At 53.8% G+C, this 56879-nt stretch carries 59 protein-coding genes (2 of these 59 running past the window's edge); 34 read left to right on the forward strand and 25 right to left on the reverse strand.

The annotated features are described in order from the left end of the window. The 6 genes from AINA4_RS02305 to AINA4_RS02330 form a co-directional block, all read left to right on the forward strand. Positions 1–252, forward strand: the 3' portion of a protein-coding gene (locus AINA4_RS02305; protein ID WP_281787340.1) for a hypothetical protein. 159 nt of this gene lie to the left of the window's left edge; the window shows 252 of its 411 coding nt (coding positions 160–411); its start codon lies beyond the left edge, outside the window; the stop codon is at positions 250–252. 58 nt (positions 253–310) lie between these two features. After that, on the forward strand, positions 311–628 hold the full coding sequence (fdxA, locus tag AINA4_RS02310; protein ID WP_110233995.1) for a ferredoxin: 318 nt from the start codon (positions 311–313) through the stop codon (positions 626–628). A gap of 5 nt (positions 629–633) precedes the next feature. After that, positions 634–1737, forward strand: coding sequence for a succinyldiaminopimelate transaminase (dapC, locus tag AINA4_RS02315; protein WP_281787341.1), 1104 nt, complete (start codon positions 634–636; stop codon positions 1735–1737). Between the two features lie 103 nt (positions 1738–1840). Beyond that, a complete protein-coding gene (locus AINA4_RS02320; RefSeq protein ID WP_281787342.1) occupies positions 1841–3136 on the forward strand; it encodes a citrate synthase in 1296 nt (431 codons plus the stop codon). Positions 3137–3206: 70 nt separating this feature from the next. Beyond that, positions 3207–5021 carry an InlB B-repeat-containing protein gene (locus tag AINA4_RS02325; protein ID WP_281787343.1) on the forward strand — a complete coding sequence of 605 codons (1815 nt, stop codon included), beginning with the start codon at positions 3207–3209 and terminating at the stop codon, positions 5019–5021. 34 nt (positions 5022–5055) lie between these two features. Then, positions 5056–6099 carry a zinc-dependent alcohol dehydrogenase family protein gene (locus tag AINA4_RS02330; RefSeq protein WP_281787344.1) on the forward strand — a complete coding sequence of 348 codons (1044 nt, stop codon included), beginning with the start codon at positions 5056–5058 and terminating at the stop codon, positions 6097–6099. Between the two features lie 3 nt (positions 6100–6102). On the opposite strand, the gene dapD is transcribed toward AINA4_RS02330, so the two are convergent. Further along, positions 6103–7050, reverse strand: coding sequence for a 2,3,4,5-tetrahydropyridine-2,6-dicarboxylate N-succinyltransferase (dapD, locus tag AINA4_RS02335; protein WP_281787345.1), 948 nt, complete (start codon positions 7048–7050; stop codon positions 6103–6105). Between the two features lie 31 nt (positions 7051–7081). Here dapD and dapE point away from each other — a divergent pair, with 31 nt between their 5' ends. The 3 genes from dapE (at position 7082) to AINA4_RS02350 (ending at position 9647) form a co-directional block, all read left to right on the forward strand. Then, positions 7082–8167 (forward strand): succinyl-diaminopimelate desuccinylase, encoded by a 1086-nt coding sequence (dapE, locus tag AINA4_RS02340; protein WP_281787346.1) that lies wholly within the window; start codon positions 7082–7084, stop codon positions 8165–8167. A gap of 14 nt (positions 8168–8181) precedes the next feature. Further along, positions 8182–9360 carry a hypothetical protein gene (locus AINA4_RS02345; protein WP_281787347.1) on the forward strand — a complete coding sequence of 393 codons (1179 nt, stop codon included), beginning with the start codon at positions 8182–8184 and terminating at the stop codon, positions 9358–9360. Positions 9361–9473: 113 nt separating this feature from the next. Beyond that, positions 9474–9647, forward strand: a complete 174-nt coding sequence (locus AINA4_RS02350; protein ID WP_096381811.1) for a DUF3117 domain-containing protein — start codon at positions 9474–9476, stop codon at positions 9645–9647. Positions 9648–9711: 64 nt separating this feature from the next. Here AINA4_RS02350 and AINA4_RS02355 read toward each other — a convergent pair whose 3' ends face one another. Further along, complete coding sequence (locus tag AINA4_RS02355; protein ID WP_281787348.1) at positions 9712–10341, reverse strand: class I SAM-dependent methyltransferase; 630 nt, start codon at positions 10339–10341, stop codon at positions 9712–9714. 62 nt (positions 10342–10403) lie between these two features. Between AINA4_RS02355 and AINA4_RS02360 the strand changes: the two genes are divergently transcribed. Next, a complete protein-coding gene (locus tag AINA4_RS02360; protein ID WP_281787349.1) occupies positions 10404–10757 on the forward strand; it encodes a twin-arginine translocase TatA/TatE family subunit in 354 nt (117 codons plus the stop codon). Here AINA4_RS02360 and AINA4_RS02365 read toward each other — a convergent pair. From AINA4_RS02365 to AINA4_RS02385, 5 genes are all read right to left on the reverse strand, one after another. Then, a complete protein-coding gene (locus tag AINA4_RS02365) occupies positions 10754–11371 on the reverse strand; it encodes a DNA-3-methyladenine glycosylase I (protein ID WP_281787350.1) in 618 nt (205 codons plus the stop codon). The genes AINA4_RS02360 and AINA4_RS02365 overlap by 4 nt on opposite strands. Next, a complete protein-coding gene (locus AINA4_RS02370; RefSeq protein ID WP_281787351.1) occupies positions 11372–11869 on the reverse strand; it encodes a methylated-DNA--[protein]-cysteine S-methyltransferase in 498 nt (165 codons plus the stop codon). Further along, a complete protein-coding gene (locus AINA4_RS02375; RefSeq protein WP_281787352.1) occupies positions 11866–12246 on the reverse strand; it encodes an Ada metal-binding domain-containing protein in 381 nt (126 codons plus the stop codon). The genes AINA4_RS02370 and AINA4_RS02375 overlap by 4 nt, the downstream gene beginning before the upstream one ends. A gap of 163 nt (positions 12247–12409) precedes the next feature. Further along, entirely contained in the window at positions 12410–13870 is a 1461-nt protein-coding gene (locus AINA4_RS02380; RefSeq protein WP_281787353.1) for an aspartate aminotransferase family protein, read from the reverse strand. 3 nt (positions 13871–13873) lie between these two features. Continuing rightward, complete coding sequence (locus AINA4_RS02385) at positions 13874–14341, reverse strand: Lrp/AsnC family transcriptional regulator (RefSeq protein WP_281787354.1); 468 nt, start codon at positions 14339–14341, stop codon at positions 13874–13876. 123 nt (positions 14342–14464) lie between these two features. Here AINA4_RS02385 and AINA4_RS02390 point away from each other — a divergent pair, with 123 nt between their 5' ends. Next, on the forward strand, positions 14465–15901 hold the full coding sequence (locus AINA4_RS02390; RefSeq protein WP_281787355.1) for a gamma-aminobutyraldehyde dehydrogenase: 1437 nt from the start codon (positions 14465–14467) through the stop codon (positions 15899–15901). On the opposite strand, the gene AINA4_RS02395 is transcribed toward AINA4_RS02390, so the two are convergent. The 4 genes from AINA4_RS02395 to AINA4_RS02410 form a co-directional block, all read right to left on the reverse strand. Next, on the reverse strand, positions 15898–17031 hold the full coding sequence (locus AINA4_RS02395; protein ID WP_281787356.1) for a P-loop NTPase: 1134 nt from the start codon (positions 17029–17031) through the stop codon (positions 15898–15900). The genes AINA4_RS02390 and AINA4_RS02395 overlap by 4 nt on opposite strands. A gap of 3 nt (positions 17032–17034) precedes the next feature. Further along, positions 17035–17628 carry a DUF1003 domain-containing protein gene (locus AINA4_RS02400; RefSeq protein ID WP_281787357.1) on the reverse strand — a complete coding sequence of 198 codons (594 nt, stop codon included), beginning with the start codon at positions 17626–17628 and terminating at the stop codon, positions 17035–17037. Between the two features lies 1 nt (position 17629). Next, positions 17630–18967 carry a CBS domain-containing protein gene (locus tag AINA4_RS02405; protein WP_281787358.1) on the reverse strand — a complete coding sequence of 446 codons (1338 nt, stop codon included), beginning with the start codon at positions 18965–18967 and terminating at the stop codon, positions 17630–17632. Between the two features lie 70 nt (positions 18968–19037). Further along, positions 19038–22472, reverse strand: coding sequence for a bifunctional proline dehydrogenase/L-glutamate gamma-semialdehyde dehydrogenase (locus AINA4_RS02410; RefSeq protein WP_281787359.1), 3435 nt, complete (start codon positions 22470–22472; stop codon positions 19038–19040). Between the two features lie 89 nt (positions 22473–22561). On the opposite strand from AINA4_RS02410, the gene AINA4_RS02415 reads away from it, so the two are divergent. Further along, positions 22562–23473 (forward strand): LysR family transcriptional regulator, encoded by a 912-nt coding sequence (locus tag AINA4_RS02415; RefSeq protein WP_281787360.1) that lies wholly within the window; start codon positions 22562–22564, stop codon positions 23471–23473. On the opposite strand, the gene AINA4_RS02420 is transcribed toward AINA4_RS02415, so the two are convergent. Together AINA4_RS02420 and AINA4_RS02425 are read right to left on the reverse strand one after the other, a co-directional pair. Continuing rightward, a complete protein-coding gene (locus tag AINA4_RS02420) occupies positions 23454–23831 on the reverse strand; it encodes a hypothetical protein (RefSeq protein ID WP_281787361.1) in 378 nt (125 codons plus the stop codon). The genes AINA4_RS02415 and AINA4_RS02420 overlap by 20 nt on opposite strands. A gap of 2 nt (positions 23832–23833) precedes the next feature. Next, entirely contained in the window at positions 23834–25291 is a 1458-nt protein-coding gene (locus AINA4_RS02425; protein ID WP_281787362.1) for an aminopeptidase P family protein, read from the reverse strand. Positions 25292–25359: 68 nt separating this feature from the next. On the opposite strand from AINA4_RS02425, the gene AINA4_RS02430 reads away from it, so the two are divergent. After that, positions 25360–26229, forward strand: a complete 870-nt coding sequence (locus AINA4_RS02430) for a PHP domain-containing protein (protein WP_281787363.1) — start codon at positions 25360–25362, stop codon at positions 26227–26229. Here the strand turns inward: AINA4_RS02430 and AINA4_RS02435 are convergent. Then, positions 26217–26564, reverse strand: coding sequence for a hypothetical protein (locus AINA4_RS02435; protein ID WP_281787364.1), 348 nt, complete (start codon positions 26562–26564; stop codon positions 26217–26219). The genes AINA4_RS02430 and AINA4_RS02435 overlap by 13 nt on opposite strands. A gap of 28 nt (positions 26565–26592) precedes the next feature. On the opposite strand from AINA4_RS02435, the gene AINA4_RS02440 reads away from it, so the two are divergent. Next, positions 26593–27540 (forward strand): DMT family transporter, encoded by a 948-nt coding sequence (locus AINA4_RS02440; RefSeq protein WP_281787365.1) that lies wholly within the window; start codon positions 26593–26595, stop codon positions 27538–27540. Here AINA4_RS02440 and AINA4_RS02445 read toward each other — a convergent pair whose 3' ends face one another. Together AINA4_RS02445 and AINA4_RS02450 are read right to left on the reverse strand one after the other, a co-directional pair. After that, the gene (locus tag AINA4_RS02445; protein WP_281787366.1) at positions 27541–28242 is read right to left on the reverse strand and encodes a GAP family protein; all 702 of its coding nucleotides are present in this window, start codon (positions 28240–28242) and stop codon (positions 27541–27543) included. 5 nt (positions 28243–28247) lie between these two features. Continuing rightward, positions 28248–29687 (reverse strand): DEAD/DEAH box helicase, encoded by a 1440-nt coding sequence (locus AINA4_RS02450; protein WP_281787367.1) that lies wholly within the window; start codon positions 29685–29687, stop codon positions 28248–28250. Between the two features lie 140 nt (positions 29688–29827). On the opposite strand from AINA4_RS02450, the gene AINA4_RS02455 reads away from it, so the two are divergent. Then, positions 29828–30550, forward strand: coding sequence for a ferritin-like fold-containing protein (locus AINA4_RS02455; RefSeq protein ID WP_281787368.1), 723 nt, complete (start codon positions 29828–29830; stop codon positions 30548–30550). A gap of 12 nt (positions 30551–30562) precedes the next feature. Here AINA4_RS02455 and AINA4_RS02460 read toward each other — a convergent pair whose 3' ends face one another. Next, positions 30563–30787, reverse strand: coding sequence for a DUF3107 domain-containing protein (locus AINA4_RS02460; protein ID WP_096381759.1), 225 nt, complete (start codon positions 30785–30787; stop codon positions 30563–30565). Positions 30788–30915: 128 nt separating this feature from the next. Here AINA4_RS02460 and AINA4_RS02465 point away from each other — a divergent pair, with 128 nt between their 5' ends. Together AINA4_RS02465 and AINA4_RS02470 are read left to right on the forward strand one after the other, a co-directional pair. After that, entirely contained in the window at positions 30916–32103 is a 1188-nt protein-coding gene (locus AINA4_RS02465; RefSeq protein ID WP_281787369.1) for a CoA transferase, read from the forward strand. 9 nt (positions 32104–32112) lie between these two features. Next, positions 32113–33297, forward strand: coding sequence for an acyl-CoA dehydrogenase family protein (locus AINA4_RS02470; RefSeq protein ID WP_281787370.1), 1185 nt, complete (start codon positions 32113–32115; stop codon positions 33295–33297). 32 nt (positions 33298–33329) lie between these two features. On the opposite strand, the gene AINA4_RS02475 is transcribed toward AINA4_RS02470, so the two are convergent. Genes AINA4_RS02475 through AINA4_RS02485 form a run of 3 tightly spaced genes read right to left on the reverse strand, consistent with a single transcriptional unit; the run spans position 33330 to position 35594 of the window. Beyond that, entirely contained in the window at positions 33330–34073 is a 744-nt protein-coding gene (locus tag AINA4_RS02475; RefSeq protein ID WP_281787371.1) for an ABC transporter ATP-binding protein, read from the reverse strand. Next, positions 34073–34873 carry an ABC transporter permease gene (locus AINA4_RS02480; RefSeq protein ID WP_281787372.1) on the reverse strand — a complete coding sequence of 267 codons (801 nt, stop codon included), beginning with the start codon at positions 34871–34873 and terminating at the stop codon, positions 34073–34075. Before AINA4_RS02480 ends, AINA4_RS02475 begins: the two co-directional genes overlap by 1 nt. A 28-nt stretch (positions 34874–34901) precedes the next feature. Continuing rightward, positions 34902–35594 carry a phosphocholine cytidylyltransferase family protein gene (locus AINA4_RS02485; RefSeq protein ID WP_281787373.1) on the reverse strand — a complete coding sequence of 231 codons (693 nt, stop codon included), beginning with the start codon at positions 35592–35594 and terminating at the stop codon, positions 34902–34904. A gap of 208 nt (positions 35595–35802) precedes the next feature. Between AINA4_RS02485 and AINA4_RS02490 the strand changes: the two genes are divergently transcribed. The 5 genes from AINA4_RS02490 to AINA4_RS02510 are packed head-to-tail and all read left to right on the forward strand — an operon-like array spanning position 35803 to position 38936. Beyond that, entirely contained in the window at positions 35803–36084 is a 282-nt protein-coding gene (locus tag AINA4_RS02490; RefSeq protein ID WP_281641226.1) for a DUF3039 domain-containing protein, read from the forward strand. Further along, complete coding sequence (gene murI, locus AINA4_RS02495) at positions 36077–36916, forward strand: glutamate racemase (RefSeq protein WP_280799107.1); 840 nt, start codon at positions 36077–36079, stop codon at positions 36914–36916. Before AINA4_RS02490 ends, murI begins: the two co-directional genes overlap by 8 nt. An 8-nt stretch (positions 36917–36924) precedes the next feature. After that, complete coding sequence (gene rph / locus AINA4_RS02500; RefSeq protein WP_281787374.1) at positions 36925–37659, forward strand: ribonuclease PH; 735 nt, start codon at positions 36925–36927, stop codon at positions 37657–37659. Between the two features lie 3 nt (positions 37660–37662). Then, the gene (gene rdgB / locus AINA4_RS02505; RefSeq protein WP_281787375.1) at positions 37663–38247 is read left to right on the forward strand and encodes an RdgB/HAM1 family non-canonical purine NTP pyrophosphatase; all 585 of its coding nucleotides are present in this window, start codon (positions 37663–37665) and stop codon (positions 38245–38247) included. Further along, entirely contained in the window at positions 38244–38936 is a 693-nt protein-coding gene (locus AINA4_RS02510) for an SDR family NAD(P)-dependent oxidoreductase (RefSeq protein WP_281787376.1), read from the forward strand. Before rdgB ends, AINA4_RS02510 begins: the two co-directional genes overlap by 4 nt. On the opposite strand, the gene AINA4_RS02515 is transcribed toward AINA4_RS02510, so the two are convergent. Both AINA4_RS02515 and gabT read right to left on the reverse strand, forming a co-directional pair. Beyond that, entirely contained in the window at positions 38933–39922 is a 990-nt protein-coding gene (locus AINA4_RS02515; RefSeq protein WP_281787377.1) for an asparaginase, read from the reverse strand. The genes AINA4_RS02510 and AINA4_RS02515 overlap by 4 nt on opposite strands. A gap of 73 nt (positions 39923–39995) precedes the next feature. Then, positions 39996–41339, reverse strand: a complete 1344-nt coding sequence (gene gabT / locus AINA4_RS02520; protein WP_281787378.1) for a 4-aminobutyrate--2-oxoglutarate transaminase — start codon at positions 41337–41339, stop codon at positions 39996–39998. A gap of 137 nt (positions 41340–41476) precedes the next feature. Between gabT and dxr the strand changes: the two genes are divergently transcribed. The 9 genes from dxr (at position 41477) to rbfA (ending at position 53030) form a co-directional block, all read left to right on the forward strand. After that, complete coding sequence (gene dxr / locus AINA4_RS02525; protein WP_281787379.1) at positions 41477–42559, forward strand: 1-deoxy-D-xylulose-5-phosphate reductoisomerase; 1083 nt, start codon at positions 41477–41479, stop codon at positions 42557–42559. 46 nt (positions 42560–42605) lie between these two features. Beyond that, a complete protein-coding gene (locus AINA4_RS02530; protein WP_281787380.1) occupies positions 42606–43934 on the forward strand; it encodes a M50 family metallopeptidase in 1329 nt (442 codons plus the stop codon). A 32-nt stretch (positions 43935–43966) separates the two neighbouring features. After that, a complete protein-coding gene (gene ispG, locus AINA4_RS02535; protein WP_281787381.1) occupies positions 43967–45115 on the forward strand; it encodes a flavodoxin-dependent (E)-4-hydroxy-3-methylbut-2-enyl-diphosphate synthase in 1149 nt (382 codons plus the stop codon). A 119-nt stretch (positions 45116–45234) separates the two neighbouring features. Then, positions 45235–46488 (forward strand): MFS transporter, encoded by a 1254-nt coding sequence (locus tag AINA4_RS02540; RefSeq protein WP_281787382.1) that lies wholly within the window; start codon positions 45235–45237, stop codon positions 46486–46488. A 10-nt stretch (positions 46489–46498) separates the two neighbouring features. After that, a complete protein-coding gene (locus AINA4_RS02545; protein ID WP_281787383.1) occupies positions 46499–48259 on the forward strand; it encodes a proline--tRNA ligase in 1761 nt (586 codons plus the stop codon). Positions 48260–48366: 107 nt separating this feature from the next. Then, positions 48367–49422, forward strand: coding sequence for a transcription termination factor NusA (gene nusA / locus AINA4_RS02550; protein WP_281787384.1), 1056 nt, complete (start codon positions 48367–48369; stop codon positions 49420–49422). 47 nt (positions 49423–49469) lie between these two features. After that, on the forward strand, positions 49470–49712 hold the full coding sequence (locus AINA4_RS02555) for a YlxR family protein (protein WP_281787385.1): 243 nt from the start codon (positions 49470–49472) through the stop codon (positions 49710–49712). A 92-nt stretch (positions 49713–49804) separates the two neighbouring features. Then, positions 49805–52522, forward strand: a complete 2718-nt coding sequence (gene infB, locus AINA4_RS02560; protein WP_281787386.1) for a translation initiation factor IF-2 — start codon at positions 49805–49807, stop codon at positions 52520–52522. A 70-nt stretch (positions 52523–52592) separates the two neighbouring features. Next, complete coding sequence (gene rbfA, locus AINA4_RS02565) at positions 52593–53030, forward strand: 30S ribosome-binding factor RbfA (protein WP_114128756.1); 438 nt, start codon at positions 52593–52595, stop codon at positions 53028–53030. A gap of 49 nt (positions 53031–53079) precedes the next feature. Here the strand turns inward: rbfA and AINA4_RS02570 are convergent, their stop codons facing one another. From AINA4_RS02570 to AINA4_RS02580, 3 genes are read right to left on the reverse strand one after another with little or no spacing between them, the layout of a single operon-like run. Beyond that, positions 53080–53352, reverse strand: coding sequence for a 2TM domain-containing protein (locus AINA4_RS02570; RefSeq protein WP_281787387.1), 273 nt, complete (start codon positions 53350–53352; stop codon positions 53080–53082). Positions 53353–53361: 9 nt separating this feature from the next. Further along, the gene (locus AINA4_RS02575) at positions 53362–54222 is read right to left on the reverse strand and encodes an A/G-specific adenine glycosylase (RefSeq protein ID WP_281787388.1); all 861 of its coding nucleotides are present in this window, start codon (positions 54220–54222) and stop codon (positions 53362–53364) included. A 21-nt stretch (positions 54223–54243) separates the two neighbouring features. After that, complete coding sequence (locus AINA4_RS02580) at positions 54244–55092, reverse strand: carotenoid biosynthesis protein (protein ID WP_281787389.1); 849 nt, start codon at positions 55090–55092, stop codon at positions 54244–54246. 99 nt (positions 55093–55191) lie between these two features. Between AINA4_RS02580 and truB the strand changes: the two genes are divergently transcribed. The 3 genes in view from truB to AINA4_RS02595 are tightly spaced (at most 24 nt apart) and all read left to right on the forward strand, a layout consistent with a single transcriptional unit that may run on beyond the window. Continuing rightward, positions 55192–56127 (forward strand): tRNA pseudouridine(55) synthase TruB, encoded by a 936-nt coding sequence (truB, locus tag AINA4_RS02585; protein WP_281787390.1) that lies wholly within the window; start codon positions 55192–55194, stop codon positions 56125–56127. 3 nt (positions 56128–56130) lie between these two features. Further along, positions 56131–56499: a hypothetical protein gene (locus AINA4_RS02590; protein ID WP_281787391.1), complete on the forward strand. Its 369-nt coding sequence runs from the start codon at positions 56131–56133 to the stop codon at positions 56497–56499. Between the two features lie 24 nt (positions 56500–56523). Next, a protein-coding gene (locus AINA4_RS02595; protein ID WP_281787392.1) for a hypothetical protein crosses the window boundary here: on the forward strand, positions 56524–56879 show its 5' portion. It continues 67 nt past the right edge of the window; only the first 356 of its 423 coding nucleotides appear in the window; it begins with the start codon at positions 56524–56526; the stop codon falls past the right edge of the window.

Here is a 56879-nt window from a genome sequence, read left to right on the forward strand (position 1 = left end):
CTCATCGTGCTCATCGGTTTTCTTGTTGGCCTGAGAATCGTTGTGCAGGACAGGCTTATTCTCCTTTGTGCGGCGCTGGGAATCATCGGCATGGTTTTTCTCTTGAGTTTGCGCAGCCTCGGGGGTTCCGTCCTCGTGCCCAATAATCTGCTGGGCACAATCTGGGCAATAGCACCCACGCTGATTGCCATCGTGGTGGTTGCCTGGCCCAAACTGCCTGAACACCGCCGTGGCGAGAGCATCAGAAGCTAAGAAAAGAACAGTAAAGTTAAGTCAGTCCCACCTGAACTTTCGATAGAGGAGTACCACCTTGACCTACGTCATCGCCTTGCCATGTGTAGATGTCAAAGACCGTGCCTGCATCGATGAGTGCCCCGTAGATTGCATCTACGAAGGTGACCGTATGCTTTACATCCACCCAGATGAGTGCGTGGACTGTGGCGCATGTGAACCAGTGTGCCCCGTCGAAGCCATCTACTACGAAGACGATCTGCCAGAGCAGTGGGCTGACTACTACAAAGCAAACGTAGAATTCTTTCAAGAAATTGGTTCCCCCGGTGGAGCTGCCAAGGTTGGCGTTATCAAGGGTGACCACGCCGTCATTACTGCACTGCCCCCACAGGCCTAAGTTTTATGCTCACTGAGCTTCCTGACTATCCGTGGGACGCCATGGCGCCCTTCGTGGCGAAGGCAAAAGCTCATCCTGGCGGCGCCATTGATCTCTCTATTGGTTCACCGGTAGACCCCACACCAGAAGTCATTCGTGCTGCCCTAGCTCAGGCAACAGATTCACACGCATACCCCACCACGATCGGAACTCCCGCATTACGCGAAGCAATCGTTGAATGGTTTGCTCGCCGCCGTGGTGTGACCGGCCTGGGTGTTGAGAATGTCCTGCCCACCATTGGGTCCAAAGAATTCGTTGCCTGGCTTCCTTTCATGTTGCGTTTAGGTCCTGGTGATGTTGTCGTCCACCCCACAGCCGCCTATCCGACCTACGAGATCGGGGCGCGCATGGCCGAGGCAACCCCGTTCCCCTCTGACGATCCTGCGCAGTGGCCAGAAAACACCAAGCTGGTGTGGCTCAACAGCCCTGGTAATCCCGATGGTCAGGTTCTCGATAAAGAACAGCTCAAGGCTCGCGTTCAGCGAGCTCGTGAACTCGGTGCCTATATCGTCGGTGACGAGTGTTATGCCGAATTGGGCTGGGCTGGACGCTGGGAACATGAACCAATTCCCAGCCTGCTCGATCCAGAAGTAACCGGCGGCAATCTCACCGGAATCCTCACCGCGTATTCCTTGAGCAAGCAATCCAACCTGGCTGGATACCGTGCAGCATTTGTTGCCGGTGATGCCGCGTTGATTGCTCAGCTGACCAACATTCGTAAGCACGCCGGCATGATGCAACCAGGGCCAGTCCAGGTCGCGATGGTTGCTGCACTCAATGATGATGCACACGTTGCTGCTCAGAAAGAACGCTATCGCGCTCGCCGGGAGCTGCTCATTCCTGCTCTGAACTCTGCCGGATACCGCATCGACCATAGCGAAGCGGGACTCTATTTATGGGTGACCGAGGGTGTGGATGCATGGGCATCGATAGAGAAGCTTGCCGGCTTAGGAATTATTGCTGGCCCGGGCGTTTTTTATGGAGATTTCTATCCCAACCATGTTCGTTTGTCTCTGACGGAAACCGACGAGCGTATTGCTGAGGCTGCACGCAGACTTCTGAGTGTTTAGCAACAGTACTTTTTGCCAATAGGCTTGGATAACTTGGGGATTTCATCACCGTGAATGAACTTGAGTACCCACTCACCTAAGACAGTTTCCACAAGGAGTCTTCGTGACTGAAGCCACTAACTCAGTGCCTGCGGGGGAGAACATTTCCCTCACCTATAACGGCAAGACCATTGAGCTACCCGTTTTGCACGGTACCGAAGGCAATCCAGCTATTGACCTCTCGTCACTGACCAAGCAGACCGGCCTCACCGCACTGGACTATGGCTTCGTCAACACAGCTTCCACCAAGTCGAAAATCACCTACATCGATGGTGAGGCTGGAATCCTCCGATACCGCGGGTATCCCATTGACCAGGTGGCCACAAACCTCACATTCTTAGAAACTGCTTACCTGCTCATTCATGGCGAAGTTCCTACCGCAGTCGAGAAAGAAAACTTCGAAGAAAACATTCGTCGTCACACACTCCTGCACGAAGACCTCAAGGATTTCTTCTCCGGATTCCCACGTCGCGCACACCCTATGCCGGTACTCTCCGCAGGTGTTTCAGCACTGTCGACCTACTACGAAGACTCACTCGATCCCAAGAACCCTGAGCAGGTTGAAACGTCGACCTACCGCCTTCTGGCAAAGCTTCCCGTTATGGCTGCCTATGCGCACAAAAAGAGCATCGGTCAGGCTCGTCTCTACCCAGACAACTCGCTGTCTTATGTAGAGAACTTCCTTCGCCTAACCTTCGGCAACAAGGCCGAGCCTTACGTTCAGAACCCTGTTGTCGTCAACGCTCTCGAGCGTTTGCTCATTCTGCATGCAGACCACGAACAGAACGCCTCGACCTCTACTGTCCGCTTGGTCGGTTCTACTGATGCAAACCTCTTTGCATCCGTCTCTGCAGGTATCAACGCTCTCTTTGGTCCACTTCACGGTGGAGCAAATGAGGCTGTGCTGACCATGCTCGGAGAAATCCAAGAATCAGGTGAGTCCGTTTCCAAGTATGTTGAGCGCGTCAAGAACAAAGAAGACGGCGTGCGTCTGATGGGCTTTGGTCACCGCGTGTACAAGAACTACGACCCACGCGCACGCCTGGTCAAGGACACCGCAGACGAAGTTCTTGCAGCCCTTGGTGTCGATGACCCACTTCTAGATATCGCCAAAGAGCTTGAAGGAATCGCGCTCGAGGACGACTACTTCAAGGAGCGCAAGCTCTACCCCAACGTGGACTTCTACACCGGTGTGATCTACAAGGCGATGGGTTTCCCCACACGCATGTTTACAGTTTTGTTTGCTCTGGGCCGTCTGCCCGGTTGGATTGCGCACTGGCGTGAAATGAACCTGGACCCACAGACCAAGATTGGTCGCCCACAGCAGCTCTACATCGGCGACCAGCTTCGTAACCTCTAAACAAGGGGTTACCCCTAACTGAGGGTTTCCGGAGTTAAACCATCAGCCCATATACCGATATCTTTATCCGGTGAAGAATTCTTTGATTGCCCGCGGATTCGTCGCGCTGTTGTTGGTCATGGCATCTGTTTTTGCCGGGGTTACTCCTGCAAGTGCGACAGCTACTACGGTTACTTTCGATGGTTCCACGCCATCGTTTACGGCTGGTTCTTCCACACCTGTGATGAGCTTTCGGGTCACTCCGGGGGATAGCAACCCGTTCAACCGCATCAAAATTGCTGTTTACGACGCTGCTGGAACCAACCTGATTACCGCAGGTCAGAGCAACATGGGCTATTCCCCCAGCCAAGCAAGTTGTTTCACGGCACTCAATGCACCGCTTGTAGGGTGCACAAGAGACGGTGATGATGCTGGTTTCTTTGAATTCAGCAACGGCACAACGGGGTCTCAACTCATTCAGCTCAACTCAGGCTTGTTCACGTTGTCACCAACTGCTGGAAACTACACCTTCCGGCTGAGTATCTACAACGGAGGAACTGAGAATTCCTCGGCGACTGTGAACTTTTCAGCTTCGCAACCGACCACATACAACGTGACATTTTCTGCTGGCGGTGGTTCCGGCTCACAATCCTCATTCACAACAACTGGAACATTCACACTGCCTGCCAGCACGACGTTTACTCCCCCCAGTGGCAAAGTATTCGGTGGTTGGGTGGACGCTGCTGTCTCCAACACTGTGCTCACAGCGGGTTCGAGTTATACGGTGTCACAGGACACCAACCTGATGCCTGTGTGGGTAAACAGCGGAAACAACAATAACCAATCCACACCTTTCACTGTGAGCAATGTCAGTTTTGACAGAGGTTCTGCCGCGTCATTCTCCAGTCTTGCTGTGGGGGCAAATGTTCCCGCTTTCACAATGAATTTCAGTGGGTTTTCTGGAGGAGCCTCTGTTGATCAAATCAACTATGTGCTTGGGGATCCTTACAACAATGTTTTCTTCACAGTTCCTGGTGCTGTGACAAATAGCGGAAATAACTATCAAGCCTGGAACCCTGGCGCTTCAACCTGTGGCATAACAGGAATCCGAATTGGCGGGGTGGCTCAAAACTCCAACAGCGGAATTTCGTGTCTGAAATCGACTTACACAGCGAATGGAGTGACTCAATATTGGAACTCCATTAAGTTTTCGACACCCACCACAGCATCAATTTCTGTAGATACAGCAAGCGGTGTTTTTGTCGTTTCTCAAGCTGGCAACCTCAACTTTTTCGCAACCTTGTTCAACAACAGTGTCAGCCCACGTCTCATCTCCAATAATGTTCAAGCCTTTGATGCGTCTAGCCAAGGCTCCTCTTCACCCTCTGCTCAAGCTGACGCCGTTAGTTTCACTATTCCGGTTAGTCCCGGTCAACGCATTGTCGGCGAAGATGTGACGATTTCAGCAACAGATTTGGCTTTAAGCACTGATTATTCTGTCGTCCTACGCAGTACCCCACAGATTCTTGCACAGGGAAGAACGGTATCCAGTTCCTTCAATACGTCAGTGACTATTCCCGACAATCTGAAACCTGGATGGCACTCCATCACTTTCAATGCAACACGCTCTGACGGAGCAGCCATCACCGAAGTTGTCTATTTCAAGATCAACGCTGATGGAACCCTGCTAGCAACCTCGGAAACTATGCCTGCTGAACTGGCCCTCACCGGAATCGTAACCACCGGAGGAATTCCGTTAGCAATCATCGTCTTGCTCATGGGGTTTGCGGCCTTCTTCATTGCACGTGAAATCAACCCTGATTTTGTTCGAGTGATGTCGTTGGTTCGCGGACCGGACGGTCAACTAGATTTCGTCAAGCGACGGATTCGCTCAGAAGAACTCTAGGTTCTGCAGCTCACCTCGCTGTTAAGCTGACCTCATGAAGGCAGTCCAATTTGAGCAGTTTGCAGGGCCACTCGCCGTAGTTGACGTGGTGATGCCAACAGCTCCAGCCGACGGTGTTGTTATCGAAGTCAAAGCGGCTGGATTGTGCCGCTCTGATTGGCATGCATGGCAGGGTCATGATCCCGACATCACCGTATTTCCACACATCCCAGGCCATGAGTTTGCTGGTGTGGTTCACGAGGTAGGAGCAGAGGTTTCTGGTCTTGCTGTGGGAGACAGGGTTGTTTTTCCTTTTGTGTGTGGGTGCGGCCAGTGTTCGTGGTGTGAGAGCGGCAATGCCCAGGTGTGTCCAGATCAATGGCAACCAGGCTTTAGTGGCCCAGGCACCTATGCTCAGTTCGTCGCTATTCCACGAGCAGACTTCAACGCGGTGAAACTTCCCGATGAAGTGCCCTTCGATGTGGCAGCAAGCTTAGGTTGCCGCTTTGCCACGAGTTATCGGGCCATCAAGCATGTTGCTTCTGTGACGCAGGGGGAGATCGTTGCTGTCTTTGGCTGTGGCGGGATCGGTTTAGCTGCCGTCATGGTGGCGGCTTCCTCTGGTGCACAGGTCATTGCTGTGGACGTGAACGATGATGCTTTAGAGCTTGCCCGTATGGCCGGTGCTGCGCATGTAATCAATGCAGGGGATGGGCCTTTTGTTGAGGCAATCCATGCAGTTGTTCCAGGCGGTGTTGATGTCTCAGTCGATGCGTTGGGAAGTATAGAAACCTCGCGCACAGCAGTGGAAAGCCTGCGAGTGCAGGGACGCCACGTTCAAATAGGTTTATTGCTACCTGCCAAGATCGGAGACCGGGCTACTGTCCCCATGCATTTAGTGATTGGCAGTGAATTACAGGTGTTGGGCTCACACGGTATGGCAGCAGCTGCTTATCCGCAGATGCTCTCGGACATTGCTAACGGTGTTATCGCTCCAGGGCAGTTTATTACCCGCACTATCAGCTTGGATGAGGTTCCGGAAGCGTTAACCGCGATGAGCGAAGGTACTGAACCTGGCGTGACGATTATCGCGCCCTAGAAATTAGTGCAGGGCAGAGTTGAGGACAATGCCCACGCCAGTGCGCGAAGTTACCTCCACGGCACCGGTTCCCGAATTGCGGCGAAACAGCAAGTTGTTCACGCCAGAAAGCTCTTTAGCTTTCATCACGGTTGTGTTCTCACCATCAATGACGTTCACCTTGGTGCCAGCAGTGACATACAGGCCTGCCTCAACAACGCAGTCATCACCAATGGAAATACCGATGCCGGAGTTCGCTCCCAGAAGCGAACGCTGTCCAATCTTGATCTTCTCGGTTCCACCGCCGGAGAGTGTTCCCATGATGGAGGCACCACCACCGATGTCTGACCCGTCACCGACGACAACGCCTTGAGAAATGCGGCCTTCCACCATCGAGGTTCCTAGGGTTCCAGCATTAAAGTTCACAAAACCTTCGTGCATGACAACAGTTCCTGGAGCAAGGTGTGCACCTAAGCGCACGCGAGAGGCATCTGCGATGCGGACACGGTCTGGGGTGACGTAATCGGTTAGGCGAGGGAATCTATCGATTCCCTGAGCTTGAATACCCTCACGAAGAAGTCGGGGGCGAAGCGCACTGAAATCTGACGGATGTACAGGGCCAGCGTTAGTCCACACCACGTTAGGGAGTTGACCGAAGATGCCATCGAGGTTGATGGTGTTCGGAGCAACGAGAAGGTGAGAAAGCAGGTGCAGGCGAAGGTATGCATCTGAAGTGCCCTGTGCTGGTTCCTCTAGGTTGATCTCGACGGTGACGGCTTCCAAAGTGACCCGACGACGAGCATCCTCACCGACGAGGTCTTCAAGTTCGGCAGGAACAATCCACTTGTCACGTCCAGCAGGCAGAGTGCCTAGCTGTGGTGAGGGATACCAGGTATCCAATACGGTGCCATCTGAGGCAACAGTTGCGAGCCCGTAACCCCAGGCGTGCGTGTTTGTCTGCGAAGAAACCATGCCTCTAGGTTACCGGCGATAAACTTGGGGCATGTCCTCCACGCCAACGCTTGACCTGTTCCGCTCTAGCGTTGAGCTCACAGCAGACATTTGCAACATTGAGTCTGTTTCAGGCAATGAGCACGCCCTCGCAAATGCGATAGAAGCAGCACTGTCTGAATATGCGCATTTGGATATCTTCCGCAATGAAGATGCTGTCGTGGCACGAACCAACCTTGGTCGCTCGCAACGCGTCATTATTGCTGGGCATATCGATACCGTTCCGGTCAACAACAACCTTCCGGTTCGCTACAGCGAAGAAGAAGGCGCCCAGTGGTTGTGGGGCAGGGGAACAGTAGACATGAAGGCCGGTGTTGCTGTTGCGGTCAAACTTGCTGCTGAACTGACCGAACCGGCCTATGACATCACCTGGATTTGGTACGACCACGAAGAAGTCGAGTCCTCCCTCAACGGGCTTGGACGCTTGGCTGTGGTGGCACCTGAGTTACTCACCGGCGATTTTGCCATTTTGGGGGAACCATCCAACTCCACCGTTGAGGGCGGTTGCAATGGAACTTTACGTGTAGAGGTGCGCACGCACGGTGTTCGTGCACACTCAGCCAGGGCGTGGATGGGCGAGAATGCGATTCACAAACTTGCTCCAGCCTTGGCTGCCTTAGAGGGATACAAACCCGCAACAGTCACAGTCGATGGTCTGGACTATCGTGAAGGACTGAGTGCAGTGGGGATTTCTGGCGGTGTCGCAGGCAATGTGATTCCCGATGCTGCTGTCCTTACTGTGAATTACAGGTTTGCTCCAGACAAGTCTGTGGATCAAGCTCTTGTTCACGTGCAAGATGTGTTTGCCGGGTTTGAGATTGTTGTTATTGACAGCGCAGAGGGCGCGAGGCCTGGTTTGACTGCTGCCATTGCACAAGACTTTGTCGCTGCAGTGGGAGAAGAACCCAAGCCCAAATATGGCTGGACAGACGTCTCACGTTTTTCAGCGCTGGGAATCCCTGCAGTGAACTTTGGACCGGGCGACCCTTCCCTTGCCCACACTGATGATGAGCGCGTCTTGACATCACAGATTGAGTCCTGCGAGCAGGCACTGCGCACCTGGCTCACTCAGGCCTAAAGGACTCTCAGGGGATGGCACGTACACGACTGGCCTGGTGGATCAAGGTCAGCTTAATCTTCCTGCTTGGCCGAGCTATCTCTACTGCCATGCTTCTTGTGTTGGCAGGCCAGCAAGCTGAAAACGCGTGGACAGGGGCACAGCCCAGTCTCTGGGATTTCTCTTCGATGTGGGATGGTCGCTGGTACAACATCATTGCTGAGGTTGGTTATCCAACGCAGCTTCCAGTCACTGAAGATGGCCATATCGCCGAGAACGCGTGGGCGTTCATGCCGGTTTATCCCGCTCTGGTGCGGGGAGTGATGGTGCTTACCGGACTGCCGTGGAATATTGCTGCCATCATCATCACGGTGGTGTGCGCTTATGTGGCTACTTTGGTGTTCTATCAACTTTTGACCCGTTTCGTTCCCGCACAACAGGCCCTGTTCGCCGTGCTGTTGTTCTCGGTGGCCCCGGTTTCACCGCTATTCCAACTGGCTTATGCAGAGTCGATGCAGCTGATGCTCATAGTTATTGCGCTGTATCTGTTGGTGCGGCGTAAGTATGCCTGGATGATTCCGGTCGTTCTCGTCTTGTCTGTAACCCGTCCCGGATCTCTCGCCATTGCATTGACGTTGGTGCTGCATTGGATCTATCGCGCGGTGCAGAAAGCACGTTTCCCTCTCAAAGAGAAAGTCCTTGTGGCCGCAGTTGCAGTGATTGCCGCACTTTCTGGGGTTGTCTGGTTGTTTATTGCCGGTGTGGTCACAGGTATGCCTACGGCATACCTCGAAACTGAGTTAGCGTGGCGCTCTGCCTACATTGGCTACCAAGAGCTCGTTCCGTTTACACCCTGGATTTTCGCCGCCCAGTGGTGGACAACCAACTTCGGATATCCCGAAGTTGCTGGTTATGTGTTGCTGGCAGCACTCGTGATCGGCTTTGTCATCTTCTTGTTCACCCCCGCTATGAAGCGTTTGGGTGTCGACATTCGATTCTGGCTTATCAGCTACGCCCTCTACCTCCTGGCTGTCTTTTTCCCTCAGTCGAGCACCTTCCGTTTGCTTGCACCACTCTTCCCAGCTTTAGGAGCTGTTGCAGCCCCGAAATCGAGGGTGTATCGCGTCACCATGACGGTCTTGTTCATCGCGTTGCAGTGGGGCTGGCTGTTGATTTGCTGGCGTATTGATGGATACGACTGGAGTCCACCTTAAAACTTGTCCAAAACGACGGATTCCGAAGTTGTTTGGGGCATAGCTGTGGTTTTTGAGTAGTAAACAATGCGAGATAATAGAAGTACACAAAGTAAGTGAAAGGGGTGGCCTAAATGGCTGCAATGAAGCCACGGACCGGCGACGGTCCCATGGAGGCTGTCAAGGAAGGTCGCCTGATTATTGTGCGCGTTCCTCTCGAGGGTGGTGGCCGTTTGGTCGTCTCCGTCAACGACGCTGAAGCAAAGGAGCTTCACGACGTACTGGCCAAGGTTGTAAACCCCGCCTAGTGTTAACGTCTCAACGAAAGAACCCCCGCTGATCACAGCGGGGGTTCTTTCTTGTGAAGTGTAGTTAGGAAATCTTGGTGAACTGCAGCAGACCGTCACCTGCAGGGGAGAGGGCAACGACGATGTTCTCCGATTCTTGAGCGACGGTAAGCACGGCACGCAAACCGTTGACCTCTGCCGTGCGCTTCGCTGGGTTTGCTACGTCGCCGTCGTGCAGAATGTGAGGAACGAGCACAGTTCCACCCACACGAACTAGGCGCAATGCGTGTTCTACATTCTGTTCAACCTGGTTGGGGTCCCCATCCACGAGGACAACGTCGTAGCTGTTCTCGTTCATGCGAGGAAGAACATCAAGCGCCTTACCTGTAATGAGGCGAACGCGGCTGGCGGGGAAACCTGCTTCAGTAAAGAATTCACGAGCCTGCTCGTGATATTCGAACTCAAGGTCAATCGAGGTCAGGGTTGCCTCAGGAGCACCGGAAAGAAGCCACAAACCTGACAGACCACAACCGGTGCCGATCTCAATCATGTTGGTGGCATTTGTTGCGGCAGCAACTAATGCAAGCTGTGCTCCAACAGCCGGACTGATGGGGTTTAAACCGTGTTCGAGGGAAATAGCGCGGGCCTGTGCCTGGGTGTTCGACTCAACATCAAATTCGTTGAGGAACTTCCACGTTAGTTCGTTGTGTGTCACGTCAATCTCCTTGGGCTTAAGCGTAGAGCTTACGCATGCTTTCGGAGCGGTATTCTCGTAGTGTGTTCGGTTTGACCTTCGAGAAATTACTCATCATTGGGGTAATTGCTGTCTTTGTGATTGGTCCTGAACGTCTGCCTGCGTACTCCGCAAAATTTGGTCAGTTAGTGCGCAAGCTCAAAGAAATGACCACGGGCGCAAAAGAACGCATCAAAGAAGAACTCGGTGACGATTTTGATGAGGAAGAGTGGAAGAAACTCGACCCTCGCCAGTATGACCCACGTCGAATTATTCGTGAGGCACTGTTAGACGATGCTCCACAGTCTGCTTCAGTAATTGCTCCTGCTGCGGTTTCGAAGAAAGTGGTACCTCGCGACGTCAACGCGGCTACCCCCTTCGATATCGAAGCTACCTAAACAGCTCTGTGGCAGCCGGCCAAGTGATCGTCAACCAGACCGGCAGATTGCATCAGCGCATACATCGTGGTGGGGCCAACGAATCTAAAGCCCAATCTCTTGAGTGCCTTACTGAGCTGTTCTGATTCTGTTGTGACAGCAGGAATTTCTGCCAATGTTTGGTAGCGCAACTGTTCATCTCCAGCACACGCGTTTGCGCGCTGCCTCGACAACGGTTGAAATGACCAGATGAGATCATGGAGCGCACCTGATTGCTGCGCAATCAACTGCTGAGCTACCTGTGCATTTGAGATGGTTGCTTCGATCTTTGCTCTGTTGCGAATGATGCGTTCATCACGCATAAGGCGTTCCACATCATCTGGAGTGTAAGAAGCAACGGCATCGATATCAAAGTTGTGAAATGCATCACGAAACCCTGGTCGACGTTTCAAGATGGTGATCCAGCTCAGACCAGCTTGGAAGCCTTCGAGGGAAAGCTTTTCGAAGAGATTGTGATCACCGAGAAGCTTCACGCCCCACTCTTCATCGTGATAGCGAGCGTATTCGGGATCAGTACCAACCCAGCCACAGCGAGCTAAACCATCGGCACCAATTTCGAGATCGTTGTAGGCCATCTACTTGTATTCGATACCTTCGATATCCAGAAGCTGAATCTTGGTAGGAACCCCAGAACCACCGGAGTAGCCGGTGAGCTTGTTATTCCCGGCCAGTATACGGTGACAGGGGACAATTATCGGCACTGGGTTGGCGCCCACTGCGCCACCAACCGCACGAGCTGCCTTGGGATTGCCTGCACGGGCAGCAAGATCACCATAAGAGGCGTGGCCACCATAAGGAATGGCCAGAAGTTCATGCCAAATGGCTTGCTGGAATGGCGTACCAACGAGTTTGACCGGAACATCAAAGTCTTTTCGTGTGCCAGCGAAATACTCGCCCAGTTCCTTGGTCGCTTGGGTGATGACAGCATCAGGGTTACCTGGACGACCACCATGTTGAAGACGGCCGTGGGGTGTTCCTTCACCTTCAATGCTGATGTAGGTAATGGCTTCACCGTCGCTGGTGAGCTCGATGCGTCCGAGTGGGGAGTCAATGGTGGCAAAGGTTGCGCTCATGTGCTGATTCTTTCAGAGAAGGACGTAGGCATGCTGCTTTTGAGGTATGCCCGAGGAGAAAAGCCTGTTTGAAGCAAGATAATTCGCTCCAACTGGCGCGTAGATATCGACAGTGCAGCTGCATGGTCCTTAATGGTGTGTGCAGGATGTTGCTGGGCAAGAATCACTAATTGCGTAGTAACGAATTCGTGGAAGGCCTGGTGCGGGGTAGTGAGCTGATCTGGTCTGCATCGTTTACAGGGACGTAAACCGTGAACCTGGGCTTCCTGCGTTGAGTTGAGATACACCACGTTCTCTGGCCGTGGAGTTCGTGATGGGCAGCCAAAACGACAATAGATTCCAGTCGTGGTCACTCCATAGAACTGTGGTGTGGGCATATCCCCATTCTGGCGCGATTATGTGCTTGAGGGTATTTACGCGTGCGACATCTCATTCACACAAAAGTGGGGGCGCCGCCTTATGCAGACGACGCCCCCAGTTGGGATACTGACATCTTGCGGATGATTTCGTCAACCTCCGCCAGAGTCAGAGTCTCAATGCTTAGACGATGCGAGCACCCTCTTTGAGGACACCCTCAAGGATTTCACGCATTTCAGCGAATTCCTTGGGGCCAATCGTCAGCGGTGGTGCAAGCTGAACAACGGGGTCTCCACGGTCATCTGCACGACAGAACAGACCTGCGTCATAGAGGGCCTTGGAAAGGAATCCGCGGAGCAAGCGCTCGGACTCGTCGTCGTTGAAGGTTTCCTTCGTCGCCTTGTCCTTGACGAGTTCGATTGCGAAGAAGTAGCCGTCACCACGAACGTCACCGACGATGGGGATGTCCAAGAGCTTCTCGAGCTCAGCACGGAATAGTGGCGAGTTGGTGCGCACGTTCTCGTTGAGCTTCTCTTCTTCGAAGATGTTGAGGTTTTCCAAAGCAACAGCTGCTGACACGGGGTGACCTGCGAAGGTGTAACCGTGAGGGAAGTAGCTGGTTCCCTTGGAGAAGGGCTCATAAATCTTGTCGGAGATGATGGTTGCACCGATAGGGGAGTAACCACTGGTCATACCCTTTGCGCAGGTGATCATGTCGGGGACATAACCGTAGGCGTTGCAGGCAAACATTTCACCGATACGACCGAATGCACAAATAACCTCATCGGAAACCATGAGCACATCGTGCTTGTCGCAGATTTCGCGGACACGCTGCATGTATCCGGGAGGTGGAGCAAATGCACCACCGGAGTTCTGCACGGGCTCGAGGAAGACAGCCGCAACAGTGTCGGGACCTTCGAACTCGATCATTTCTTCAATGCGGTTAGCTGCCCACTGACCGAATGCGTACAGGTCATCACCGTGCTGTTCAGCGCGGTAGAAGTTGGTGTTGGGCACGCGGAAGGTTGAAGGAACCAAAGGCTCAAACATTTCCTTCATCGCAGGGATACCTGTGATGGAGAGAGCACCCTGAGGTGTTCCGTGGTAGGCAACAGAGCGAGAAATCACCTTGTGCTTGGTGGGCTTACCCATCTTCTTCCAGTACTGCTTAGCAAGCTTGAACGCAGTCTCTACTGCCTCACCACCACCGGTGGAGAAGAAGACCTTGTTCAAATCGCCTGGCGCATAGTCAGCGAGGCGATCTGCAAGCTCAATCGCGGAAGGGTGTGCATAAGACCAGATGGGGAAGAAGGCGAGTTCTTCAGCCTGCTTCGCAGCAGCTTCAGCCAAGCGCTTGCGTCCGTGACCAGCCTGAACAACGAACAGACCAGAGAGGCCGTCGATGTAGCTCTTGCCCTGGATGTCAGTGATCATGTGACCGTCACCCTTGACGATGATGGGTACACCGTTCTCGTGCATCACTGACTGACGAGTGAAGTGCATCCAGAGGTGATCATTGGCCTTCTTCTGAAGGTCCTTGTTGTTGTATACCGGTGCGGTGTATGGCTTATCTGCCGATACATGCGCAGTGGGTGCAGCAACGTGTGCTGCTTCTGTTTTCTTCCGTGATGTGAATAACGGCATTTTTTATCGCGTTCCCCAGTTGTATAACTGTTTGTGGAGCTTGAGGTATACGAATGTCTCGGTTGAAACAACGCCCTCAAGCTTTCGGATCTGCTCATTCAGAAGATTGATCAAATCATCATCTGACTCGCAGACAACTTCAGCCATGATGTCGAATGATCCTGCCGTGAGAACGACATAATCAACCGAATCCATGGCGGCTAATTGGTCAGCAATTGCACGGGTGTCCCCGGAGCAGCGCAAGCCAATCATTGCTTGACGATAGAACCCCAATTGCATGGGGTCTGTCACGGCGACAACTTGCATGACGCCAGCATCAGTGAGCTTTTGGACACGTTGGCGCACAGCTGCTTCAGAAAGACCAACAGCCTTGCCGATTTCGGCATAAGACCGGCGTCCATCTTCCTGCAACTGCTCGATGATGGCCTTGGAGACCTCATCGAGTTGTGCATTACGTGACTTAGAGTTCATGGGCTTGATTCTGGCACTAAAAATCAACCGAGGCAAGTGAAACCGCAGAAATTTCTATCAAAAACTACGAAATCCACAGGATTACCCTTTATTTACTATCGTTATTCGTCATATGCTGTCTTTATGAGTGCACACACTTTCACCAACTTTGTTAATGGCAAATTCGTCGAATCTAGCTCTGATGAGCGACTAGAGATTCTGAACCCGGCTACCGAAGAGGTTTATGCAACCAGCCCGGTCTCTAATGAGAAGGATGTTGCCGACGCTTACAGCGCCGCGGCAACCGCTTTCGAAAGCTGGGGCGAGACCACCCCGAGCGAGCGTTCGCTTGCGCTGTTCCGAATCGCGGATGCCATGGAAGCTCGCGCACGTGAGTTCGCCGAGGTCGAGTCCAAGGACACCGGTAAGCCACTCGAGACGCTCGTGGAATACGAGATCATGCCTTCGGTTGACCAGATTCGTTTCTTTGCCACCGCAGCCCGCCACCTCGAAGGCAAGTCCGCGGGCGAATACATGGCCGATCACACGTCCATGATTCGCCGTGAACCTATCGGTGTCATTGGTCAGGTCACGCCCTGGAACTACCCCCTCAACATGGCGGTGTGGAAGTTCGCTCCTGCTATTGCTGCCGGTAACACCATCGTGCTCAAGCCCTCTGACACCACTCCTGCCTCCACCATGCTGCTGGCGGAGATGGCCTCAGAATTTCTTCCCGCGGGTGTCTTCAACGCGGTGATGGGTAACCGTGACACTGGAAAAGCCATGGTGGAGAACAAGATTCCACAAATGATCTCCATTACCGGTTCTGTTCGTGCCGGTATGGAAGTAGCCAAGAGTGCAGCGACAGACCTCAAGCGCGTTCACCTAGAACTCGGCGGCAAGGCCCCTGTCATCGTCTTTGACGATGCCGATATCCCTTCAGCGGTCGAAGGAATTGTGGGTGCTGGTTACTTCAACGCTGGACAGGACTGCACAGCAGCAACTCGTTTGCTGGTGCAAGAAGGCATTTATAACGAGTTCATGGCAGAGCTGGTCAAATATGCACGTGCTAACGCGATCACCGGTTCACCTCTTGACCCCACCACCATGTTTGGACCGGTCAATAATGTGAACCAGCTTGCTCAGGTTCAGGGTTTCATTGAGCGTTTGCCAGATAACGCTGTTATTGAATTAGGTGGTCAACGTCAGGGAGATCAGGGTTACTTCCATGAAGCAACCATCATTTCTGGGCTCAAGCAAACCGACGAGGCTATTCAGAACGAAATCTTCGGGCCCGTGATGACTGTGCAGAAGTTCACTGATGAAGCGCAGGCACTGACCTGGGCGAACGACGTGAACTACGCTCTAGCGTCCTCTGTGTGGACTCAAAACCACGGACGTGCGATGCGCATGGCAAAGAAGCTGGACTTTGGTTGCGTGTGGATCAACACTCACATCCCCATCGTTGCTGAAATGCCTCACGGTGGTTTCAAGCACTCCGGTTACGGCAAGGACCTCTCCGGATATGGCTTCGATGACTACACCCGCATCAAGCACGTGATGAGTTACATCGGAGACTAAGCCGGTGAAATACCCAGGTTGATACCTGCACGAGATGGCCCGCTGTGAGCAATCACGCGGGCTAACTCGTTAATGGCGTGTGCGGCAGGGTCTGCTGGGTGAGTAAGCACAATAGGTGTCCCCTCATCTCCGCCTTCACGCAAACCCAAGCTCAGCGGAATTCTTGCCAGAACTTCCACCGGCTTGTCTTGGCCAATACTGAGGTCGTTCGCGACTGGTTCTGCGCCGCCTTGGCCAAAGAGAGCGAGAGCTGAACCATCTGGCAAGACCAGGGGGCCCATGTTTTCCACCACACCCAGGATGCGTTGGCCTGTCTGGCGTGCCACGACGCCGGCACGCACGGCAACCTCACTTGCAGCACTTTGCCCCGTCGTCACCACGAGCACCTCGGCATTGGGTAGTTGCTGACCGACCGTGATGGCCACATCTCCGGTTCCAGGTGGCAGGTCTAACAACAAGAAGTCGAGGTCGCCGAAGTAAACATCGGTGAGGAACTGCGTAATGGTGCGCTGCAACATCGGTCCGCGCCACGCAACAGCAGCATTAGCGTTCTCCACGAACATGCCAATGCTGATGACCTTCACATCGTGACCAACAGGGGGAACAATCATGTCATCAAGTCGCGTGGGCTTAGCGGCGACACCGTCCGGAGCTAGCCCCATCAAAGCAGGAATCGAGAAACCATAGACATCAGCATCAAGGATTCCCACGCGGAATCCTTGATGTGCCAAGGAGGCAGCGAGATTCGCTGTGAGGGTTGATTTGCCCACGCCACCTTTTCCACTGGTGACAGCAATGACACGGGTGAGGGTGCCAGGGCCGAACGGGTTCTGCTTGGGACCACCGGGACGAAGGTGTGCGAGGAGTTCAGCACGCTGCTCAGCGGTCATCACTTGAATATTGACTTCAACGTGGGACACCCCCCTCACGCTGGCTGCGGCAGCACGAACATCGCTTTCGATTTTCTGTGCTGCAGGGCAGCCAGCAATTGTGAGGCGAACTTCGACCTGAGCTAGGCCATTGTCAGCAGAAACTGCACCAATCATCCCCAACTCTGCCAAGCTGCGACGAAGCTCGGGATCAATGACTGATCCCGCAGCTTCGCGAACAGCTTTAGAGAGATTAGTCACGTGCTAGTTGGACGAGCGGGAAGCAGGACGAATTGCTGGCTTAGTTGAGGCCTTTTTGGCTGCAGGCTTAGCAGGAGCTTTGGCAACAGGCTTGGTGGAGGAAGGGGCTTCTTCCTTCTCCAGCTCTTCCAAAAGAGCTCGAAGCTCAGCTTTGATGAAGTCCTTTGTTGCTACATCCTTCATCGCCAAACGCAGAGCAACAACCTCGCGAGCAAGGTATTCGGTGTCCGCAAGATTACGCTCAGCACGCTGACGGTCCTGCTCGAACTGCACCCGGTCACGGTCATCCTGACGGTTCTGTGCAAGCAGAATCATCGGTGCTGCGTAGGAAGCCTGTAGTGACAGGATCAGTGTCAGTGCGGTGAAGCCGATGGCATAGGAGTCAAAGCGCCATGCAGGTGGTGCAAAGGTGTTAAAGCCCATCCAAACAATGGCAAAGATGGTGAGACCCAGCAGAAACCAGGGCGTACCCATGCCGCGAGCGATTGCTTCAGTGAAGCGCCCGAAACGGTCACGAGAACGGTTGGGGCGTGGGTTGAGCGCGCTAAAGCCTTTGGGGGAGTCGAAGCTTTCATCGTGACGGTTGAATCGTGCCATATCAGCCCCTCCTTCCTCGGCTTGCGGGCTTAGCTGCTGGTGCAGCGCTCTTCTTTACAGGACGCTTTTTGGGCGTGCGTTTATTCGGTGTTGTTTCTGTTTCGTCATCATCGTGACTACGCCAGTCATCTGGCAGCAGGTAGTCAAGAACGTCATCGACGGTGACCACACCAACAAGGCGGTGGTTTCCATCAATAACTGGAACAGAAACCAGGTTGTAGCTGGCCAAAATACGTGACACTTCAGGCGCTGGAGTATCTACCGAAATGGGCTCAAGACCTGGATCGATGAGAGCCCCGAGGCGCTCGTGTGGGGGATAACGCAGCATGCGCTGGAAGTGCACCATTCCTAAGAAGCGACCGGTAGGTGCTTCATACGGAGGCAGCGTGATGCAGACTGCCGCTGCTAATGCAGGAGCAGTCTCATTGCGGCGAATCATGGCCAAACCTTCAGCAACTGTGGACTCAGCCGAAAGAATGATGGGCTCAGGCGTCATCAAACCACCAGCGGTATCAGCACCGAAGCTCAGCAGAAGACGAACGTCATCAGCTTCCTCAGGCTCCATCAGCTCAAGGAGGTGCTCACCACGCTCTTCAGGTAGTTGAGCAATGAGGTCGGCAGCATCATCTGGTTCCATCTCGTCGAGAACGTCAGCAGCACGTTCGTCGTCGAGTTGGGCCATGATTTCGACCTGGTCGCTCTCGTCCATTTCTTCGAGGACGTCAGCAAGGCGGTCATCTGGAAGTTCTTCGGCAACCTCGAGCATGCGCTCCTGGGGCAGATCCAGCAACGTTGTTGCCAAGTCGGCAGGGCGCAGTTCTGAGTAAGACGCAATCAGCGCTTCAGCAGATTGTGATTCACCGTCGTTAGTCTTCTCGGTAACAAGAGACCAGGGAACAAGTGCCGTGGGACCCTTAGCAAAAGGGGCACCGCTTTGACGGGGACGGCGAACAAAGAGCTGGTTGATTTCCCACTCGCCTGGACCGGTTTCTTCAATCGAGGCATCCTCGATGATTCCTTCACCGGAGCCGTCGTTGAACGTGACCTTGCGGCCTAAGAATTCAGCCAGAAGGCGAACTTCACCACCACGCTGTTCAAACTTGCGGTCAGAAATTGGGCCGGTGGTGATGACCTGTCCACTGCCGATGCTAGATACGCGACCAATCGAGATAAAGACACGACGCTTACCGGGAAGTTCTGCCAACAGACCAACCACGCGGGGAGCATTGTCCTTGCGGTACACCACGAGGACATCGCGAATGCGACCCAGGCGGTCACCCGCGGGGTCGAATACGCCACTACCAGTCAGGCGCGCAACAAATACTCGTGTTCCAGTCACGTCTCTAACTTAGCCCGTTAAGGCCTGTTTTCGCCCCTTGAGAGGCGCAAACAGGTGGTGAATTCTGCGTTTAGATCAGTGCATCACTGAGGTGGTTGGGTGTACCAAAGCGGTGTGCTGTGATGCTCACTGCTTGCTCGCGCAAGAAGGGCAACATTTCAATACGACCTGCTAGCAGCACCGGTCCGGCGTAGACAGCCAGGTCAGGGCGACCGTTGGTTGCTGCAGTCACCTGCGATGCACTTCCCCCGATAAGGCGAATACGAGCATTTGTCAGGTCTGTTTCTGCCAAGCTGGCCAGCCAGGACTGGTCTGAGCGCTGGTCTACACGAATACCGGTGGCTTGCAGTGCCCACAGGTACTTCTCGCCCAATGTGGTGGGAACAGAGATGGTGAAGTCTGATTCGGCACGTAGTGCAGCCAGCACAACTCGGAAGAGCTCTACCGGGTTTCCCTGCTCCATCAAGCGAATCTTGGTGGGAACGCTACGGTAACGGAACACGTTGCGCTCCACTCCCAGTCGGGAAACATCAATTGCCTCGCCGAACTCGGTGGCCCAGGCGAACTGGTCCAGGCTCGCTGCTTGGCGTATCCAGGACAGTTCCCCACCATTGAGAGTTTCTGAGCGCTCAATAGCGTCAATGAGGGTGGTGACAAACTTCGAGACGGGAGCAATACCAATGTCTTGCGTGGGAGCAATTTCCCAGTTACCTAAGCCCATGAGGTAGTTCGGTCCACCAGCTTTGGTGCCGGCGCCAACAGCAGACTTTTTCCAGCCACCAAAGGGCTGGCGTTGCACGATGGCACCGGTGGTTCCGCGGTTGACGTAGAGGTTTCCGGCTTGGATGTTCTCCAACCAGAGCCCAATCTCATCTGAGTTGAGAGAGTGCAAACCTGAGGTGAGACCGTAATCGATGGCATTGACCATGTCGATGGCTTCTTCCAAGGTCTTTGCCGTCATGATTCCGAGAACGGGGCCGAAGTATTCGGTCAAGTGATATTCACTGCCTGGCTTGACACCATCGCGCACACCAGGAGACCACAGCTTGCCGGAGTCATCGAGTTGTTTGGGTTCAACGAGCCACTTCTCTCCCTTGCCCACAGAGGTCAATGCGGAGAGCAGTTTGCCCTTGGCCGGTTCAATGATGGGGCCCATCTGGGTGGTGGCATCCTGCGGGTAGCCAACCTTGAGGCTGGCCACACCGTCAAGAAGTTGGTTACGGAATCGCTGTGAAGTGGCCACAGAACCGACCAAGATCACCAGCGATGCTGCCGAACACTTCTGACCGGCGTGACCAAAGGCAGAGTAAATGACATCTTTTGCCGCCAAGTCGAGGTCTGCGCTCGGCGTGACAATGATGGCGTTCTTTCCGCTGGTTTCTGCCAGTAGAGGCAGATCATTGCGAAGTGAACGGAACAGCTCAGCAGTTTCATAACCACCGGTGAGGATCACGCGGTCAACCCGGGGGTCCGACACCAGCTTGCTGCCCAGGGCACGATCGCCCATGTTGACCAGTTGGAGTACATCACGAGGAACACCGGCCTCCCAGAGAGCTTCCACCATGACAGCGCCGCAACGTCGTGCTTGTGCTGCAGGTTTGATAATCACAGGGGACCCTGCAGCAAGAGCTGCCAAAGTGGAGCCTGCTGGGATTGCGACAGGGAAGTTCCAGGGTGGGGTGACCACGGTCAGTCCGGCTGGAACAAAGCTGGCTCCGGAGATGCGCTCGAGCTTCTTTGCCTGCTCGGCGTAATAGTGAGCGAAGTCAATTGCCTCGGTTACTTCAGGGTCGGACTGGTCGAGAGTCTTCCCTGTTTCGCTGGCAGCAACTTCCATCAGTTCTGCGCGGCGTGCTTCGAGAACTTCACCGGCACGGTGAAGGATCTCTGCACGCTCCGCTGCAGATTTCTGTCGCCAGCTCGCACCGGGGCCGGTCGCGGTTGCGAAGACCTGCTCAAGCTGTGCTTCGGTGGTGATGGTGTGCTGCGCAACGGTCTCATTGCCCAGCTGAGACGAAGCTATACGTGAAATAATTCCATCACCCCAAGCACGGTTTGCGGCAATGGCGGGGTCAGTATCGGCAGCATTCTTGAACGAGTCAGTTGGCATAGGCTCTGAAGGCTTGGAGCGGTCCTGGACGCGGTGCGAGGCAGGAACAGTGTCATCGAGTTCTGCAAGTGAATTCAAGAAACGTGTCTTTTCACGTTCAAACAGCGCTTCGTTAGCGGCAAGTTCAAACACGGCAGACATGAAGTTGTCCTGAGAAGCACCCTCCTCAAGGCGGCGAATCAGATAGGCAATAGCGACATCAAATTCTGCGGGGTGGACTACAGGGGTGTACAGCAAAAGTCCGCCGACGTCCTTCTTTACCGCTTCGGCCTGGCCCTGAGCCATGCCCAGCAACATTTCGAATTCGATTCCTGACTGCACGTCACGCTTGTTTGCCAGAAGCCAGGAGTAAGCAACATCGAAGAGGTTGTGGCCGGCAACACCAATGCGGACATTCTGAATGCGCTCTGGGTGTAAGGCGTAGTTAATCACGCGCTTGTAGTTGGTGTCGCTGTCCTGCTTGGTGTGCCAGGTCGCTAGAGGCCAGTCGTACAGTGCTGCCTCAACGCGCTCCATGGGAAGGTTGGCTCCCTTCACCACACGAACCTTGATGCCGGCACCGCCGCGCGCGCGGCGCGCAGCAGACCACTCCTGGAGCTGCATCATGGCAGCAAGAGCATCAGGCAGGTATGCCTGGAGCACAATGCCTGCTTCCAAGTTGAGCAGCTCTGGACGGTCCAGGATGCGCGTAAACACAGCAATGGTGATGTCGAGATCTTTGAACTCCTCCATGTCCAAGTTGATGAACTTAGGAGTTGGGCTTTCAGCAGCAAGATGGAACAGGGGAAGTAAGCGTTCAACCACATGCTCTACGTCCTGCTCAAAAGCCCAAGCAGAGTGAGGTGCAACAGTGGAAGAAACTTTGATGGAGACATAGTCGACATCATCGCGTGCCAGAAGTGCGCGTGTGCCTTCCAGGCGGCGAGCTGCTTCGCGCTCACCGAGGACGGCTTCACCGAGCAGGTTGACGTTGAGGCGAATGCCTGGCTTACGGAGCTTGGCAATAGCTCCACCGAGCTTGGCGTCTGTTGCATCCACGATGAGGTGACCAACCATGTTTCGAAGAACCTTGCGAGAGATTGGAATAACTACTCCTGGCATCAAAGGCGCAAATGCGCCACCGAGACGCACCGCGGCACGCATATACCAGGGGAGGAAGCCAGGGACCTTGGGGGCAAGTTCTCGTAGGTTGTGTGCTGCGACCTTGAGATCTTCGGGGCGAACGACGCCATCGACGAAGCCCACGGTGAAGGCCAGACCTGTGGGATCTTTCAATACTCCCGCGAGCATGACGGCACTTGCATCAACAGGAAATCCTTGTGCTTCGGTCAACCATTTGCGAACAAGAGCGATGGAATCGTTGGCCAGTTCAGGGGAGAATGCGTCTTCGGTCATGATTACAGTCTGGTGGGCAAAAGAGTTTAGATAAAGCGCACATTAGTTACTATTACTCATTAGTATTACTTAACTATTGAGAGGTGCTCATGCTTGATCTGCGACGACTTCGTCTGCTGCGAGAGGTCAAGCTACGCGGCACCCTGGCCGAGGTAGCTGAGGCCCTCAACTACAGCCCTTCTGCTGTGTCTCAACAACTCGCGCTCTTGGAGAAAGAGGTGGGCGTCCCCTTGCTGCGCAAGAGTGGACGCCGGGTTATCTTGACGCCGCAAGCAGAGATTCTCGTCAGTCACACCTCCACGGTGCTGGAAGTGCTCGAGCAAGCAGAATCAGAAATCACGACGTCGCTGGAGCGCCCTGCCGGTTTAGTTCGACTCGCCCTTTTCCAATCAGCAGCCCTGGCATTACTTCCAGAGGCATTGACGCTATTAAAGAAAGAACATCCGCAGCTTCGTTTAGAAATAACCCAGCAAGAACCAGAAGCAGCACTGCATGCCACATGGGCAAGAGACTATGACTTGGTTATTGCTGAGCAATATCCCGGCCATGCTGCTGCTCGGCATCCCGAGTTGGATCGTATTGATCTCACAACTGACCCCATACGACTAGGTGTCTCCTCGAAACTCAGGGCAGAACATTCGATTTCGTCACTTGCTGACACTGCTGGGCTTCCCTGGGTCATGGAGCCACGCGGAACGGCATCGCGTCACTGGGCAGAACAAGCCTGCCGCCAAGCAGGTTTTGAACCTGATGTGCAATTTGAAACTGCCGACATTCAAGCCCACATCCGCTTGGTCGAGTCCGGTAACGCCGTTGCGCTCCTGACAGGTCTTGCCTGGGTTGGACGAAAGGTGACCGTTGATCTCATTGATCTTCCCGGCAACCCGCTCAGAACAGTGTTCACGGCAGCACGCCGAGCTAGTGCGGGAAGCCCCGCTATTCAGGTCTGTCGGGATGTTCTCTCAAGAACTGCTGAACTGGTTAACCCAGCCGCGCGTTAACCGGAGACTTCCACGCCCACCACAGCAACAACAGCTGCAAAGGCAGACGAACAAACGCGATAACAGTCAACAGGGTGTTCCCGGCCCCGATCGTGCTGAAGGCAAACCAAATATTGGCAGGCCAGATAGCGAGCAGAGTCAGCACAGTGACCGTGGGTGCCCACCGCGCTCTCAGGAGAAGGCCGACAACACACACCAGCTCGACCACGCCACTGACATAGACAACGCCGAGGTTGACTCCTTCGCCCAATTCGGGTGGCATCAACCACAGAAATCCTTGAGGAGTAACAAGGTGGAGAAAACCGCTGAGACCTAACAGCGCAATGACTATCCAACTACCAACACCGCGCTTGGTCATAGTTACTTCCGCTTCTTCTTGGCCAGTGACCCTGCTTTGAGTTGCGCTGCTTTAGCTGCCTTGGTTGCCGCCACATGGGGGGCGAGCCAGGCCTCAACGTCATCTGCTGTTCGAGGAAGTGCAATGGTCAGGTTTTCCGCACCGGTGGCGGTCACCAAAATATCGTCCTCGATGCGCACACCGATTCCGCGATATTCCTCGGGGACAGTAAGGTCATCGGGCTGGAAATACAGGCCAGGTTCAATCGTGAAGATCATGCCTTCCTTCACGATGCCGTCCATATACATTTCACGGCGGGCTTGAGCACAGTCGTGCACATCAATACCGAGGTGGTGACTGGTTCCATGCACCATATAACGCCGGTGATGCTGGTTTTCGGGAAGAAGTGCCTCTTCGGCAGTGACAGGAAGAAGACCCCACTCTGCGGTTTTCTGGGCAATAACAGCCATCGCGGTGTTGTGCACATCACGGAAAGTAATCCCCGGCTTCACAATGGCGAAGGCAGCATCTGCGGCCTCGCGCACGGCTTCATAAACCTTGCGCTGAACTGGGGTAAAGGTGCCACTGACGGGCAGTGTTCGCGTCACATCAGCGGTGTAATAGCTGTCGCGTTCAACACCTGCATCAATGAGAATGAGGTCGCCCTCATTCACAATGCCGTCGTTAGTGACCCAGTGCAAGATGCAGGCATGCGCACCACTGGCAGCAATAGTGCTGTAACCAACACCATTACCCTCCAACCGAGCGCGGGAGGCAAAAGCTCCCTCGACGAGACGCTCTCCGCGAGTATTCCCAGCAACTGCTGGCAGAACACGAGCAATATCTGCAAACCCGCGAATACTGGAGGCTACTGCTTCGCGCATTTCCGAGATTTCATACTCGTCCTTGACCAGACGCATCTCGGAAAGATCGCGAGCAAGGTCCTCAGAAATTTCGGTCACGGACTTGTCTGCTTCCGGAAGCTCATCGAGGTGCTTGGTTGAAATACCCAGATCACCGGCAACCTGAACTAAGGAAGGCCGTGGGCCTATCCAAAACTCACCAATGTCACTGTTTGCATAAAACTCATCCGAATCACGACCTGCGCGCTCGCGGAAATACAAAGTTGCTGTGTGACCTGTGGCAGTAGGTTCCATCACCAACACAGAATCAGGTTCGCTGTCTGAACCCCAACCGGTTAGCCAACTAAATGCTGAATCAGCACGGTACGGATAGAAGGTGTCATTACTACGACGTTTCATTGGCCCGGCAGGAATTACAATGCGCTTTCCCGGGTGAGCTTTGCTCAGTGCCTCACGACGCGCAGCGGCATAGGAGGCCTGTTCACGCGGTGAGGGAATCTGCTCTGGCCGATCTGCCCAGTTGCTCCCGATGTATTTCTGGAAAGTATCTGATGCCGGAGTTGTCGACCTGTTTTCAGTGCCGAGAGGGGCTTCGTGCTGGGCATCTTCCGCGTTCATGCTTCTAGTCTGTCACCGTATGGTGGGAAAAGTCTCAGCTTGTCCCCAGCCAGGCATAGAGTGAAAGGGTGGAAGCTTTTTTACGAGCCCAAAGTCCAATCGACTTGCACCTCCACAGCAATGTTTCAGACGGGACTGGCTCACCAACTGAGGTGGTGCGTGAGGCACACTCTGCTGGTGTGCGCACTATGGCGTTGACAGACCACGACACCACTGCAGGCTGGGATGAAGCGAGTGAAGAATGCCTGCGTTTGGGGATGACTTTCATCCCAGGTATGGAGTTCACATCTCGTATTGAACACGGCAGCATCCACATCCTGGCCTATCTGTTCGACCCCAACTATGCACCTTTGGTTCACGAGCTCAAGAAGCTCCAAAGCGACCGCGAAAATCGTCTTCGCCAAATGACAGAAAACGTCTCCGCAGACTACGACATCACCTGGGAACACGTACTCGAGCAGGTCTCAGTCTCCGGGAAATCTGTAGGTCGCCCTCACCTTGCTGATGCTTTGGTTGCTCGAGGCATTATTTCTGAACGCAGTGAAGCATTCTCAGGAATTCTTTCCAAAGATGGCCCGTACTACGTCTCCCAATATGCCCTCGACCCTGTTTCTGCCGTGAAACTGATTAGAGCTGCCGGTGGTGTTCCTGTGATGGCTCACCCCACCACAAAGGGACGCGTAGCTCCAATGGAATACATCGATCGCCTGATTGAAGCAGGTCTGGGCGGTTACGAAATTGAACACCGGGAAAATATGGAACCCGGCAAAACGATTCTTCGTGAACTGTGTGTGGAGCGCGGTCTGATTATCACCGGTTCCAGCGACTACCACGGCACAGGTAAACCCAACCAGCCAGGAGAGAACACCACTTCACCTGAAATGCTTGCACGAATTATCGAGCAAGGAACAGGTTCTGAACCGAGCTATCCAGAGTAAAAGGCAGATTTGCCCTTAACGGCTGAAGCAATACTGGGAATGTTGCCGTCACCGTAGGCGGCAATAACTTCTGTGATCACTACCTGATAACCGTCATACCAGCGAGCAACTTTCCCTTTTGCTTCACGATGATTTCCAAATCGGGCTAGTTCAGTAAGTGCTTCTTTAGTTTCGAAGTAGTAAATCGAATTCTTGATATCCGTCTCGGGTTTAACCCACTTTTCCACACCCAAAAAACCGGGAAGCTCAGCGACGAACTGTTCTATTGAGTCATCGAGGACATGGAACTCGTCATCGTAGGTTCCAGGATTAAATATGAACTGGACGGCGTACATAGGTCGGCTTCCAAATAGAGTGAACAGTATGCCTAATCACAGTACAGTGACCCCCGGTCATCGTTCTGCAGTAGAAAACATATCTTTTGGTAAGAAATATGCCGGCCTCATTTTTGGCTTTATTGGTATTGCTTCCTTCTCTTTCTCTTTGCCCATGACAAAGATTGCTTTGCTGGGATTCCCTCCGGTCTTTCTGGGTGCTGGCCGGGCTGCAGTTGCGGCAGTTATTGCTGCAGTTGTCCTCGCGGTGACGCGCTCCGCTCTCCCACGCGGAATGCAGTGGGTTCGATTGGGAATTGTTGCGCTCGGGGTTGTGGTGGGCTTCCCGTTTTTCACCTCCTTCGCGCTTGAGCATGCTCCAGCCTCACACGGTGCCGTGGTGATTGGTTTACTCCCCGCAGCAACGGCAGTCGCTGCTGTCATTCGGGGCAAAGAACGCCCCTCGAAAACCTTTTGGGTCGCATCGATACTTGGGGCAATATCAGTTGTTGTCTTCTCAGGACTCACATCAGGAGCCGGATTCTCACTCGAGCTGGGTGATGTGTTCTTCTTGGCTGCAGTGGTGATGGCAGCAATTGGTTATGCCGAAGGCGGCATTCTTTCTCGAGAAATTGGATCATGGCAAACCATTAGTTGGGCACTGATCGTTGCATTGCCTGTGATGTTGCCCATGGCCATCACGAGTGTCTCTGGCTTGGATTGGGAAGGTGTCCCCGCCCTAGCGTGGATTGGTTTTGCCTATATCGCGGTGATCTCGATGTATCTAGGATTCTTTGCCTGGTATCGAGGACTCGCTATTGGGCCCATGGCGTCAGTGAGTCAGATTCAACTACTACAACCACTTTTGACGATTATGTGGGCAGCACTGTTTTTTGGCGAGAGTGTAGGTTTCGCCGAGTGGGTTGCAGCTGCTGCAGTTATCGCGTGTGCAGGGGTTGCCGTTCGGGCTCGCGTGAAAACTGCGAGTACGACATAGCTACCAGTGAATCCAGCCGAATTTGCCAGTGCCTGCAGCAATGATGATGCAGTAAAGAGCAAAGAAGACGGCCACAACACCCAAGATTTTGAATTGATGATCCATGGTGAAGCGGAACATTTTGTCTAATAATTCTTCGGCTCGTTCGCCACGAATGAGTCTCCAAATCGGTGGCAAGATTACCCCGATTAAGGCGATGAGATAAACCAGAAGCGCTGTTGGAATTTTGAACCACAAATCCACTTTGCTTGCTGCTATGTCATGCAAAGCGGGAATGAGGAGGGCAAAGCTAGTGACGTCCTTAATGCTCAGAGCAAAAGCAACGCCGAAAAAGGTGATTGGGCGGGCTTTATTGAGGCCCGCGGTGAGACGCATTTCGGAACTCTTGGCAAGTTCTGGGTGAGGCATAAACAACCAGGTTGCTGATGCGCCCAACACGATGCCGACAATCAGCCAAATAGCTCCACTGAGCGGCGAATCTTGGCCTCTGTTATCCGCAGGTAACGAAGCAAACCCGAACAATAAGAGAGAAATAGCGATTGCGAAAGCAAGCCCGGCACCAACTCCCGTCGCAATTGTTCGGGATATCCACCGCGGAGAAACTGCTGCCACAAGTTGCAGTCCGAAGAGTGAGGGAGTGAAGGCGGCGCCAATAGCCAACGGAATCACTCGGAAAAGTAACTCTATTTCTTCCTTACCCATAAAAATTAGCCCTGAGTTGAGCCCAAACCTGGGCCACGGCGACGGGTGCGATTGCGTGTGCGCGACGGGTTGTTTCCGTCATGGTGTTCGTCTCCGCGGCCATCGTGTGCTCCACCGGCTATGCCGTGGCTGCCCTCAGGGCTGACGTGCTTAGGTGGGTTGTTTGTTCGACGACGGTTTCGCTCACCGCCACCTGACTTCTGACCACCCTGGCCTTCACGTTGACGACCAGTGTGGCCTTCTGCCGTCTTGGTCGGAGGAGTGGACTTGAGTCGACCCTTCGCATCTGCAGGGATATTGAGGTCTGTGTAGAGGTGTGGCGAGGAAGAGTAGGTCTCGGTTGGTTCAGGCTGACCAAACTCGAGAGCCTTGTTGATCAGTGACCATTTGTGGAGGTCTTCCCAGTCCACGAAGGTGACTGCGGTACCAGTTTTCCCAGCGCGACCGGTTCGGCCGGCGCGGTGCAAATAGGTTTGATCTTCATCAGGAATGGTGTGGTTGATCACGTGAGTCACGTCATCCACATCAATACCGCGAGCGGCAACGTCGGTGGCGATGAGGATGTCTTTCTTGCCCGACTTGAACTGTGCCATGCCACGTTCACGTTGTTCCTGGTTGAGGTCACCGTGCACCGCCACAGCAGGGAAGCCTCGGTCGGTGAGTTCTTCGACCAAGCGTGAGGCTGCACGCTTTGTGCGTGTGAAGATGACGGTCTTGCCACGGCCTTCTGCCTGCAGAATGCGGGCAATGACCTCATCTTTGTCCATGTTGTGGGCGCGATAAATGACGTGCTTGATGTTCGCTTGAGTAAGACCCTCATCTGGATCAGTTGCACGAATATGAATAGGGCTATTCATGAATCGACGAGCCAGAGCCACAATGGGTCCTGGCATCGTGGCTGAGAAGAGCATGGTGTGACGCTTGGGAGGAGTCTGCGAGAAGATCTTCTCAATATCTGCCAAGAAGCCGAGATCTAACATCTTGTCTGCTTCATCGAGCACAATTTCTTGAATTTCGGACAGGCTCAACAGACGCTGATTGGCGAGGTCGAGCAAACGTCCCGGGGTTCCCACCACAATCTGGGCACCAGCCTTGAGCTGTTCAACTTGGCCCTCATAAGACTTGCCGCCGTAGATGGAGACAACCTTGGTTTCACGGTTGGAGGTAGCCAGTTCCATGTCTTCAGCGACCTGAACACACAACTCTCGGGTGGGTACAACTACGAGCACCTTTACGCCGGGGCCGGGGTTGGTTCCGAGGCGTTGAATAATTGGCAAGCCAAAACCAAAGGTCTTACCGGTACCGGTTTTGGCCTGACCAATAATGTCTTGGCCGCCCAGAGCAAGGGGGATGGTTTGTTCCTGAATCGGGAACGGTTCAACTATTCCCCGAGAAGCCAACGCTTCAACGATGTCAGCGTCAATGTTTAAATCTGCAAAAGTCACGTGTGTGCCTGTCGTGTTAAAAAGGTTCTACGCCTTTTTATTCGTCACCCAGGCGTAGGGCTACCGATCCGATGCCGGTAGCGACCTTCTAAGCCTATCGGCGTCTCGCTCATATGCTCGCAAGGGAATAGGCTTGATACGTGGTCTTTTCATGGTTCGGTCTTCGCAAGCGACGTGTCGTTGCCCCTACCCTCAAACCTCGTCAAGAGAAGGTTGAGCGTGAAGACAAGGTAGATCTCTCAGATATGACCCCTGATGTGGTGCCATATTTGGGGCAGGTTGCTTATTTTGAACTCGCTGTCTTCGAATCTCTCACCCGCGCTGTGACCGCAGCTCCCAACCTAGAAGCTAAAGAGGGACTCAGCGCTGCAGCGGGAGAGGTTTTAGCTAAACACCACGGTTTGGTTGCTGAACTTCGCAAGAAGAAAGTTGACCCAGCAGTGGCTATGGCACCCTTTGCTCCAGCCATTGACACCTTTGAAGAACTCACCTCAGGCCGTAACTGGTATGAAATGTTGCTGGGTGTGTATCTCACCGCGGGTTTCCTCGACGACTTCTTTGTTCGTCTTGTGAGTGGTCTACCTAAAGCACTTCGTCCTTGTGTTGAGGAGATTCTTGAAACCGATCGAACTGCTGATGTGATTGTGAATCTGCTCAAAGAAGGGATTGCTGCTGATCCCAAACTTGCATCACAGTTGGCACTGTGGGGACGTCGCCTAGTTGGTGATACTCAGCTTGTGGCGCGCTCAGCACTGCAACTTTCTGGCAACCACGATGACGACGAACAGCGCCTAGAGCCAGTCTTTACTGACCTCATTGCCGCGCACTCGCGCCGCATGGACGAATTAGGCCTGACAGCCTAAGAAAAGTTGGCGTTAGCCGACGAAGCCGACTCGGCGGGACTGGTCAGAACCCACCTCAACAAAAGCAATGTTTGCTGATGAGACGAGGTAAACCTTGCCCTTCTCATCAGAAAGCTTGAGCAGGGGAGTCTTGCCGGTGAGAGCATCTGCAACGAGTGCTTCAACCTCTGCAACAGAAGAGCTGGTCTCCAAGCCAATTTCGCGGGAAGTGTTGATCATGCCGATGCGAATTTCCATGAGAAGACCTTTCTGGTATCGAACAAGCCAACACTATGACATAAGCAGTGTGTGCCCAAGCTGGAAGGGCCTGCTTTCGCCAACAGAGTAACTGTCACAACATTATTTGGGCCCGTAAGATAAGCGTTATGGCAACAGCTTCCGCTCATCAGGGCGGCATACTTTCCGGTTTGCGAGTGCTTGATTTCTCTCGAGTACTCGCTGGCCCCTATGCCACGATGACCTTGGCAGATTTTGGTGCCGATGTCATCAAAGTAGAAAGCGACAGCGGGGATGACACCAGGGCGTGGTTGCCTCCAGCCGACGAGCAAGGTGTCTCCACCTATTTTTCGAGCGTGAACCGCAACAAGCGTTCTGTTGTGATCGATTTACGTAGCGAAGAAGGTCGTGCTCACGTCACTGAACTTCTTGCCATGGCGGATGTTGTGATTGAAAATTTCCGCCCCGGTGTGATGACCAAATTGGGGTTTGATTTTGAACAGGCAAAAAAAATAAACCCAGGAATTATTTACTGCTCCATTACTGGTTTTGGAAGCGGCAAAGGGGCCTCCCTTGCGGGATATGACCTGCTCGTCCAAGCAGTTGGTGGCCTGATGAGCATTACTGGCCCACAGGATGGAGGGCCCACCAAGGTTGGTGTTGCGCTTGTGGACATCCTGACTGGCATGAATGCCGTTCAGGGAATTTTGCTCGCGCTCAAGGCCCGCGATGATGCTCCTGCGGAAAGTTGGAGTGGCCAACTTGTCGAGGTTGATCTGCTGACCAGTTTGCTCAGTGCCCTCACGAATCAAGCTGGTGCGGCACTCAATGCAGGAGTAACTCCACAACGCCTCGGCAATGCACATCCCAGCATTGCCCCGTATGAACTCTTCGATGCCGAGGATCGTCCACTTTTGATTGCTGTGGGTAACGATAGGCAGTTCCAGACCCTCGTGAGTTTGTTGGGCCGCGAGGAACTGTCTACAGATCATCGCTTCGCTGATAACCCCAGTCGCGCAACACATCGAATTGAGTTGCGCAAAGAACTCGAAAAGGTCTTAGTTACAGAACCCGGATCGCACTGGGTTGCGCTGCTCAGCGGGGAAGGAGTTCCTGCTGGTTTGGTCAACACCATTCCTGAGGCCTTCGACTTTGCCAATGATCTGGGGCTCAAAGCTGTAGTGGACATCGCCTACCCCCAGGGTTCCCACAGCACAAAACAAGTGACTAACCCCATTCATATTCCAGGTCGTGAAGCGACCTACAGGCTTGCTCCACCAGCATTGGGAGAGCATAGTGAAAAGGTCGGTTGGCTTTCGTCAATCGATACACAGTAAGGAAATCAGATGAGCACCGCTAAATATCCTGACGTATCTCTCGCTGATGAGGTCTTTGACTTCCACGCGCTGCTGAGCCCAGAAGAAAAAGAGTGGGCAATGAAGGCCCGTGACTTTGCTCAGACAGAAATCCGTCCCGTGATTGAGGACGATTTCGATAAGAAGTATTTCCGCAAGGAACTCATTCCCCTCATTGCTCAGCAAGGCTTCCTCGGAATGCACATCAAAGGCTATGGCTGCGCCGGTGCTTCCGCGGTCAGCTACGGACTTGTGTGTCTTGAGATGGAAGCGGTTGACAGTGGATGGCGAACTTTTGTTTCGGTCCAAGGTTCGCTTGCTATGTCGGCTATTTCGAAATATGGCACCGAAGAACAGAAGAATTACTGGCTGCCACAAATGGCCAAGGGTGAGAAGCTGGGTTGCTTTGGTCTGACCGAGCCCCACGGCGGTAGTGATCCTGCAAACATGAAAACCACAGCAGTGCTCGAAGGAGACACCTGGGTTCTCAATGGAGCTAAGCGCTGGATTGGTTTAGCCACCCTGGCTGATTTGTGCATCGTGTGGGCCATGACCGATGAGGGGGTTCGAGGATTTATAGTTCCCACTGACACCCCCGGATTCGTCGCAACCGCCATTGATGGCAAACTCGCTATGCGTGCCTCAATTCAATGCGATATCGAATTGACTGATGTCCGCCTCCCTGCTGACGCAATTCTGCCGGGAGCACAGGGATTGTCTGGACCCTTTGGATGCCTGAACGAAGCCCGCTACGGCATCATCTGGGGTGCCATGGGAGCAGCCCGCGCCTGTCTAGACGCCGCTATCTCCCGCTCGAAAGAGCGTGAAGTCTTTGGCAAAGCTATTGGTTCTTTCCAGATCACTCAAGCCAAGTTGGCAGATATGACTCTCGAATACGAGAAGGGTGTTCTGCTCGCACTGCACATTGGCCGTCAGAAGGATGCGGGAACCTTGAACCTCGCACAAATTAGTGTGGGCAAACTCAATAGCGTCAGAGAAGCACTCAAGATTGCCCGCGAAGCTCGCACGATTCTTGGTGGCGATGGCATCACTGGCGAATTCCCTGTGATGCGACACATGGCCAACCTTGAGGCTGTGCGCACCTATGAGGGCACGGATGAAATTCACCAGCTGGTGATTGGTCGTGCTCTGACAAGGTTGAACGCGTTTAGCTAACCCCAGAGTTCTGAGCTGAAGCCACCCAGGTTTTATAGGCCTGGGTAGTCTTCGTTGTAAGCGTTGATGACATCCATGATGGGACCATCGAGTTTGAGAGTGCCCTTGTCGAGGTAGAGGCCTCGGGTACAAAAACGTTTGAGGTCGCCTTCGTTGTGAGAGACAAAGAACAGGGTGCGGCCTTCTCCCAGCATTTCTTCGATGCGGCGGTAACACTTGTTCCGGAAAGACTTATCTCCCACGGCCAGGACCTCATCGACGAGAAGAACAGGTTCTTCCAAGCTGGTGACCACAGAGAATGCCAGGCGCACCTTCATGCCGCTAGAGAGGTGCTTGTAGGGGGTGTCGAGGAAGTCTTCGATTTCTGCAAAGTCGATGATGTCATCAAACTTTGCTGCAACCTGTTCCCGAGTCATGCCGTGCAGTCCCGCGGTGAGGTAGACGTTATCGCGCACGGTGAGGTCGTCGACAAACCCACCAGTGATTTCAATCAGCGGGGCAACACCAGCGTGAACTTGTACGTGTCCTTCATCGGGAATGAGCACGTTGGCAACTAACTTCAACAAAGTTGATTTACCTTGACCGTTTCGACCCACCACACCGATGGCTTCACCTGGGGCAACAGTGAATGACACATTGCGCAGTGCCCAAAACTCATTGGGTTTGGAACGTCGCGTTTTGGAGCCAAACAAATCTTTGAGGGAGCGGCGTCCTTTGTGGTTGCGGCGGAAACGAATTCCAGCATTTTCCACCGTGATGACAGAAGGAGAGCTCATTAGATCTCCTTCAATACAGAGCGCTCAGCACGGGAGAACACCCAGATGCCCAGGCCAAGAATAATCACCGACATTGCCGCAGAGATTCCCACAACGCTCCAGTTGAGCTCTTCAGGGAAGAAGGCAGCCCGGTATAGGTCAAAAATTCCCGCAAGTGGGTTGAATGCCATCCATGGCTGCACTGCGGCAGGCAAATCACTAAATGCATAGATGATGGGGGAGGCATAGAACAGGAAACGGAGAAACAGTTTGATGACCCGTTCCAAATCCCTAAAAAACACAACAAGCGGAGCAACAATCAAGCCAATTCCAAAGGTGAGGATTGCTTGAATAAGAATCGCCAGTGGGAAAAAGACCACTTCCCAGCCCAGCTGTGCACCGGCGACAACGGCAAAGATTGCGAGGACCGGGAGGGATAACAGAAATTCGGTTCCCTTACCCAGCACAATGCTGGCAACCCAAATGCTGCGCGGGATAGCAGTGGAACGGACCAGTTTTGCTGATTTGATAAATGCTCTCGTGGAGTCTGAAACCGCACTGTTGAACCACATCCAGGGCAGTAACCCTGCCAGCAAGAAGACGATGTAGGGCTCTGTGCCGGCAGCGCGCTGGAAAACCTGGGTGAAAATAAACCAATAGATTCCGCTCATAATCAGCGGATCAAGAATGGACCAGAGATAACCCAGAGCACTTGTCGAGTATCGAACCTTAAGGTCACGACGAGTCAACAGCCACAGTGCGTGTCGATAGCGCGCAAAAGCAGACCGTTGATACGGCGACTGTTCTATAGGTGCGCTCACGACTTAGAGCCTACGGCTTAGGCGCAGGTTAGACGAAGAGGTTGGCGCGCTCTAGATCCTCTGCAAAGTCAATTTCGACTGCGTAGAGGTCAGAGATGTCCATGGGCTCAACAAGGAGGCGATCCTTTTCGATAGCCAGTTCAAGTCCACGCTCAAAATAGTCCTGGTCGTTGACCTTGGTGAGGTGGTGCAGCAGAACGGGCTTGTCCTTTGCAGAGATGTAGTTGATACCGACGGCTTCTCCGAGACCATTCTTGACGGTCTTAGATAACTCGTTGATGTAGCCCTCAGCTGTGGTGGTGTACTTGACCTCTTCGTCGGAGACGGAAGAAGTGTTCACCGACACAAAAGACTGGTCGCGCACAATGAGTTCAGACGCACGCACGAGAGCAGCTGGATCGAAAACAACGTCGCCGTTCATCCACAGCACGCCACCGTTGCTAGATGCACGCAGAGCACGCATGAGGGACTTCGAGGTGTTGGTGGTGTCGTATTGCTCGTTGTAGACGAAGTTCACGTCAGGGAAAGCCTCGATGATGTGCTCAAGCTTGTAACCAACAACAACAGTGATGTGTGCGTCGTTCCCAAAAGCGTGACGAATGTTTTCCATCTGCTGCTGCATGATGGTGCGGCCGTCGCTGAGTTCAGTCAGCGGCTTAGGCAGCGAGCGGCCAAGACGGCTACCCATGCCAGCGGCAAGAATTACTACCTGTGTAGTCACGATAAAGCTCCTTGTGTGGTGTCAGATGCACCAGAAGAACAAGAGAAACGGGCATCAGAAAATGTCGATGAGAACGACACCCCGTTATGTCTCCTTTAGTTTACCCGCCGTTCATGCGAAAAAGCCAGAAGTTAAGCCCGCTTGTTGCCTTTTCGTGACACTTTTCACAGGGTTCACTCAGGAGGCTTCCGCCTCATAGAATTGGCATATGAGCTCGACATTTCCTGACGGCACACCCTTGGAGACCGGTGGTGGCACGGCCACCCTTGACCGTGAACTCGAAGAGCTGCTGCGTAACGAGCAATTGGATGAAGGCGATCACGATCGTTTCGCTCATTATGTGAAGAAGAACGACATCATGAAGTCCGCCCTCTCAGGAAAGCCAGTTCGCGCACTGTGTGGAAAAAAATGGACGCCTGGACGCGACCCAGAGAAGTTCCCCGTGTGCCAAACCTGCAAAGAGATTTACGAAAAGCTCAAAGATGACTAGCGGCCGGTTCAACCGCAATGCACCTATCGGCATTTTTGACTCTGGTGTGGGCGGCCTCACAGTAGCGAGGGCCATTCGTGATTCACTCCCACACGAATCAATCACCTACATCGGCGACACCGCCCATTCGCCTTACGGCACCAAAAGCATCGCTGATGTGCGCACCTACGCACTCGATGTCATGGACGGGCTGGTCGAGCAGGGTGTCAAAATGCTTGTCATTGCGTGTAATACAGCCAGCGCGGCCATGCTGCGTGATGCACGCGAACGCTACGACGTACCCGTGGTTGAAGTTATTCAGCCCGCTGTTCGTGGAGCGCTCGCTGCCACACGAAACAACCGCATTGGTGTGATTGGCACAACAGCAACCATCACCTCCAGGGCATACAACGATGCCTTTGCTGCCGCTCCCCATTTGGAACTCTTCACTCAGGCAGCCCCCAAATTTGTGGAATTTGTCGAAGCAGGACAAACCAGCGGGGCAGATGTCCTGAGAGTTGCAAGGGAATACCTGCAGCCCTTAATCACCGCCAACATTGACACCCTTGTACTCGGCTGCACACACTACCCCTTCCTTCGAGGAGCAATCTCTTACGTCATGGGAGATCATGTTCGACTGGTCTCCAGTGATAACGAAACAGCCAAGGACGTCTACCGGGAATTGGTCACCAGAGAATTAGACCGCATCGATCCCACTGCGCCCACCTACATTTATGAAGCAACTGGCGATAACACAGCTGAGTTTCTTCGCTTATCGTCACTCTTTTTGGGTCCCCAGGTTGTTTCTGTGGATTACACCCCAACTGGGGCTATCAATCTTCCCCTCAACTAAAGGAATCTATGTCTGAGAACATCACCCGTGCTGACGGCCGTGCCGTCGACCAACTTCGTGAGATCACCATCGAGCGTGGCTGGAGTGAACAAGCAGAAGGCTCAGCACTGATTTCCTTTGGAAAAACCAAGGTTCTGTGCACCGCCTCATTCACCAGTGGTGTTCCCCGCTGGATGACAGGATCCGGTAAAGGCTGGGTGACAGCCGAATATGCGATGATTCCACGCTCAACCAACTCACGCATGGATCGTGAAGCAGTCAAAGGCAAGATTGGTGGGCGCACCCACGAAATCTCTCGCCTCATCGGCCGCTCACTGCGCGCAGTGGTCAACACCAAAGCACTCGGTGAAAACACCATCGTGATCGACTGTGATGTTCTCCAAGCTGATGGGGGAACCCGAACCGCTGCAATCACCGGCGCCTATGTTGCGCTCGCCGAGGCTATTGCGTGGGGTAAATCACAAAAACTCATTCCAGCCTCTGCAGAACCACTGATCGACAGTGTTTCGGCCGTATCGGTCGGAATTATTGACGGTGTGCCCATGCTAGATCTTGCCTATGTTGAGGATGTCCGCGCGGAGACCGACATGAATGTCGTTGTCACCGGTCGCGGACTCTTTGTTGAAGTTCAAGGAACTGCTGAGGGCGCTCCTTTCGACCGCAACGAGCTGAACTCGTTGCTGGATCTCGCCGTTGCTGGGGCACAAGACCTCACCAACTTCCAGCGACAAGCACTTGCCTAGCTCATGAACACCTTCGTGTTGGCTACCCACAATCTGCACAAGATTGAGGAATTCAATGCCATCCTGGGCTCACTTGTTCCCGGCATTACGGTGATTGGCTATGACGGGCCTGAGCCCATCGAAGATGGTGTGAGCTTTGCCGAGAACGCGCTTATTAAAGCGCGTGCAGCGGCCGCTCACACAGGACTACCGTCCCTCTCGGATGACTCCGGTATCTGTGTCGATGTTTTAGGCGGTGCCCCAGGAATCTTTTCTGCCCGCTGGGCAGGATCTGCCAAAGACAATGCTGCGAATGTTCAACTCCTACTGGATCAACTCAGTGATGTCAGAGATGAAGACCGCAGTGCGCACTTCCAATGCACCATTGCTGTGGTGAACCCTGTGACCAATGAGGAATATGTGGTCGAGGGGAAGTGGCCAGGGAGAATTGCCCGTGAGGTTCACGGAGTAAACGGTTTTGGTTATGACCCCATTTTTATCCCTGAAGGATACGAAGTCACTGCAGCAATTTTGGATCCCGATGAGAAGAATCAATTAAGCCATCGTTCTCGCGCTTTACGGGCCTTGGCTGACAGACTGAGCTCATGACTGATCTAGCAGGTAAGCGTATTCTCGTCACCGGTGGAACCGGTGCGCTCGGCTCCCGTATTGCGCGTCAACTTTCTGGAGCTGGTGCTCAGGTTGTTCTCACGGGACGTAACGGCGCAAAGCTCCAGGAACTTGGTATCTCGAGCGAGCTCTTCACGCTTGATCTGGCGCTGCCCGGGGCAGCGGAATCCCTGGTGAATACAGTCACCTCTGCAGGCCAGCTGGATGGAATTGTGATTGCTCACGGCTTGGTAGCGTTTGGACCTGTTTCCGAACTCGAGGTGGGAACACTGAGCACCCTGGTTGCTGTGAATGAGACCAGCGCAATTGAGCTTATTCGAGCAGCTATCCCCGCCTTAGTTTCTGCCAAGGCAGCTGGGAGCGATCCTTTCATTGTCACCATCTCTGGAGTGATTGCAGATATGCCTACGGCCGGTATGGCCGCATATGGTGCCAGCAAAGCAGGATTAAAGGCCTTTGTCAGCGCAGCACAGCGAGAATTACGTCGTGAAGGTATTCGCATTGTTGACACGCGTCCGCCTCACACCGAGACAGGTCTTGCCACCCGAGCAATCGCCGGTGTTGCACCGACAATGCCAGAGGGACTCTCACCAGATGCTGTTGCAACTCGTATTGTCACCGCGATTACAGCAGATGAAAAGGATGTCCCCGCGGACGCTTTCAGCTAAAAGGTTGTTTTCAGCTGTCCCACAACTTTGCCGCCGCCATAAACCTCGGTGTGCAAGCGTGGGGTGAGTGCATCAAGAGCGCTTTGTTCGAGAGCACCCGCACGCATCAGAGCCTGTAGGGCAACAATAGGTGCTGTGCGCAGGTTTCCATCAAGAATCTTCGTCGCCACTGTTGTTCCATCTGGTGTGGAAACAAGGAACACACCTTCGTAACCTGACTTCGCGGCAAAGCCGAGTTCTTCCATGATGAGTGTGTCAGGCTCACCGTGGTCTCCGACAACCCACGGGTGCTCGATCATTGAAGAGAACAGTTTCTGTGCAGAGGAAGCGATGTTCATTGGAGCGGTTTCATTCGCCGAACGCATCCTGGCCACACCACGAGCAAGGGCAACCAAGGGCATGGCGTGGACGGGAGCACCACAACCGTCAACGGCGGTGGCTGGAACAGTCTCACCCGTGAGGTATTCCACCGCTTCCAGAATGCGGAGTTGAAGAGGGTGGCTTGGATCGGTGTAGTTGTCAGTAGGCCAGCCTTCGGCCTGGCACGCCAGCAACATCGCCGCGTGCTTACCTGAACAGCAGTGATAAATCGGAAGAGCCGATCCATCAGCTTTGTAAACCTGCTTAAGCATCTCTTTGTTGACTGGCCATTCTGTGGCACAACGCAGATCAGCTTCAGTGAAACCGCCCAGGCTCAATACTTCACGCACCATCTCCACATGTGCTGCCGAACCAGTGTGGCTAGAAGTGGCTAGAGCGGTGTGCTCGGGAGAGAGATTAATCCCGGTCGAGAAGATACCCATTGCCTGGAACAACTTCATGGCAGAGCGAGGGAACACAAGCGCAGAGGGGTCGCCTTTACTGAAGATGACATCGCCCTGTGGATTGACCACAACCACGCTTCCTGCGTGACGAGATTCAATGAAGTCGTTACGAACGAGAACGGCTAATTCTTCGGATGTGGCGACGCTGCCAGTTTCTGCCATGAGTATTCCTAGTGCTGTCCAATAAAGGAAGGGGTCACCAGTATCTGGTGACCCCTCACAATCTACTTGTTATTTAAAGCGACGCCAGTGCTTCATCGAGGACGCTCAGTGCATCTTCGAGAAGTGCATCACTGGTGGTCACAGCGGGAAGGAAGCGCAGCACGTTGTAGTAGCTTCCTGCACTGAGCAAAAGCAGACCGTTCTGGGCGCCATAGGCAATAACTTTCTTGACTGCATCAGGGTTGGGGTCCTTCGTGCCTGGCTGGACAAGCTCGATAGCGAGCATTGCGCCGCGTCCACGGACATCACCAATCACGGGGTACTTTTCCTGCAGCTGACGCAGGCCACCACCCAGAGTCTTTTCAATGCGCTTGGCTTCAGCAAAGAGTTTTCCGTCTTCGAGCTGTTCGAATACAGATAGTGCTGCTGCACATGCCACAGGGTTACCACCATAGGTTCCACCCATACCGCCCACGTGAACAGAATCCATGATGTCTGCGCGGCCAACGACAGCAGACAGTGGCATTCCGCCAGCAATGCCCTTGGCAACGGTCATCATGTCGGGAATGACGCCCATATTTGTGGTGGCGAAGTAGTCACCGGTTCGAGCAATACCGCTCTGAACTTCATCAGCTACGAAGACAACATTGTTCGCGGTGCACCATTCCTGGATAGCTGCAAGATAGCCATCGGCTGGAACAACGAACCCACCTTCACCTTGAATAGGTTCCATGAAGATACAAGCGAGATCCTCAGCGCCGACAATCTTTTCGAAATAGGAGAGGGTGCGCTTGGCGGCTTCAGCTCCGCTAAGCCCGTCGTGGAAAGGGTAGGAACTGGGAGCTCGGAATACAGAGTTTCCAAGTGGACCAAATCCGGTTCCGTAAGGGGCGTTCTTGAAGTTCATACCCATGGTCAGGTTGGTACGACCGTGGTAGGCGTGGTCGATAACGCCCACACCGTTCTTGCCTGTGAACTTGCGGGCAAACTTGACGGCGTTTTCTACTGCCTCGGCACCAGAGTTGGCAAGCATGACGCGCTTGTCGTGGTTACCGGGAGTGTGCTTGATGAGCTGCTCAGCTACTGCAACATAACCTTCGTAGGGGGTCACGGTGAAGCACAGGTGGGTGTAGTGACCGGCCTGTTCGGCAACTGCCGCAACCACACCATCGTTGCTATGTCCCACGGTGGTCACGCCTATACCTGCTGCAAAGTCGATGAACTGGTTACCGTCCACATCAACCACGATGGAGCCGTGTGCGTTCTCAATGAACACGGGAAGTGCGGCACCCACACCTGCAGAAACAACAGCGTTACGTCGCTTCATCATTTCTTGTGACTTGGGTCCAGGGATTGCAGTGACAACCTTGCGTTCCTGTGTAACAACGGTCGCGGCGGGGGCAGAAGTGTTCGTCATAGTGCAATCCTAACTTCCTCGGCACTGAGGTAAATGGTGGGTGTGGAAGAAAAAAGTCCAGTTTTTCTCTCAGATTTCAAGGATAGTTCGTACCCGAACAATATTGCTACTACGAAAGTGGTGGAAAGATGGAGATTATGCGTCGCGTCCTCATTCTTGGCTCCTCAGGTTCTATCGGAACTCAGGCGTTGGACGTGATTCGTGCCAACCGTGACCGTTTCGAAGTTGTCGGACTTTCCGTTGGGTCAAATCGCGAAGTTCTTCACCACCAAGCCACCGAGTTCGGTGTCAGTAACATTGCCATCGGCCACGAAGAAGCTGAACAACTTGTTCGCAGTCTTGATGCTGATGTCGTCCTCAACGGTATTACCGGATCTGTAGGTCTAGGTCCTACTCTCGCGGCGCTAGAAACAGGGAAAACGCTTGCGCTGGCCAACAAAGAAAGCCTCATTGTCGGTGGCACTCTCGTTACCGACCTCGCCAAGCCAGGCCAGATAGTTCCAGTTGACTCAGAGCATTCCGCAATCGCCCAGGCACTCGTCTCCGGAACGCACGCCGAAGTTCGACGCCTAGTCTTGACCGCTTCCGGTGGCCCTTTCAGGGGACGTAGCCGTGAATCCTTAGTTTCGGTCACGCCCCAGGAAGCCCTTGCTCACCCCACGTGGGATATGGGTCTTGTTGTGACGACGAATTCGTCAACGTTGGTGAATAAAGGTCTTGAGGTTATCGAAGCCCATCTGCTGTTTGACATTCCTTTCGATCGAATAGATGTCACGGTTCACCCACAGTCGATCGTGCACTCCATGGTGGAGTTTGTGGACGGTTCAACCATCGCTCAAGCATCTCCGCCTGATATGCGTCTGCCTATTTCCTTGGGGTTGGACTGGCCACACCGTGTTGCTGGTGTTGGCGAACCTTTGGACTGGACAAAAGCACAATCCTGGACTTTTGAACCGTTAGATGAAGAAGCATTCCCCGCGGTCTGGTTAGCAAAACAGGTTGGAACTGCTGGGTCAACTTTCCCGGCAGTTTTCAATGCCGCTAATGAGCAAGCAGTCATGGCTTTCCACGCAGGCAAAATTGGCTACTTGGATATCCTCACGACGATTCAGCGCGTCGTTGATGAACACACTCCCGCATCCGGGGCACTGACACGTGAAGCAGTCCTTGAAGCAGAGCGCTGGGCTCGTCAGCGTGCTGATGAAGTCATTGGTTCCTGAGGTTGTTCTCGGTTGATTGTCAGACGGTCGGGTTAATCTTTTTCTAATGGATACTTTCTGGCTTTACTTCCTCGGCGTCGTCATCTTTGCAGTTGGACTGGCGGTCTCCATCGGTCTGCATGAAATCGGGCACCTTCTGCCTGCCAAACTCTTTGGCGTGAGGGTAGGCCAGTACATGATTGGCTTCGGTCCCACCCTGTTTTCTCGCAAAGTTGGCGAAACTGAATACGGCCTCAAGGCCATTCCTTTGGGCGGTTACATCTCGATGGCAGGTATGTATCCTCCCGGAGATGAACCCGTAGATTCAAAGAATCGTGTGCGTCGACTGTTTGGAAAGCTCGTTCAGGACGCACGTCAAGCCAGTGATGAATCCATGGTTGATCTGGATAAGTCTCGAGCTTTCTACAACCTTCCCGTCTGGAAACGCATCATCATCATGGTGGGTGGCCCTTTTATGAACCTGGTGCTCGCATTCGTGTTGTTTGCGATCTTGGTGGTTGGATACGGGCAACCAGCCCCCACTACTCAAGTTGCCACCATCACGCAGTGCGTTACAGCTGAGGGTGATCCCGCCGAATGCTCCGACTCAACAGTGGAGGCTCCGGGTGTAACAGCTGGTCTTCAAGCAGGCGACACGATTCTTTCCATCAATGGTCAAAAGGTGACCAACTGGAATGAAGGAACTGAGGTAATTCGCTCTTCTGCCGGCGAAACCCTCACCGTAGTTGTCGACCGAGACGGCCAAGAAGTTTCCCTCAGCGTTGTTCCCGTTCTAGCTGAGCGCACCAAAGTTGATGACCTAGGAAACCCTGTGCTGGATTCCAGTGGGCAACCAGTTGTTGAAGAAGTCGGCTTTGTTGGTATTTCTCCTGACTACGCCATGACACCTGGATCAATTACTGAAGTGTTCCCCATGATGGGTGAAAATATTGCCGGTGTCACCAATATGATTTTGCACCTGCCGCAGCGCATGGTTGATGTAGCAAACGCCGCTTTCGGTCCTGAAGAACGGGACATCAATGGCCCCATCGGCATCGTGGGTGTTGGCCGTGTGGCTGGAGAAGTTGCGAGCACCAACATGGTAGATGACACTGCGAAGGGTGCCACGCTGATCGGTATTTTGGCGTCGTTGAATATTGCCTTGTTTGTCTTCAATATGGTTCCGCTGCTCCCTCTTGATGGCGGCCACATTGCTGGTGCTTTGTATGAAGCAGCACGTCGCAAGATTGCTCAGATACGCAAGCGTCCAGATCCTGGACCCTTCGATACAGCAAAGCTCATGCCCTTGACATTGCTGGTCGTTATCTTGCTGGCATCTATGAGTGCACTCCTGCTTTATGCAGATATCTTCAAGCCGGTGAGCATTTTTGGCTAATGAACTTTCCACTTCACGCGTAAGCTAAAGCCGTGCCTGCTGTAAATCTTGGAATGCCGAAGACTCCTGAAGTTCTTTCGCCACGTCGTAAAACCCGTCAGATCAAAGTTGGAAAAGTCCTGGTCGGTGGAGATGCACCCATTAGCGTGCAGTCGATGTGCACTACCCCCACCACGAACATCAATGCCACTTTGCAGCAGATTGCAGAGCTGACTGCATCCGGCTGTGACATAGTTCGCGTGGCTGTGCCCAGTCGTGACGATGCTGAGGCCCTGCCTATCATCGCCAAGAAGAGCCAGATTCCTGTTATCGCGGATATTCATTTCCAGCCCAACTATGTTTACGCAGCAATCGACGCAGGCTGCGCAGCAGTTCGTGTGAACCCTGGAAACATTCGTAAATTCGATGACCAGGTGGGTGAAATTGCACGCCGTGCCAAAGAAGCCGGCGTGAGCATTCGTATTGGCGTCAACGCGGGCTCTCTTGACCCCCGTCTGCTCGAGAAATATGGCAAAGCCACCCCAGAAGCTCTTGTTGAAAGCGCTGTGTGGGAGGCAAGCCTCTTTGAAGAACATGACTTCCATGACTTCAAAATCTCCGTCAAGCACAACGACCCCGTTGTGATGGTGAAGGCGTATCGCCAGCTCGCTGAACGCGGGGATTGGCCACTGCACCTAGGTGTTACCGAGGCTGGCCCTGCCTTCCAGGGAACCATCAAGTCCGCCACCGCCTTCGGAATTCTCCTGGGTGAGGGAATCGGTGACACCATCCGTGTTTCCCTTTCTGCCCCACCTGCCGAAGAGGTCAAGGTTGGTCTGCAGATTTTGCAGTCCCTGAATCTGCGTGAGCGCAAACTCGAGATTGTTTCGTGCCCCAGTTGTGGACGTGCACAGGTTGACGTGTACAAGCTCGCCAATGACGTCACTGCTGGTCTGGAGGGCATGACAGTTCCACTGCGTGTGGCAGTTATGGGCTGTGTTGTCAACGGACCAGGTGAAGCGCGTGACGCTGACCTTGGTGTTGCATCTGGTAACGGTAAAGGACAGATTTTCGTCAAGGGTGAAGTTGTGAAAACTGTTCCTGAGAGTGAAATTGTTTCCACGCTGATTGAAGAAGCCAACCGCCTTGCTGCAGAAATGCCTGCGGGAGAAATCGGTTCTGTCGAAGTCATTACTCCCTAAGGAATAAGAACATGTCAGGTCCTTTTCTTGTTGCAGCCTTCGTGTTTCTTGTCCTGATGGCCGTTGGTGTTGTCATATTCAGGCGTATGAAGTAACCCCCGGGGGTATAGCTTGAAGTGGTGAGCATCACCGACTATCGAGCAATTCAACGCCGCTCGTTGCGTGTATTGGCCGCCGGCCAAATACTCGGTGGGCTAGGAATGGGTGCAGCCTTTTCCTTAGGCTCATTGCTCACCGCGGAAGTTGGTGGCTCTCCTGCTTATGCTGGCCTTTCAGCCACCATGTCCACACTCGGCACTGCTCTATTTGCTATTCCTCTGGCTCGTTTAGCTGGTCGCGTGGGCCGACGTTATGCGCTGGCTACAGGTGGAGCCATTGGTCTGGTCGGAGCCGTGATGGTGATTGTCGCTGCCGGTATGTCGAACTTACCTCTGTTGTTGGTGAGCATGTTGACCCTTGGAGCCGGTGGAGCTGTAAATCTGCAGACTCGCTTCGCGGCTGCAGATTTAGCAAGGGCCGAAACCCGAGCTCGTGATCTCTCCCTGGTGGTGTGGGCTACAACAATTGGCATTGTTGCCGGGCCTAACCTGGTTGGCCCCGGAGATGCTTTAGGGGACTCCCTGGGATTGCCATTGTTTACCGGTGCATTCGCCATCGCAGCCTTTGCGCAACTATGTTCGGCTGTTCTTTTCCTAACTGCTCTACGTCCAGACCCGCTGCTTCTTGCTAAACAACGCGCTATTGACGAGGGCGTTCCCGCTCCTGCGGCACGCAGAGGTTTTGGCGTTGCCGTGAAAATCTTGGCAGAGACTCCCGCCGGTGCAGTTGCCGTGTTTACCCTCGCAATGAGCCACGCCACGATGGTTGCTGTGATGGCCATGACCCCGGTTCACTTGGCTTTGCACGATGTGGTCCTTCCGATGATTGGGTTGGTAATCAGTCTGCATACCGCTGGAATGTATGCGTTTTCACCGGTATTCGGATGGCTTGCCGACCGTATAGGTCGCACCACAACCATCTTGATTGGCCAAGTAATTCTTTTCTCTTCATTGGTTGTGAACTTTTCCGCGCCAGATTCTGTCGGTGCTGTCACTATTGCGCTGGTGCTGTTAGGTCTGGGCTGGTCTGCCTCAACTGTTTCCGCCAGCGCGTTATTGACTGAATCTGTTGCGGCAGAAAATCGAACGACAGTTCAAGGTTTCTCTGACTCGGTGATGAGTTTTGCTGGTGCTGGCGGAGGAGCACTTGCTGGTCTTGTCCTTGCTGCTGTTGGATATGGTCTGCTAAACGTGTGGGTGATGTGCCTAGTTGGGCTGGTCGCTGTTTCGGTCCTCCTGTTGGGCTGGCGCAACAAGAGCGTGCGCACCGCTTAAGATTGAAAGCGTGCCTACACGTCTATCTCACCTGTTCCTGCGTACTCTGCGCGAAGACCCTTCTGAAGCTGAAGTAACTAGCCACAAGCTTTTACTCCGTGCTGGATACATTCGCCGACAAGCTCCTGGTGTTTTTGCATGGTTGCCGCTGGGACTTCGCGTGAAGGCCAACATTGAGAAGATCATCCGTGAAGAGATGACGGCAGCTGGAGCACAGGAAGTTCACTTCCCTGCGCTGCTGCCTAAAGAGCCTTATGAGATCACCGGTCGCTGGACCGAATATGGTGATGGAATCTTCCGTCTCAAGGACCGTAAAGAAGCTGACTATCTACTTGCTCCTACGCACGAAGAAGTCTTTACCCTCCTGGTGAAGGACTTATACAACTCTTACAAAGACTTGCCAGTGTGCCTGTACCAAATTCAGGACAAGTACCGTGATGAGGCACGTCCACGTGCAGGTCTGCTGCGTGGACGCGAATTCACCATGAAAGACGCCTACTCCTTCGATATCTCTGATGAAGGACTGGCGCAAAGCTACCAAGCTCAACGTGATGCGTATGAGCGCATCTTTACCCGTCTTGGCCTGGACTACGTCATTGTGAAGGCGGACGCAGGGGCCATGGGTGGTTCACGTTCGGAAGAATTCCTTCACCCCACTGAGGTTGGTGAGGACTCCTTTGTGCGCAGCGCGGGTGGATACGCCGCCAATATTGAGGCGTTTACAACTGTCGTCCCTGCATCACTCCCCATCGAGGGCCAGCCTGCTGCTCGGGTATTTGATTCACCAAACACGCCTACGATCGACTCGTTGGTTGATCACCTCAATGAGCACGAGCCTCGTGAAGATGGTCGCAGCTGGAACGCGGCAGATACCCTCAAGAACGTCGTGCTGGCACTAACCCACCTTGATGGCAGGCGTGAACTGATCTCTATTGGTTTGCCAGGAGACCGCGAAGTAGAGCTTGCCCGCGTTGAAGTGGCTTTCTCACCTGCGGCAGTTGAAGCAGCAACGGAAGAAGATTTCGCCAAGAACAAGGCTCTGGTTAAGGGATACATCGGCCCCTGGTCAGAACATGGTCCCGTTCTGGGAGAAAAGGGAAGCAGCAAGATTCGCTACTTCGTTGACCCTCGTGTTGTTGATGGAACCGCGTGGGTTACCGGCGCCAATGTTGATCAAAAGCACGTGCTCAATGTTGTCGCTGGTCGCGATTTCATCGCAGATGGTGTTGTGGAAGCCTCGGATGTTCGCGATGGTGATCCAGCTCCTGACGGTTCAGGACCTGTTGAGATTGCACGCGGTATGGAAATCGGTCACGTATTCCAGCTGGGACGCAAGTATGCCGAAGCACTTGGCCTGAAGGTGCTTGATGAAAACGGCAAGCTCGTTACCGTCACCATGGGGTCTTATGGAATTGGCGTCACACGTATCCTTGCCGTGATTGCCGAGACCAACAACGACGACAAGGGCTTGATCTGGCCAGAAAACGTCTCACCATTCGACATTCACGTCATCGCCACTGGTAAAGATGATGAGGTATTCGAAGCCGCAGAGAAGCTGGTTGCTGAGCTTGAAGGAGCGCGCTACGAGGTTCTCTATGACGACAGACCTAAGGTTTCACCCGGAGTGAAGTTTGGTGATGCTGAACTGATCGGTGTGCCCAAGATTGTGATTGTGGGTAAGGGATTATCAGACGGCGTGGTTGAGCTCTGGGATCGTCGCACCAACGAGCGCACCAGCGTCCCAGTCGGAGACGTACTTTCTCACCTCTAAAGCTGTGACTAGGGGCCTTACGGTTTTTTCTCACACATTCGTCAGGTAACCTTGTAGTTCGGCGCCGGGAGGCGCACGCTTACAGGTACGAATAGAGGAGGCCCACCGTGGACATCGATCTCAGAGTTCTCAAGCTCATGGAATCAGAGAAGGGTATTCCCTTCGATGAGTTGGTCGAAATTATCGAAGCAGCCATCCTCACCGCATATCAGAAGCACGTTATTCAGTCGGAGCCTCGTGTTGCACCTGTGAAGCCTGCTAAGGATGACGACGATGCACCTCGCCCCGCGCGAGTTCCTGTCGAGCTTCCTGAAGCACGCGTTGAACTAGACCGCAAGACCGGTATTGTCACCATTTACGTTCCAGAAAAGGACGAAGAGGGTGTAGTTATCGGTGAAGCCGTGGCAACTCCAGATGACTTTGGCCGTATCGCAGCCTTTGCGGCAAAGCAGGTCATTAACCAGCGGCTACGTGACTTAGCTGATGATGCAGTCATTGGTGAATTCAAGGGTCGTGAAGGCGACATTGTTTCGGGCGTGATTCAGCAGGGACAAAACCCCAAGATGGTATTCATCGATTTGGGCACGGTTGAAGCTGTGATGCCACCTGAAGAGCAGGTTCCTGGTGAGGATTACACACACGGAAACCGTATTCGTGTCTACGTCACTGCAGTCAACCGCGGTGCTAAAGGCCCACAGGTAACTGTCTCCCGCACGCACCCTCAGCTCGTGCGCAAGCTGTTCACCATGGAAGTTCCAGAGATTCAAAGCGGACTAGTTGAAATTGTTGCGCTCGCTCGTGAAGCAGGCCACCGCACCAAGATTGCGGTCAAGGCAACCGATCCAGCAATCAACGCTAAGGGCGCCTGCATTGGTGAACTGGGTCGTCGTGTCCGCGCGGTGACGGAAGAACTCAACGATGAAAAGATTGACATCGTTGATTACTCAGCAGATTTGCCCACCTTCGTGACGAATGCTCTGTCACCTGCAAAGGTGTCCAGCGCATTCATCTTGGATGCGGCTTCTAAGGCAGTTCGTGCCCTCGTTCCTGACTACCAGCTCTCGCTAGCTATTGGTAAGGAAGGTCAGAACGCTCGCCTGGCAGCGAAGCTCACTGGAGCCAAGATCGACATCCAGCCTGACTCCGTTATGGACGAAGACTAGGCAGTACCGCACGGCGGGACACCCCGCCCAGGCAGTACTGGGGTATCATGGAACCTGTAAGGACGTGCATCGGCTGCCGTCAACGATCTGAGAAGTCCGCTTTGTTGCGGGTTATCGAAGTTGATGGCCGTGTTGAACCTGATTTATCTGGCTCAGCACCAGGTCGCGGTGCGTGGCTACACCCCACACCAGAGTGTTGCAATGATGCAGTGAAGCGCCGGGCTTTTGGCCGTGCACTTCGCGCAGAAATTACTAACACTGACACCATCACACAAAGGCTGAACGGCTAATGGAAAACTAATGAGCGGCTCGAAATGAGTACCGTCCGTAAGTAATGGTCTGGTCCTGTTTTACAGGGCTCAGGCCCTAAGACAGGAGAATTGTGGCTGCCAAACCACGCGTACACGAAGTTGCTGCCGAATACGGCATCGACAGCAAGCTTGCTCTAGCCAAGCTGAAAGATCTCGGTGAGTTCGTTAAGGGACCATCGTCAACAATTGAGCCTCCCGTAGCGCGCAAGCTACGTAATGCCTTAGAGGCAGAGGGCATGAAGCCAGTTCCTGCTGGCGAAGCTGCACCTGCTGCGAAGAGCGCATCAAAGGCGCCTGCTAAAGCTGCGCCTGCTGCTGAAGCTCCAGCGGCACCTGCTGCGCCCACACCTGGTCCGGCTGCACCCAAGGCGGAAGAAAAGCCCGCACCTGCACCAGAAGCTCCTCAAACTCCAGCTGCTGATGCACCTGCACCAAAGGCTGCCGGTGGCACACGCCCCGGAAATAACCCCTTTGCTTCTGCACAGGGCATGGGTACACGCCCTGCCGGCGCACCACGTCCAGGAAACAACCCCTTCGCTTCCGCACAGGGCATGGGAACCCGCCCCGCAGGTTCGCCTTCCCCCGGAAGTATTCCTCGCCCGATGGCTCCTCGCCCAGGTGGCATGCCACGTCCCGGTGGAGCCGGTGGCGTAGGTCGCCCCGGTGGTCCAGGTCGTGGAGGCGCAGGTGCCGGTGCTGGATTCCAGCGCCCAGCTGGCGGCGGCGGATTCCGTCAAGGTGCTCCTGGTGGAGCTCCGGGTGGTGCTGGTGCACCAGCACGCCCTGGTTTCGGCCCTAACCGCCCACCTGCAGGTGGTGGTGGCGGTGGCGGTCGTGGCCGTGGCCCCGGCGGTGGAACCGCTGGTGCGTTCGGTCGTGGCGGCGGAAAGTCCAAAGCACGTAAGTCGAAGAGAACGAAAAGAGCAGAGTTTGAACTCCGCGAGGCACCTTCGCTTGGTGGCGTAAGTGTTCCTCGTGGTGATGGCAACACTGTTATTCGTTTGCGCCGCGGTGCATCACTTGCTGACTTTGCTGACAAGATCAATGCAACCCCAGCAAACCTGGTAACTGTTCTCTTCCACCTCGGTGAGATGGCAACAGCAACTGAATCAATTGACGAAGCAACTTTCGAAATTCTCGGTGAAGAACTGGGCTTCAAAATCCAGATTGTTTCCCCTGAAGAAGAAGACAAGGAACTGCTCGACGCGTTTAACATCGATCTTGAGCAAGAACTTGCTGACGAAAACGATGAAGATCTCGAGGTGCGTCCCCCTGTTGTGACGGTGATGGGTCACGTTGACCACGGTAAGACTCGTTTGCTCGATGCCATCCGTAAGACCAACGTCATCGCTGGCGAAGCCGGTGGAATTACTCAGCACATCGGTGCCTACCAGGTTCACGCAAACCATGATGGTGTTGACCGTCTGATTACCTTCATTGACACCCCTGGTCACGAGGCGTTTACCGCTATGCGTGCTCGTGGTGCGCAGGTAACTGACATCGCAATCCTGGTTGTTGCTGCAGATGACGGCATCATGCCTCAGACCATTGAGGCATTGAACCACGCCCAGGCAGCCAATGTGCCTATCGTGGTTGCTGTCAACAAGGTGGACAAGCCTGATGCGAACCCTGCAAAGGTTCGCCAGCAGCTCACTGAGTACAACCTCGTAGCCGAAGAATACGGTGGAGACGTCATGTTCGTTGACGTTTCTGCACTCTCTGGTTTGGGTATTACTGAACTTCTGGATGCTGTTCTGCTGACCGCAGATGCAGGTCTGGATCTGCGCGCTAACCCCAACAAGGATGCTCGCGGTATCGCCATTGAAGCACGTCTGGACAAGGGACGCGGTGCTGTTGCTACCGTGCTCATCGAGTCAGGAACACTTCGCGTGGGTGACGCCATCGTGGCAGGTACTGCCTACGGTCGCGTTCGTGCCATGGTGGATGAGAACGGTACTGCAGTTGAAGCTGCAACCCCATCACGTCCTGTCCAGGTGCAGGGGCTGTCTTCAGTGCCTCGTGCTGGCGACACCTTCCTGGTTACCGAAGATGACCGTACTGCTCGTCAGATTGCTGAAAAGCGTGAGGCTGCTGAACGTAATGCTCAGCTGGCTAAGGCTCGTAAGCGCATCTCGCTTGAAGACTTCACCAAGGCTCTTGAGGATGGCAAGGTTGAATCTCTCAACCTCATTATCAAGGGTGACGTTTCCGGTGCTGTTGAAGCTCTGGAAGAGTCTCTACTCAAGATTGAGGTTGATGAGAGCGTACAACTACGCATCATCCACCGCGGTGTTGGTGCTGTTACCGAGAGCGATGTCAACCTGGCTACAGTCGACAACGCAGTCATCATCGGCTTCAACGTTCGACCTGACACCAAGGCACGCGAGCGTGCTTTGCGTGAAGGTGTTGACATCCGCTTCTACTCGGTCATCTACTCGGCACTGGAAGATATTGAGAACTCCCTCAAGGGCATGCTCAAGCCAGAGTTTGAAGAAGTTCAGTCCGGTGTTGCAGAGATCCGCGAAATCTTCCGCTCGAGCAAGTTCGGCAACATTGCTGGATGTATTGTGCGCAGCGGAACAATTACACGTAACTCGAAGGCACGCGTTATCCGCGAGGGTATCGTTATCGCCGATGGCCTGGCCATCGAGTCTCTGCGTCGTTTCAAGGACGATGCCACCGAAGTCAAGACTGACTTCGAGTGTGGTATCGGTCTGGGTAAGTACAACGACATCCAAATCGGCGATGAGATCGAGACCATCGAACTCAAGGAAAAGCCCCGCGTATAAATGTGAGAAGAGGGGCCTGGTTGAGACACTTTCAACACGGCCCCTCATTACTCGCAGGTAAGGGAACATCATGGTTGATCACGCAAGAGCACGTAAACTCGGCGAACTGATTAAGGTCATCGTCGCTGAAGCACTCGAGCGCGGCATCATTACTGATACGCGTCTCGGTTTTGTCACCATCACCGACGTGCGCATGACCGGCGACCTGCAACACGCCTCCATCTTCTACACCGTCTATGGCACGGATGAAGAGCGTGAAGAGACTGCTGCAGCGTTGAAGGCAAACACTGGTCGCATCCGCGGCGAGGTTGGCCGAGGTCTGACTGTTCGTCTTACCCCAACTATTGAATTCATTCTGGATGCACTTCCTGACACAGCAAAGTCCATCGATGACTTGCTGGCTAAGGCACATGCGCAAGATGAAGAAGTTGAGGCCCTCGCAAAGAAAGCTCAGTACGCCGGCGAGAAGGATCCCTACATCAAACCTCGTGAAGCTGACGAAGCGTAGAAACGAATAAAGGCCCAGATTTCTCTGGGCCTTTATTGTTTTTGGTCTTCTACTTTTTCTTCAGGCGCTCTACTTCAGCATCAATCTGTGAATCAGTTATGATCTTCGGGTTCTTGGAATAGGCGTCAATGCCGGTGAACAGCGCCCCAATACCCATGCCAAAGATGGCCCATATAGGCCAAAAATATTCTCCGGGTGAGGTGAGGAACCACACTCCGGTGAGGAGAATGGAAACGGCGAGCCATACCCACAGGTATTGCTTGAAATCGGCCTTTTTCTTCAGTTGTTTGCGAGCAACTTCGCGAAGTTCTTCATCTTTCATGACTTCACTCTACGCCGGCAGTTGGTAACTGTCATCAGCGACAAGCTCGATGAGACCATCTTGCAATAGTCCCGTTATCGCCCGTCCGAGCTGTGCATGATCTGGCCAACATTCCTGAAGCTCTTCTGAGCTGACTGTGTGTTGCGCTTTCCTCAGAACCGTCATCACAGCACCCCGAGCCTGGCGATCACTACCCTCATACTTTTTCTGCACGGATTTCTTTGGTCCCTCATGTTCGGGATAGCCCGCCTTTTTCCATGCACAGGTGTGGGCTATCGGACACACGTCACAGCGAGGATTTCGCGCTGTGCAAACAAGGGCGCCCAGCTCCATGATTCCCGCGTTGAAAGCTGGAGAGTTATCTGGCGAAGGTAATAGTGCTGTCATTGCCTCAAGGTCTCGTTTGGTTGAGGGTGGTCCTTGATCAGCGTTTCCTTGATTGTGACGGGCAATAACGCGGCGAATGTTGGTATCCACCACAGGTTCGTGTGCACCGAAAGCAAAGACTGCTACTGCTCGCGCGGTGTAGGGTCCGACGCCTGGGAGAGAGAGTAAGTCCTCAACATTACGGGGGACTTCACCGTTGAACTTCTCCACAATCGTGACAGCACACTGGTGTAACCACAGTGCCCTGCGGGGATAGCCGAGATTCGCCCATGCTCGCACAGCATCACCAGACGGTGATGCCGCGAGCGCTGCCGGGGTTGGCCAACGTGTGAGGAATTCCTCCAGCTTGGGAATGACACGAGCTACAGGGGTTTGCTGAAGCATAAATTCTGAGACCAGTGAACCCCATGGGGTGAAACCGGGCTGGCGCCAGGGAAGATCTCTGCCCTCGGCCTCAAACCAGTCAATAATCTCTTGCTGCACGCGCTCCAGCGTAGAGGGTTTTTAGCCGCTTTGAGCTTTGATGTTCCGCAAACTCAACAGTGCGGCAAGCCACAACGGCACGACGGCAAAGAGGGCAACACCAACCATGGCATCAGCAATCACAAGTGCATCATGGTCAAAGGCAGAACCTTGAACCAGCGGCGTCAACGCAATAGTGAAGGGGAATGTTCCATAGAGCAAGACGCCTTGCAGCCAGAATCCTCGAGGTTTGGGTTCGGCTATGGTGGCCAGTGCTTTTGTGCGATTGAGCATTGCCTGAATAATCAACAGGAATACCAAGGTTTCGAAGAACCATCCAAAGAAGTTGTGAATGGGAACGCCAAAGTAGGAACCGCCATCTCGCCAAATCCACTGTTGTAGCACGGTGGCATGCCAGGGATCACTTGCCAGATCCAGAAGTGTCATAGCAAAGGCTGCCATGGCGGATACTCCCACGAGAAGCCACCCTCTGGCGGCTGTCGTCAGGACGCCACCGATTGATCTGGCCACCATGAGTGCGGCATATGCCATGGCGAAGTATTGGAATTGGATAAGCGGAGGAACGCCCAACAGGAGGGGACCCAGAGGCCCATCCGGGTAGTAGTAGTTTCCAAAAACTAATCCAGTGGCAACACCAATTGCTTCACCGGTGAAGCTCACGAGCACAACAGCAAGAAATGAAAGCCAGGCTGTTGCAGCGCCGGCCCAGCGGATGAAATGCCACAGCGAAAAAATGACGGGCATAAACCCCACGACCAGTGTGATGCTTCCCGGGGTGCCCGCGGGGACAAAAGCTGCCGCGAAGGAGAGCGCAAGAAGAATCCAGAGGCCACGTGAGCCGCGAATTGTGGAACGAGTTGCTGAGGTCATAGTGTTCCAGCCTTGTTGGGGGTGAAGTTGATTCACTCTATCCCTGAATGAGGGTTAAGCTCTGACTTTTTACCAGGTCACAACTGGGATAATTGACCCATGCCATCCACATCGGCTTCCGCCCCCAACAGCATCTTGTTAGTCGACAAGCCTCAAGGTTTCACCAGTCATGATGCGGTTGCTCGTGTTCGCCGCTTAGCCGGGACTCGAAAGGTCGGCCATGCGGGAACGTTAGATCCCATGGCTACCGGACTACTCATCATGGGGCTTGGTCCCTCTACTCGGCTTCTGACTTACATCGTCGGTCTGAGTAAGGAATATTTAGCCACCATTCGCTTGGGTTCCTCTAGCACTACAGACGATGCCGAAGGGGAGCTTCTCGGCTTTGCCCCGCAGGCTCAACTGAGCAAGGTCACCGAGGAAGAAATTCTTGCCGGAGTTCACTCGCTAACCGGAGAAATTGAGCAGGTACCTAGTTCGGTCAGTGCGATCAAAGTTAACGGAAAACGCGCCTATGACCTTGCCCGCGCAGGGGAGAGTGTTGAACTTAAGGCTCGTCAAGTCACGATCTACTCCTTCGAAGTCAACAACATTGAGTTCGGCCAAGATGACGCTGGGAACGGTTTCATCGATGTTCAGGTTCGAGTCGAATGTTCCTCAGGAACATATATTCGTGCCCTTGCTCGTGACCTTGGTTTCAAGTTGGGAGTCGGGGGGCATCTCACAGCGTTGCGCAGAACGCGCATCGGTGACTTCCACGTGATGGATGCTGTCGATATTGAGATGATGGAAGGTGCTCCGCGGTTACAGAAGCCTTCCGATGTTGCACGAAGGATTTTTCCCGCAATTGACCTGAATGAGACCCAAGCTCTCGAACTGAGCCAAGGAAAGAGAGTTCTTCTTGAAGGCTACCCAGATAGTGCAGAGCCGGTCGCAGCGATAGGCCCACAAGATAGGCTGATTGGGCTGATTACGGTGAAGAAAAACCTCTCCCGCGTTGTCGTCAATTTCCCTACCGAAACGGAAAGTTCCTAGGTCATGATCGACTGGTTTACTGCTCTGCAAATTGGTGTTGCAGTCACTGGAGGCCTTTTAGCTGTTGCTTTGGGCGCGATTGGTCGGAGGCCAAGTGACCTCACCATGGCATTTGCTGGTGTGGTTGCACTCCTGCTTATCGTCCAGCTGGCTGTCACCATTGCTTCCCCTCTAATGGGAAATGAGCCAACAGGTAGTTTGTTTGAGTTTTACATTTACCTCATCAGCGCGATCTTTATTCCGATTGCAACAGGCTTCTGGGCGCTCATTGATCGCAGCCGGTGGAGCACCATTATTTTGGGTGTTGGCCAGTTGGCCGTGGCCATCATGCTTTATCGCATGGGCCAGATCTGGTTTATTCAGGTTGCCTAGGCGCAAACTAGACTCATTCACGACATGACTGACCACACCACCCCCCAGCAGGCTGACCGTCGCTCAGGTGTTGGGCGCATCCTTATCGCGATTTATATCGTGTTGGCATTGGCTGCCACCGGGCGTTCGGTTTATCAACTCATTGAAAAGTTTGAGCAAGCTCCGCTTGCCTACTCACTGTCTGCAGTGGCTGCAGTTGTGTATATTTTTGCCACCATTGCGCTGATTGCTCCGGGACCAATCTGGTATTCGGTAGCTAAGTGGACTATAGGTTTTGAACTCACCGGCGTCATCGTGGTGGGAATGCTCAGCCTGGTGATGCCAGAGATTTTTGCTCACCCCACGGTGTGGTCATACTTTGGCGCTGGATACCTCTTTGT

The organism is Aurantimicrobium sp. INA4 (genome assembly GCF_027924525.1).
GTDB lineage: Bacteria > Actinomycetota > Actinomycetes > Actinomycetales > Microbacteriaceae > Aurantimicrobium.

Bases quoted from the DNA above. Each gene is read 5' to 3' on its own strand.
- AINA4_RS02555 (WP_281787385.1), top strand. From the start codon at position 49,470: ATGGAACCTGTAAGGACGTGCATCGGCTGCCGTCAACGATCTGAGAAG.
- AINA4_RS02390 (WP_281787355.1), top strand. From the start codon at position 14,465: ATGAGTGCACACACTTTCACCAACTTTGTTAATGGCAAATTCGTCGAA.
- AINA4_RS02370 (WP_281787351.1), bottom strand. From the start codon at position 11,869: ATGAGCGCAACCTTTGCCACCATTGACTCCCCACTCGGACGCATCGAG.
- AINA4_RS02435 (WP_281787364.1), bottom strand. From the start codon at position 26,564: ATGTACGCCGTCCAGTTCATATTTAATCCTGGAACCTACGATGACGAG.
- AINA4_RS02445 (WP_281787366.1), bottom strand. From the start codon at position 28,242: ATGGGTAAGGAAGAAATAGAGTTACTTTTCCGAGTGATTCCGTTGGCT.
- AINA4_RS02510 (WP_281787376.1), top strand. From the start codon at position 38,244: ATGACTGATCTAGCAGGTAAGCGTATTCTCGTCACCGGTGGAACCGGT.
- AINA4_RS02415 (WP_281787360.1), top strand. From the start codon at position 22,562: ATGCTTGATCTGCGACGACTTCGTCTGCTGCGAGAGGTCAAGCTACGC.
- murI (WP_280799107.1), top strand. From the start codon at position 36,077: ATGACTAGCGGCCGGTTCAACCGCAATGCACCTATCGGCATTTTTGAC.
- dxr (WP_281787379.1), top strand. From the start codon at position 41,477: ATGCGTCGCGTCCTCATTCTTGGCTCCTCAGGTTCTATCGGAACTCAG.
- dapC (WP_281787341.1), top strand. From the start codon at position 634: ATGCTCACTGAGCTTCCTGACTATCCGTGGGACGCCATGGCGCCCTTC.
- AINA4_RS02590 (WP_281787391.1), top strand. From the start codon at position 56,131: ATGATCGACTGGTTTACTGCTCTGCAAATTGGTGTTGCAGTCACTGGA.
- rdgB (WP_281787375.1), top strand. From the start codon at position 37,663: ATGAACACCTTCGTGTTGGCTACCCACAATCTGCACAAGATTGAGGAA.
- dapD (WP_281787345.1), bottom strand. From the start codon at position 7,050: ATGGTTTCTTCGCAGACAAACACGCACGCCTGGGGTTACGGGCTCGCA.
- truB (WP_281787390.1), top strand. From the start codon at position 55,192: ATGCCATCCACATCGGCTTCCGCCCCCAACAGCATCTTGTTAGTCGAC.
- AINA4_RS02515 (WP_281787377.1), bottom strand. From the start codon at position 39,922: ATGGCAGAAACTGGCAGCGTCGCCACATCCGAAGAATTAGCCGTTCTC.
- AINA4_RS02580 (WP_281787389.1), bottom strand. From the start codon at position 55,092: ATGACCTCAGCAACTCGTTCCACAATTCGCGGCTCACGTGGCCTCTGG.
- AINA4_RS02460 (WP_096381759.1), bottom strand. From the start codon at position 30,787: ATGGAAATTCGCATCGGCATGATCAACACTTCCCGCGAAATTGGCTTG.
- AINA4_RS02490 (WP_281641226.1), top strand. From the start codon at position 35,803: ATGAGCTCGACATTTCCTGACGGCACACCCTTGGAGACCGGTGGTGGC.
- rbfA (WP_114128756.1), top strand. From the start codon at position 52,593: ATGGTTGATCACGCAAGAGCACGTAAACTCGGCGAACTGATTAAGGTC.
- AINA4_RS02420 (WP_281787361.1), bottom strand. From the start codon at position 23,831: ATGACCAAGCGCGGTGTTGGTAGTTGGATAGTCATTGCGCTGTTAGGT.
- AINA4_RS02410 (WP_281787359.1), bottom strand. From the start codon at position 22,472: ATGACCGAAGACGCATTCTCCCCTGAACTGGCCAACGATTCCATCGCT.
- AINA4_RS02475 (WP_281787371.1), bottom strand. From the start codon at position 34,073: ATGAGCTCTCCTTCTGTCATCACGGTGGAAAATGCTGGAATTCGTTTC.
- AINA4_RS02570 (WP_281787387.1), bottom strand. From the start codon at position 53,352: ATGAAAGATGAAGAACTTCGCGAAGTTGCTCGCAAACAACTGAAGAAA.
- gabT (WP_281787378.1), bottom strand. From the start codon at position 41,339: ATGACGAACACTTCTGCCCCCGCCGCGACCGTTGTTACACAGGAACGC.
- dapE (WP_281787346.1), top strand. From the start codon at position 7,082: ATGTCCTCCACGCCAACGCTTGACCTGTTCCGCTCTAGCGTTGAGCTC.
- AINA4_RS02385 (WP_281787354.1), bottom strand. From the start codon at position 14,341: ATGAACTCTAAGTCACGTAATGCACAACTCGATGAGGTCTCCAAGGCC.
- AINA4_RS02530 (WP_281787380.1), top strand. From the start codon at position 42,606: ATGGATACTTTCTGGCTTTACTTCCTCGGCGTCGTCATCTTTGCAGTT.
- AINA4_RS02380 (WP_281787353.1), bottom strand. From the start codon at position 13,870: ATGCCGTTATTCACATCACGGAAGAAAACAGAAGCAGCACACGTTGCT.
- AINA4_RS02375 (WP_281787352.1), bottom strand. From the start codon at position 12,246: ATGCCCACACCACAGTTCTATGGAGTGACCACGACTGGAATCTATTGT.
- rph (WP_281787374.1), top strand. From the start codon at position 36,925: ATGTCTGAGAACATCACCCGTGCTGACGGCCGTGCCGTCGACCAACTT.
- AINA4_RS02440 (WP_281787365.1), top strand. From the start codon at position 26,593: ATGCCTAATCACAGTACAGTGACCCCCGGTCATCGTTCTGCAGTAGAA.
- AINA4_RS02350 (WP_096381811.1), top strand. From the start codon at position 9,474: ATGGCTGCAATGAAGCCACGGACCGGCGACGGTCCCATGGAGGCTGTC.
- AINA4_RS02345 (WP_281787347.1), top strand. From the start codon at position 8,182: ATGGCACGTACACGACTGGCCTGGTGGATCAAGGTCAGCTTAATCTTC.
- AINA4_RS02400 (WP_281787357.1), bottom strand. From the start codon at position 17,628: ATGGCACGATTCAACCGTCACGATGAAAGCTTCGACTCCCCCAAAGGC.
- AINA4_RS02465 (WP_281787369.1), top strand. From the start codon at position 30,916: ATGGCAACAGCTTCCGCTCATCAGGGCGGCATACTTTCCGGTTTGCGA.
- AINA4_RS02365 (WP_281787350.1), bottom strand. From the start codon at position 11,371: ATGGCCTACAACGATCTCGAAATTGGTGCCGATGGTTTAGCTCGCTGT.
- AINA4_RS02330 (WP_281787344.1), top strand. From the start codon at position 5,056: ATGAAGGCAGTCCAATTTGAGCAGTTTGCAGGGCCACTCGCCGTAGTT.
- AINA4_RS02470 (WP_281787370.1), top strand. From the start codon at position 32,113: ATGAGCACCGCTAAATATCCTGACGTATCTCTCGCTGATGAGGTCTTT.
- AINA4_RS02425 (WP_281787362.1), bottom strand. From the start codon at position 25,291: ATGAACGCGGAAGATGCCCAGCACGAAGCCCCTCTCGGCACTGAAAAC.